Here is a 57671-nt window from a genome sequence, read left to right as displayed (position 1 = left end):
TGCGTAATCGCTGGCTTGTTGTCTTGAGATTCCACTTTGCACGACACAGGATCTCGCAAATACTGATTAGCTACACGCTCAATTTGTTCAGTAAAGGTGGCAGAAAACAACAGTGTCTGTACCTTTGATGACATGGGAGAAAAAATAACGCGCAAGTCATCTTCAAAGCCCATATCCAACATTCTGTCAGCTTCATCAAGCACACGAAAACGCACATTTTTTAGTGTAATTCGACGTTTTTCTACGTGATCCATAATTCGCCCTGGTGTACCCACGATAATGTGCGGACTGTGTTTAAGGGACTGAATTTGCGGCCCCATGGGTTTACCGCCACACAGGGTTGTCACCTTCACGTTACCAATTTGCTTCGCCGCCTGCCTAAACTGCTCTGCGACCTGATCTGCTAACTCTCGCGTTGGGCATAAGACTAATGCTTGAGTAGTAAAGTCATTAACATCAATGTTTTCCAGCACAGGAATAACAAAACACAGGGTTTTGCCACTGCCCGTTTGCGCTTGGCCAATAATATCCCTGCCTTGTAAGGCACTAGGTAAAGACTGCGCTTGAATAGGCGACAGTTGGTGAATGCCTTGAGCGTCTAGCGCTTTTACAACTGCGGGGTTTATATCAAGGTCTTTAATCGTTTCAACTGTCATTATTCTATCCAATGGGGAGATTCAAAGGCCTTCTTTACCGTTTTTACCACTCGCTAGTGGCAGTCTTACTGACCATTAGCGGTAATGAGGAGGTAAAAACGAAAGGCTCATGATAATTTAAAAACACGCGAGCGGTTTTTCAAAAACCGTTTTCATAACAGCTTTTATAACTGCTACTATCACTGTTTCTTAAACAGGTAGTACTATTACTGTTACCAAGGTCGCGTGTTCAAGTATAAAAAGAAATTGTCGCTATAGGGCAAATATTGCGCTCAGTGCTATGCCGACTGGAAAGCTGATTTGAGCTTCCACTGCAGTGTTTGCCCCGCGTAAAACGGTACCATATCAGTGCCATCAGCTAGGGTTACTTGCTCGGGTACATCCCAATTTTCTTTCACTAAGGTCATCGTTGTTGTGTTGCGAGGCAAACCATAAAAGTCTGCACCATAATGGCTGGCAAACCCTTCAAGCTTGTCTAGCGCTCCTAGCTGCTCGAACACTTCAGCATATAGCTCTATGGCAGACCACGCGCTGTAACACCCTGCACAACCACACGCATTCTCTTTTTTGTGTTTGGCATGAGGCGCTGAATCGGTGCCTAGGAAAAACTTCTTGTTCCCGCTGGCGACCATATCTCTTAGCGCTTTCTGGTGGGTATTTCGCTTTAATACGGGTAAGCAATAATTATGTGGACGCACACCGCCTACTAATAAATCGTTGCGGTTAAGCAATAAATGCTGAGGCGTAATAGTCGCGGCCACAAATTCATTGGACTGCGCAACAAATTCGGCAGCATCTGCTGTAGTAATGTGTTCAAACACCACTTTTAGCTCAGGGAAAGCAGCGGTAATTTGCGTTAAATGGGTATCGATAAACACCTTTTCACGGTCAAAAATATCAATGTGATTTTCTGTCACTTCTCCGTGAATAAGTAGCAGTAAACCCTGCTCCTGCATGGCTTCAAATACGGGATACAAGGCTTTAATACCTTTTACTGCAGCATCGGAGTTAGTGGTGGCTCCAGCGGGGTAAAGCTTACACGCTGTTACCCCTGCTTTTTTCGCATCGACAATATCTTGCGGTGATGTTTCGTTAGTGAGAAACAGTGTCATTAGAGGTTCAAAGCTACTGCCGGCAGGACGCGCTGCATCAATACGCGCTTTGTAGTCCATCGCCATTGCAGCATTAACCACTGGGGGCACTAAATTAGGCATTACAATAGCGCGCTGAAAACATCTTGCCGTAGCTGGAACAGTTTCAGCCAGCATCTCATTGTCACGGAAGTGAAGATGCCAATCGTCAGGAGTAGTGATGGTTAACGTTTGCATGCCTAATTCTCTCATTTCTTTTCAGGGTTTTGGGATTTCTACAATTTATTGTTTACTTACATTCTCTATACACTGAGGTTTTCATGTCATAAAAATCCTCAGCGCTCATAGCTCATACATAAGAGCTTGGTCATAAGTGCGCTAACGTGCTTTACGTCAGTGGTAAAGATGTATTATCTATGACTTTTTCGTGTACGCCGCAATAATAACGATACGGGTGCCGTTGACCTTGCCTTCAATATGTAACGGGTTATCACAAAGGCTGATCCCCCTTACCGGTGTACCACGCTTGGCAGTGAAGCCTGCACCTTTGACGTTTAAGTCTTTGACAAGATGCACGTTATCTCCGGTTTTAAGCGCAGTGCCATTACTATCTAATGTAGCATCCCGCTCTATAAGGCCTGCTTCGGCCCAGGTCTTAGCGTCGTCATCGAGATACATCATATCTAGCGCATCTTGCGCCCACGCTTCGGTGCTTAATCGAGACAACAATCTATAGGCGACCACCTGCACCGCAAGCGTTGTCGACCACATTGCATCGTTAAGACAGCGCCAGTGCACGGGGTTAAGTTCTGCTTCACCCTCTAACTGAGCACGGCAAGTATCACAAGTTAAAATAGCGCACCCTGCGGTGTCGTCTGGTGATTCAGGTACCATATAAACCTCAGTATCAGAGGTGGATTTACATAGTTCGCAAGCATGATCAGCTCTGGTTATAACGGCGTCTTGAAGCACAATTTACATCTCAAAAATAAACTGTGTGCAATAATAGCATAAATTGCTCATCAACACGCCCACTCGAGGTGAACTTCAACAGGTCCTTTAAGCGTTATTTTCTAAAGTTCTTGTCTAACGTTATTCTCTAAAGTGCTGCGTTTTGATCTACCCATATGAGTTTGTCGGTGTCGTAGCCCGCATTTTCAGCAAACGTCATTAGTTCTGCGATGGTCGCATCTGGCAATGTTTTCGTTCTCGCTAGCAACCATAAATACTCTCTATCTGGGCCGGTTACTAATGCGTATTGATAATTTTCCTTATCAAGCTTCATCACGATATAGCTGGCGTAAAATGGCCCAAAAAATGACACTTTAAGGTGCGCAGTGGTGGGCTCATCGACGAAATAAGCGGTACCCTCTGCTTCCTCCCATTCACCAGCTTCTTCAGAATACCCGCGGTTGATAACCTTCACGCTATCATCATCTCTCATAGAGTAAGTAGCCGTAACACGGGAAAGCCCTTCTTCGAAACTATGATCATAACGGGCAAGCTCATACCATTGCCCGAGGTATTTGTTGAGATTAAAACCGGTGATGGGCGTCACGCCATCGGGCACGCTTGTGCAGCTCGATAGCAGCACGCAAAGAAAGGTAACAAGTGTTAGATTTTGTAGAAAGCGCATACTAATTTCCTGATTTCATACGTATTCATAGCATTAGCGTTAATGCCGTCACTTTATTTATTGATACGTCGCTTTTAAAAGGCCTGCAACAGCGATATCGTAACTGATGCGGCACAGTGTATACGTCACAGCTTTTTTGAAGAACACCTTTTTTTAAGATGAGGGTTAAAAAGCATATTTTGGAGAACGCACTTTTGAAAGGCAACGCTTTGAGTAATGATATGAGTTCCGATATGAGTACCGATTTGAGAAGCCATGCTAGTAAGGGCATGCAAGCACATTTCCCATCTGCCAGCAGACTCGTTTACGGCTGCATGGGCCTAGGCGGTGGCTGGAACAACAACCCAGTAACGTCAGACCACATAAACGAAACACATGCCATTATCAATAAAGCGTTAGAGCTAGACATCAATGTATTTGATCACGCAGACATCTATACGTTTGGAAAAGCAGAGCAAGCCTTCGGTGAGGTGCTAAAAACATCGCCCACGTTACGGGAAAAGATGATTATCCAATCAAAATGCGCTATTCGTTTTGAAGATGACTTAGGTCCAAAGCGCTACGACTTCTCGGCAAAATGGATAAACACATCGGTGGAGGGAATTCTGTCCCGTCTACATATCGAGCAAATTGATGTGCTTCTGCTTCACCGTCCAGACCCACTTATGGAGCTTAATGAGGTGGCTGAATGTGTGGCATCACTTCAACGGCAAGGTAAGATTAAACACATTGGCGTGTCTAATATGAACGGACATCAAATCGCGTACCTACAGTCTGCGCTATCAACGCCTATTGTGGCCAATCAGCTTGAAATGAGCTTAGGCTTTAGAGAGTGGGTAGAGGACGGCATAACTACCAATAGCACTGCCAATCGCCAAGTTGGCTATGCATCGGGTACGGTTGAACACTGCATGCTAAACAATATTCAACTGCAAGCATGGGGAAGTATTGCCCAGGGTCGCTATACAGGTGCCACCACAAACAGTGACACTGACAAGAACACCGCAGAACTCGTAAAACGATTAGCGAGTGAGTACCAAACTACCCCAGAAGCTATTGTATTAGGTTGGCTTATGAGGCACCCAGCTAGCATACAGCCTGTACTTGGCACCACCAATATTGCAAGACTAGCAGCATGCAAAGAAGCGGATAACGTTACGCTATCTCGAGAACACTGGTATGCGCTTGTAGAAGCTGCTCGCGGCCAGGAAGTTCCTTAACACCAAAGCCACAACGCAGTGGCGTTGCCGTCAACGCCGCTGTATTTCATTACATACTTAGCGCATTCTTTGCGCAAAGGGGGTTGCTATGCTAAACGGGTTTCATCACGTTGCTATTATTTGTAGTGACTACCCGCGTTCAAAACATTTTTATACCGAGATATTAGGGTTTAGCGTTATAGCAGAAAATTATCGCGAGGCTAGAGACTCTTACAAATGTGACCTTGCACTTGCCGACGGCAGTCAAATAGAGTTGTTCTCATTCCCGAATGCACCAACTCGGCCTTCTAGGCCTGAAGCGCAAGGATTAAGACACCTCGCGTTTAAAGTAGGCAACCTAGATGCAGCCATTCAAAAGCTTACGGACAAAGGCGTAGAATGTGAACCCATTCGCGTAGATGAATATACTGACAAACGCTTTACCTTCTTTCAAGACCCCGACGGCTTGCCGTTAGAACTCTATGAGGTGGCACTTTAAATAATCATGCTATAACATTTTAACTTCACGTTGAGGAAAGGGTATTTCTATCTCCGCCTGGTTAAGGGCGTCGAACACGGCTTTATTCAGTGCATACCGAATTTCAAAATGGCGGGTTGAAGGAGCTAACACCCGTATGCCAATATTAATACTGCTGTCGCCGAAATTGTCTATACCGATAGAGTGCGTCTTGTCTGAAGGAACACCGTCCACCGACTTTACTGCATCTGTCACTACTGAAAGCACACGGTCTACGTCACTTGAATATGCTACGCCAACAGACAGTTCAATAAGCATGTTGTCAGCAGAATTATGCAGCACTTCCCCCACAATCAGTTTATTAGGAATTTGAATAGTGACATTATCTTCATCGATAAGCAGGGTGTAAGGCAGCATTACTTGGTCTACCACCCCCGAGACGCCCTGCACTCTAATAGTATCGCCAACAACGAAAGGACGCGTAATAATAATGGTAAAGCCAGCCGCATAGTTCGCTAGCATTCCTTGAATGGCTAGCCCAGCACCAAGGCCCACAGCACCTATGGCCGCAATTAACGGCGTCACGCTTATTCCAATATTGCCCAGCGCAATAATGATCACGATACCGAGGATAACTAGCTTACTGGCGCCTCCTGTGAAGCGACTTAGCGTAATATCAATATCTCGATTAATCATCACGCGCTCAACAACACCACCTATTTTTGCAGCTAACCACCAGCCCACCAAAAAGATAACCAGAGCGCCAAACATCTGAAAACTGTAGGTGACGGCAAATTCTACCAGGGTGTCGTAGAGTGCTTGGGCTTGTTTGAGTTCGTCCATAGGAGAGAAAAATGCATCAATGGTTGAGATGTGCCGAGGATAAACAACATTGAAACGACATACAATAAAATGAGGACTCTAGAGCGTGTGGGTAACCTGAAGTTTCTACGCAATTAGAAACGGACCAAATGAAAACACCCCCAGTTATTGGAATGTCCAATGACTGGGGGTGTTTCATAATATCCAAGTTGTCGTGTTGATGAAAATTTAATTTACGGCGTTAATTGCTGTATTCAGATGCTTCAATTTCGGCCAGGCGCTTTTGCGTTGGATTTTTAACAAAGTTATACACCATGCCGATAAATAAAATAGCGGCAAATGCCGTTGCAACCATAAACCCATACTTGGCGTCGCCACCGTTAGCATCACTTACCAAGCCCATTATGAATGGTCCAGCTGCGGCGCCTGCTGCGGTGAAGAAAAGAATAACCCCCGCAACACTGCCGTGCTGGTGTTTGGGAAAACAGCTTATTCCTTTGGAATTAAAGGTGGGGTAGATAACCGACATGAAAATACCCGTCAACGGGAATAGATAGAGCGCCACTTGCTTGCCACCCATTAGTCCAACACCAAAGCAAAGCACAATGCCCCCACTGAATAACATCAATACGAGTGCCCAATTAAAATGCGACATCATCCAGATACCCACAAAGCGACCCGCGGCTCGTAAAATGAAAAATGCCGTTACCGAGTAAATTGCTAAGGTTTGGCTGACGCCTTCACTGTAGCAGTCATAGGTTGCTCGAAGTGTAGAGGCATCACATACCAAATAGCTAGGCATCCACACGTATATTGCGCTTTCCGCAGCCACGTATAAAAATGCGCCCACAGAAAAGCCAAAAGCGTAGGGATTTCTTACAAGCGCTAAACTTTGCAGTACTGAAACCTGCTTTACTTTCTCACTTTTTTCACGGGTATAATTTGGGTATTTTACAAATAGTGCGCCCACAATTAAAACCGTGCATACACCACCTGCAATAACATAAAGCCACTGCCACGCCACTCCTTGATGGATTAAGTAAGCGACGATTAACGGCCCTACAATTGCGCCGACGCCAAAGAATGCCTCAGCACCGTTCATCGTTGAAGTATGCTGTTTTGTAGACGAGGAAATATCCCCAATAAGTGCAAGCGCTCCGGTTTTAAATACGCCCACCGCGACGCCAGATAAACTCATCAGGCTTACAATAAGCAGAAAATCATCAGCGACCAAAAAGCTATAGCACGCCACACCAAAAATGGCTAAACCCATAATAATAGTTGGCTTTCTACCTATTTTGTCGGCTAAAAAGCCCAAGAATAGGCCTGATAACGCTATGCCCAACATAGGAAGGGAGTGCATCAGGCTCGCTTGCGCATTAGTGACAGAAAAAGCCACCTTCACTTCCTTTATAATTTCCCCTACCGAATCTGATGTCATGGCGAACATCATAAACATCAGGTAGGTTAACCATCTTATAATTCTGCTATTTTGATCCTGATTGGACATAGTGCGTCTCGCATCAATACTGCTATTTAAGCCTAAAACCAAGCTAATTTATGTTATTCGCTCGTCACCGTCTAAACGTACTAGATTATTTGATGAACAAAGGCGTAAGTTTATTTGATAAAATAACTTAATCGTTTAAGATAAAAGTTAACAGAATTTAAAATCCCTGTAAACTCGTTAATTCTTATCTTTCGTTTAACGCAACAGGAAAAACGGATTTGCGTATCAATTTGGAACCACTTATGAACTATGCTGCTGACGTTAGTGTTTGCCTAGACCGCATTTTGGAATCTACCGATCTATCGGGCCTCACGAAGAAGGACGCGACGTTATTTACACGACGTCTTGAAGCGCATTTTCCTTCGCTCTTTGAAAAATACACCTGTGTGTATGGCCACCAATACGATTGCTACTATCATTTACAAAAATTAGTAGAAACGTTAAGAGATGGTATTAAGAAAAGAAAACCTGCCCTTAAAAAACTTGATGAGACCAGGCTTAAATCACCGCTGTGGTATCGCGACGAAAAACAAGTAGGTTTAGCATGCTATGTTGACTTAATGGGCCCTACCCTTAACGACCTACACGACCGCATTCCCTATTACAAAGCACTAGGTATTACTTATCTTCACCTGATGCCACTCTACGACGCACCTGCTGGCGACAGCGATGGTGGTTATGCTGTGTCTGATTATCGCAAAGTAAACCCAACGCTTGGCACCACAGCAGATTTAGAAAACCTTGCTGACGCCCTGCTCAAAGAGGGAATTAACCTGGTACTCGATTTTGTGTTCAATCACACCTCTGACGAGCATCGCTGGGCAAAAGCCGCGCTTGAGGGTAAAAAGCAATATCAGAACTATTACTACGTTTATGATGATAGAACCATACCCGACCAATATGAAACCACGCTAAGGGAAATATTTCCTCAGGTTCGTCGAGGAAATTTTACCTTCAACGAACAGATGCAAAAATGGGTATGGACTACATTTAACAGCTTCCAATGGGATTTAAATTACAGTAATCCAGAAGTCTTTAATGCCATTACATCTGAAATGCTGTTTTTAGCTAATATAGGCTCTGCAGCCCTTCGCCTAGATGCCCTTGCATTTATTTGGAAAGAAATGGGGACTAACTGCGAAAACCAAGATAAGGCCCACGTTTTAATTCAAGCGTTTAATTGCTGTTTAGAAATAGCGGCGCCTGCGGTGGTATTTAAATCTGAAGCGATTGTGCACCCCGATGAAGTCAACAAATACATTGGCGAAGACGAATGTAAGTTGTCATATAATCCACTTCTTATGGCACTACTTTGGAATAGCCTAGCAACCAGAAAAACCAGACTACTGACTCGCTCAATGCAAAAGAGCTTTGCTATTTCTGATAATTGCACTTGGGTAAATTATGTTCGCTGCCATGATGATATTGGATGGACCTTTGACGATGATGTGGCACAAGAGCTTGGTATTAACGGCAATGATCACCGCTTTTTTTTAAACCAATTCTTTACCGGACGCTTTGAAGGCAGCTTTGCTAACGGCGTGCCGTTTGCAGAAAACCCATCGAATGGCGATTGTCGCGTTTGTGGGTCACTCGCGTCTTTGTGCGGACTGGAAAGTGCGTTACATAACAACGATACAAAGGGCATTGAAGAAGCCGTCAACCGTATGTTGTTACTTTACGGCATTACGTTCAGTATTGGTGGTATAGCGCTATTGTACTCAAGTGATGAGATTGCAAAGCTTAATGACTACAGCTATCGCGATGACGTGACTAAGCAACACGACGACCGCTGGGTAAATAGAATAGCCGTTACCCCTAAAGACACTGCACTGGCCATGGAAAAAGTACAGCGTACGCTAAGTCCTCAGGAAGATGCGAGCTTAAAGGTATTTAAGGGCCTTCAACACATGTTGGCAATTCGTAAAACCCATGCTGTATTTGGTAAAGCGCGCACATACATTTTAGAAGCTAGCAACCATCACTGTTTTGCATTTTTAAGAGAAAATGAAAACGGCGAAAAGTTATTAGCAGTAAGTAATTTCAGCGAACACGTACAGCAAGTTGATGGTGAGATACTAAGGACGCTTAACGGCAAATCGTATAAAGACTTATTATCTGACACTACCTTTAAAGGCGATGAGACGGTAATCACACTTCGCCCTTTCCAACAGCTCTGGATTACCCGCTAAAGGTATTCTCACCTTATTCGCCGCATTAACTATAATTGGGCGTACAATAAAAGCGCTGCAGACACCGCTGCTGTGCTTTTATTATTATACATAGCAAATACTTACCTTTTCTTAATGACTTTTTAAGGCAAATATCGCCAATACCACTATACTTTAACGTTGTGAGGGCCTTAGTTTAATGACACTGCGCTAGGAAGCGCTACCGCTAATGTCGCTTCTCACTGTTAAACTTCTGAAAATTGATTCATTACTCAATTTTTGTGCTTCGAGTAACCGGGCACGCAACGGAAATATCACGTTAAGCGTGAAATATGGACATCATTATGGGGAAAGAAAAATTATGCATGGCGAAAGCGGATTGGAATATATGTGCCCACATTGCGGGGCAACAAACACGGTTCAAATTGGTATACTTAAAGACATGTATACCGAACAATTTGACTCCTGCTCCGGCTGTAAAAAGTACCTGAGTTTAACACCCGCTGACGGCGTTGGCGGAAAGATAAACTTGGTCATTGACGCATTAGAGCCCGATTTTCGAGCCAGATAAATCCAAAAGACAAATTCAAAAACTGTATTCACAGTATAAATATGAAAAAGCCGCGTAGTTAACACTCTTATGGAGCAATAACTACGAGGCTTTAAAAGCTGGCTAAGAAAAGAAGCTGCGTTTCAAGTCGTTATCGGTGAGGAACTGACCGCCCAGCGCTGACGTTTTGGTATACGAGTTTGTATCCTTGATACCTCTCGCCTTCACGCAATAATGCGTAGCGTTAATAGACACCGCCACATCATCTGTTCTTGCTAGCGTTTGTATAGCAACTAATACTTGCTGCGTTAATCGTTCTTGTACCTGCGGGCGCTGGGCAAAAAAGCTAACAAGACGATTTATTTTAGACAAACCAATGACGGTATCTTTTGGTATATACGATACAGTCGCAGTGCCGTCGATAGTCACAAAATGATGCTCGCAGGTACTCGTTAGGCTAATATCAGATACTTGCACAGGCTGATCAATCTGCATCTTGTTCTCAATGGCAGTGATTTTAGGAAATTTTCTATAATCTAAGCCACCAAAAATTTCATTCACATACATTTTTGCAATGCGCGTTGGCGTGTCGCACAAGCTGTCGTCCGTCAAATCTAGACCTAGCGTTTCCATTACGTCGCGCATGGCACTGGCAATACGCGTGCGCTTTTGCTCATCGCTTAGGCCGTTAGGCACCATAGGCGTTTCTAAGCCTTTCGCTTCTAATACGCTTCGTACACGCTGCGCTGATTCAGATATAGAGGGATCGAGTGCGTCGCGCACAATTACCGCTTCTTTTGCTAACATTGGATTATCCGTATATAACTTCTTTTTTTAACTTCTACGCACATCAATGCGTTACAGATCGACTAGGCTAGTAAATGACTTTTTTTTAATATAGTTGCCAAGTTATGTACCAATGACACACTATTTACGTATTCCCTTACATATTAACTATTTAGGAAAAAACATTGGCCTCACCCATACTTATTACAGGCGCTAGTCAGCGATTAGGACTGGCTATGGCAGACAGCTTGCTCGAAGAGGGTAATGCCGTTGTCGTAACCTACAGAACACTGCGACCCACGATAGAAAAACTAAAAGACAAGGGCGCAGCCGCTATTTATGCAGATTTTAGCACTGAGCAGGCTATTGATCGAGCAATTGATGATATTAAGGCAGCAAGCGAAAGCTATCGCGCAATCATTCACAACGCCTCCGATTGGGCACAAGAAAAAGACCATGACGATAAGCACAGCTTGTTTAACCGCATGATGAATGTCCATGCCCTCGCACCCTACCGTATTAATCTCGCCTTAGCCCATTCGCTTTCAAATCAAGATGGCTTTAGCGACATTATTCACATGACAGATTATGTGCAGGATACGGGCAGTGAAAAACATATGGCCTATGCAGCCAGCAAAGCAGCTTTGCACAACTTAACGCTCTCTTTTGCAAAAAAACTAGCTCCCCACGTAAAGGTAAATAGCATTGCCCCTGCCCTTCTCATGTTTAATGAAGATGATGACGAGGCCTATAAACAGAAAGCATTAAAGAAATCCTTACTTGAAACGGTACCTGGTGCACAAGAAGCAGTAAAAGCTATGCACTATATACTAAACAGCGACTACATCACCGGACAAACCCTGCATTTAAATGGCGGTAGGCATTTAAAATGATGTCAAGGCTCAGAATAACGAGAAAAATAGTGTGTTAGATGCTTTTTGTAACATGTAGCCAATGCCGTAAATTTATTAGACTCAGTGTTGGTGGGACTGCACGGTACAGTTATACTTAGCCTTTCACTGTTTACTTGGATGAACTATGCAGGGCACACGCACTATGGCGCCAGAATGGCATGATGCAGACGCTATCATGCTGGCATGGCCTCATGCCCAGACCGACTGGGCACTATGGCTTGAAGAAGCCAGAGACACCTATCTCAACGTCATAACTGCAATAAACCGATATAATGCAGGGGTAATATTACTGTGTGCACCTGCCGATATCGACGACCTCACGGCGCGCCTTGCACCTGATGCAAAGGTACTAATTGTACCTGCCACATATAACGACACCTGGGTGCGGGATTATGGGTTTATAACCTGCTTAGATAGCGAGAAGAATGGCTCTCCAGTGGAATTTCGCTTTAACGGCTGGGGCAACAAATTTTACGCTGAAGACGACAATCTTGCCAATCAGCGATACCTAGCCGCTCTGTGTAAATCGGTGTTAAGAAGTAGCCCTATTGTTGCCGAAGGCGGCGCACTTGAAATTGACGATCAAGGGCATTTGCTCACCACTGCACAATGCTTGTTAAACCCAAAACGCAATGGCGATATGTCATTGTCTTCCTATGCTGATGCGTTCAGCGAAATATTGGGATGTAGCAAGGTTACCGTATTGCAACATGGACATCTTGAAGGCGATGACACCGACGGTCATGTAGATACGTTGGTACGATTTACGCCTAATACAGGCCTAGTCATTCAAGCGTGTGATAATCGCCCTGATGACAGTCACTTTGAAGGGTTGAAGGCACTTTGCGACGAATGCGCCTGTGCACTTCCAGAGCATCAGCAGTACCGCTTACCGCTACCGCTCATCAACAACGAGGACGGCGATAGATTACCCGCCTCTTATGCTAACTATCTCATTTGCAACGGCGCTATTTTGCTCCCTATTTACGGGCAAGACGAAGACAAAGAAGCGATTAATGTTATTCAAAAAGCGTTTCCAAATTACATTGTTGAACCAATTGATTGTCGTGTACTCGTAAAGCAATACGGCAGTTTGCACTGTATTTCTATGCAAGTGCCAAAAAATACGCTGAAAGACGACATCATTGAGACATTAAGGAAAGGAGTATCACTACATGCCCCCAAATAAGTTAAAAGTGGGCCTTGTGCAGCAGGCTGTAAGCGATAACGACAAAGCGACAAATTGGAACAAAAGTGCTGAGCAAGTGGCTAAACTTGCCGAGCAAGGTTGTGAATGCATTTTGCTACAAGAACTGCACAGCACCTTATATTTTTGCCAGCAAGAAGACACCGACGCCTTTGATTTAGCAGAGCCAATTCCAGGACCGGCAACTCAATTTTTTGGCGAACTCGCTGAAAAACACAACATTGTTTTGGTAACTTCGCTTTTCGAAAAGCGTGGCTCAGGGCTTTATCACAATACTGCGGTAGTTTTTGATAGAAGTAAGGAGATTGCAGGGAAATATCGCAAGATGCATATTCCTGACGACCCCGGCTTTTACGAGAAATTTTACTTTACGCCCGGCGACACAGGCTTTGAACCCATACAAACCAGTGTTGGAAAGCTGGGTGTACTAGTGTGTTGGGATCAATGGTATCCAGAAGCGGCGCGCCTAATGGCAATGGCCGGTGCAGACTTGTTGTTTTACCCCACCGCAATTGGCTGGGATGTGAACGACACTGCCGAGGAGCGCACCCGTCAACATGGCGCGTGGGAAACCATTCAGCGCTCGCACGCTGTTGCTAACTCAGTTCCGGTTATCGTAGCTAACCGTACTGGCTTTGAAGCGTCACCTGTTGAAGGCGACCCAGGTATTCAGTTCTGGGGTCAGAGCTTTGTAGCAGGCCCCCAGGGTGAAATACTGGCAAAGGCTGAAGCAGAGGGTGAAACTACTCTTGCCGTTGAACTCGATATGTCTCGCACCGAAAATATCAAACGGATTTGGCCCTATTTTCGCGACCGTCGCATAGATGCCTATGATGACCTAACGAGACGCTGGCGCGACTAACCCCAATAAATGGACGTCAGAGAAATAAATGGACGTCAGAATGCATTTTTTCAAAGCAGCAGCAGCTTCTAAATTGTAATCTGACCCCATTTTTGTCGGGCCTGTGGTGTAAAAATGCTGTGTTTTAAATGCGATGCTTTAAACGCTATGTTTTAAAGATAATACCGTCGTACATCATAAACGTATTCCTTTCGTTTTTTGCCAGCAGTGCCAGCATCACCTCATCTTCAATGTCGAGGCCGCCGGTGAATTGACCAAACGCTGGCATAACAAATAGCTGACTCGTTGATATAAAACACTTTCCCGAGTAGCTCCTGCGTGAGATGGCAGTTCGCATTTTAGGGTGAAAATGGCCAATAATTTGCGCTCTAGTGCCAGTTTTTGTGCTGCTTTCTAAACTATTTTCTAAACCAGCTTCGGGCTCATGGCGAAACACCACATCATAAACTCCCTCTTTGTTAAGAAGTATCTCCTCAAGGGCTTCACCGGGGATGCCCTCTGGCAGGTCAGGATCGTGATTGCCCTCTACCCAGCTCCACTGTGTCACTTGCGATACTAAATTGCATAGAAAGGCGCGGTCTTCAGCTGTCATTCGAGCCATGCTGTGCTTGTCGTGAAAACTATCGCCTAAACTAATGACTCTTGCCGGCTGATAATCTTCAATAATACGCGCTAGGCGCTTAAGAGTTGCTTGAGAGTCTACACTTGGCAGCGGATTACCATAACTTCGTAAGTAGCTTCCCTTTTCTAAATGCAAATCTGACACCACCAGCCAGTCTAGCGCCGGCAAATACGCCACGCCTCTGGCATCTAGCACCCACAGAAGCCCCGCAAATTTGGTTATACTGAGTTTTCTTTTTGCTAACTGAGTCGTTAGCCAACTGTCGCTGATTGCCAATGAATACCTATTATTGTGTTTGCGAAAGCAGTGCGCGTACGTCTTCTAGCATGTTTTCAGCCTCAGCGTACAAATCTGCTTGCTCGATGATTGCCTGAGCCCCTGCGCCTTTTATTTGTTCACTGCGAACATTCAGCACAATAGGGATAGCCATGGGAGACACTTTTTCTAAATTGACCAAGGTCGCGCTATCAACATAGCGAATAAGCAGGTTTGCCAGCCTGGATAAATCTAGCAACTCTCTCTCTGCGTCCTCTCTCGCCACTTTTAATAAAATATGGTCAGTGTCGTGCTCACGCAAGGTGTCGTAAATTAAATCTGTCGAAAACGTTACCTGTTTCATGGTTTTTTGACTGGCGTGATAGCGCTGCTCTGTGAGCCCGCTCACTACAGCAACCTGGCGAAAAGAGCGTTTCAGCATAGGAGCCTGCAGCATCCAGTCTTCTAACTCGTCGCCCAATATATCGGGCTGGAATAAGCGCTGAAGCTGCTGCTGTGTAATTGGGTTCACCGACGCTATTGATAGCCCATAGTCAGTAACGCTAAAGCTAAGGGGTTTAATACTCATCTTTTCCATACGACGGGTTAACAACATGCCAAGGGTTTGGTTGGCCTTTCGCCCGTCGAAGGTATAATACAGTGTGTAATACGCTTGTCGAAATGGAAATTGCTCTACCAATACGTTGCCGGGCCTAGGCAGTTGAGAGAAAGCCTCTTGCAGGGTTAACCATTCTTGCACTTGTGTAGGCAGTGCTTTCCACTTCGAGCTATCAGCTAAAATCTCCCTCACGCCATCGGCTAAATACGTAGACAACGGCATTTGCCCGCCACCGTAACTTGGTATTTTAGGCTCTTTTGCCTTGGCAGGCTTCGCGTGAAGCTGCATATCTCTTATTGCTTCGTATTTAAGTACTTCCCCGGCAAAGTAGAATGTATCACCTGGGGTAAGCTGCTGAGCAAAATATTCTTCCACTTCACCAATAATCTTGCCCTGATTACCACGGCGTATTCGTTTAACTTTAAGACGGCCAGACTCCACAATTGTGCCAATGTTTTGCCTGTGCCGCTGGACCACGCGCCGGTTCGCTGGAGAAAACGTACCGTCGTCGTTTTCCAACAATCGCTGATAGCGCTCGTAGGCATTAAGGGCACTACCGCCATCTAATGTGAACTGCCATAGTTTATCAAAATCACTTCTGTCTAACCCTTGATAAGGGGTGGCGTTTAGAATTTGCTGGTACAAGGTGTCCGGTTTATCAGCCTGACTGCACAAACAATTCAAAATAAACTGGGGAATAATATCCAGCGCCCCCGAGTGCGGGGCATCGCCATCTAGCTCACCTTTGTTAATGGCAGCTATCGCAGCCTGACATTCTAGCGCTTCAAAGCGATTCGCAGGGACTAGCAGCGCTTCACTTGGTTCATCCAGTCGGTGATTCGCTCGCCCAATACGCTGCAATAATCGGCTTACCCCTTTCGGCGCCCCCACTTGTATAACCTTATCCACATTGCCCCAATCTATTCCCAGCTCTAGGGCAGATGTACACACCACAGCGCGAAGCAAACCGCTTGCCATCATAGCTTCGGTTTTGCGCCGTTGCTCTTTGCTTAAACTACCGTGGTAAAGGGCAATAGGCAGTGCCAGTTTGTTGGCTTCCCACAGCATTTGAAACAGCAATTCCGACTGCGCTCGGGTATTAACAAACACCAGCGTGGTTTTCGCTTTTTCTATTGCCTGGTAAATATCATCAATGGCATAGCGCGCCATAAACCCACCAAAGGGCATACGTGCTTTTGAATGCAGCATATCTACCTTGGGCTTCTCCCCTGCCTTTACTTTAACAATGTTGGCGGTACTGTTGCTGCCTGCTAGCCAGGCGCCGAGTGTTTCAGGGAAGGCCACGGTGGCTGATAAACCAATACGCTGCATGGCTGGCGATAAAATAGATAGCCGCGCTAACGCTAAAGACAGGAAGTCCCCACGTTTATTCGCCATTAAGCTGTGGGTTTCATCTACTATCACCCGCTTCAGCTTACCAAATAGTTTATCTGCATCAGCATAGCTCAGCATTAACATCAGCGACTCAGGCGTCGTTAATAATATATGCGGGGGCTTTTTACGCTGGCGCTGACGTTTGTGGGAAGGTGTATCTCCGGTTCGCGTTTCTGCGCTAATACCCAACCCCATTTCTTCAATAGGCTGCAGCAAGTTGCGATGGATGTCTTGGGTGAGCGCTTTTAGGGGAGAGATGTATAAGGTGTGCAACCCCGTAAAGTTTGACGTGCTCAGTAACGCATCTAACTCTACTAGACTCGGTAGAAAGCCTGATAATGTTTTTCCCGCTCCTGTGGGTGCAATAAGCAAAGTGCAGTCATGCTTGTCTTTTTCAACAAGCATATCCCGCTGATAATCGCGAAGCTGCCACCCTTTCTTTTTAAACCACTTGGCAAATACAGCAGGTACTGATTTCATTAATTAACTTACTTCCATTTTTTACTCGTTATACGCAGGTTACCCAGTTAGGTTTACCAGCAAGGTTTATTTGCACTGGCTGACGTCCTCAATCCTCATGCACTGACCCGTCCTTGCAAAAAAAAGAAGGCATTTAAATAAAAGCATTTAAATAAAAGCACTTAAATAAAAGTTCTTAAATAAAAATACTTTAACGAGAGAGCTCTCACCTTGCTGTTGTAGGCAGCTCTTTTGACGAACTCTTGTGACGAACTCTTGTAACGAACAGTTATAACGAACTTCTGTCCTCCATTGTTGCAGTGCACTGATTTCAGAACAGCACCGTAACGATATCGTCATGAAGGTGTCAATTAACTGTCAAGTTGGTTGGTTAGGGTGTTTTCACACCAAATGACTATTTGAGCATTTCAATGATTAAGGCTCCTCACTTCAGAAGCGTTTTTATCTCAGATACACACCTTGGCAACAAAGACTGCAAAGCAGAATTTCTTCTTCACTTTCTGAACAATATGACCTGCGACAGGCTTTACCTAGTGGGCGATATTGTAGACATGTGGTCGATGAGCAAACAGTTTCGTTGGCCAGATGCACATAATGAAGTGATACATAAAGTTATCCAGCTTAGTCATGAATCTACAAAAGTCATTTTTCTACCGGGCAATCACGATGCCCCCTTACAAAAGTATTCAGGAATGCAGTTTGGCGATATAGAGATAAAACGCCAATACGTGCATGAAACCGCAGCGAACAAACGCTACTTGGTGTTGCATGGTGACCAATGTGATGGTGATGTGACTTTAGGCCGCTTTCACGCCTGGATTGGCGATAAGGCCTATGATGCGCTGCTATTTGCAAACCGCTGGTTTAACCTGCTGCGAAGCTGGAGAAAACAAAGCTATTGGTCGTTAGCAGGCTACATCAAGCAACGAGTGAAAGGCGCAAATAAGGCCATAGCTCGGTACAAAAACGCCACTACCAAGCGGGCGAAAGAGCTGCAGCTTGATGGCGTCATTTGCGGCCATATTCACCACCCAGAGTCAGATATGGTGAATGGGATTCATTATGTGAACGACGGCGATTGGATAGAAAATTGCTCTGCGCTAGTTGAAGACAACGCTGGAAACTTGCAGCTATTAGACTGGGTTGTGTATACCAAACAAGAAACGGTGTCTGAACTAGACCTTAGACACCTCGATTCGAAAAATAAGGCGGCGTAATGCGTGCGTTACCCGAATGAATGCATCTGAAAGACATTAGCCATTGAAGAAACTTAAGCGGTATCAGTACGAGCGCTATGCCGTACTGTGTAAGTTGGCATATCCGAAAGAATTTGACTATTCATCACTGGGCTTTTCAGCCCATGAGCACCATGCTGTGTGCGATTCACGCGGCACCGTAGTGGCACGCATTCTCTGTCGCCCAAACAAAAAAGAAGTTATCGTGCTGTTTAGGGGCACCCAATCCATTCGAGATTGGTTACTTAATTTTTGCATTTTCCCGAGTAAAGCAAAGGGAAAGTTTAAAGATAAATCAACGCACAACGGCTATGTTCATTTTGGCTATCAGCTTCTGCTCAATCAAAAAAGCCAGACTAGGATCCCCTTACCTGCTGACAGTAAAAAAACCAGCGTAACGCTCAGTATATATGAAGATATCGAGGCCAAATTAGCGCCGCTTATTGAGTCAGGTAAACGCATCACACTTACCGGCCATTCGTCTGGTGGAGCCATGGCGGTTTTAGCAGCGCAGCGCCTTGAATTGGCATTTCCCAAAAGCGTACGCCGCGTTGTCACCTTTGGACAACCCTCAACCAGCTACCGTCGATTCTACAAGCATTACTTACTTCATCACCGCACATTTAGAATCGTATGCGACCTCGATATTGTCACCTTTCTTCCGCCTATTCCAGGGTTGTTTAAGCATCTGGGGCGCTCGCTTTGGCTGCATAACGAGCGTGTATACGACAACGCCAAGCCTATATGGCGGCTATATCGGGTTATTTCTCAGTGGCTGATTTCCCCCATTTCATATCACTACATGCATAAATACATTCGCAACAAAGACTTCTTCGATAAACATTAGGGCCTGTTGGTCGTAGTAAAAAAACCGAGCTGTAGGCTAAGTGGTCGCTTTATCTTTTTTGTCGTATTTACATGTATTGTAAATACTGAGGGAAACGTTGCCTGTGCATCCATCAACATGGTTAAAAACTGATAGTACTGGCTTGTACTGCGAACCGGGTGAGTTTTACATCGACCCCATGACCGAAGTAGACACAGCGTTAGTGACTCACGGCCATGCTGATCACGCGCGGGCCGGACACCATACGGTTTATGCCAGCGTAGAAACCTTAGCCATTATGCAAACTCGCTATGGCGAGGATATGGCCGAAAAGCAACACTCAGTGACATTGGGGAAAAAACTCACCTTTAATGATGTGACGGTAACTTTTTATCCCGCGGGCCATATATTAGGCTCTACGCAAATACTCATAGAATACGGTGGCTACAGCGTGGTGGTATCTGGCGATTACAAAAGGCGTCATGACCCCACTTGCCCGCCCTTTCAGGTGGTACCTTGCGATGTGCTTATTACTGAGGCCACTTTTGGACTGCCTGTTTTCGAACACCCACCCATTGAGAACGAAATAGAGAAATTGCTTCACTCGCTGAGGGTATTTCTCACTCGGTGTCACCTGGTAGGCGCCTATGCCTTAGGCAAGTGCCAACGTTTGATTATTGCGCTAAGAGAGGCAGGCTACCACAAACCTATTTATCTGCATGGAGCTCAGTTGAAGTTATGCGATTTATACCAACAGTTTGATATTGACCTTGGCGAACTTATTCCCGTCTCGCAGGTTGACGATAAAAAAGAGCTCGCGGGAGAAATTGTGATTGCTCCGCCTTCCGCATTGGCAGATAGATGGTCGCGAAGTCTTCCTAATGTGCGCACGGTGATGGCATCGGGCTGGATGCAAATTCGCGCCCGCGCGAAACAGCGAAATGCCGAACTCCCTCTTATTATTTCCGATCATTGTGATTGGCCTGAATTACTTAGAACTATTGAGGAAGTTAACCCGAAAGAGGTGTGGGTGACTCACGGAAGAGAAGATGCGCTGATGTATCAAGCTGAAAAGATGGGGTTTAAAGCCCGCGCATTGTCATTGGTAGGCTATGACGAGGAAGAACAAGGAGGTGATTAATGGAGGCGTTTAGTAACCTGTTAGAGCAGCTGTACTTTACCGCTGGAACGAAAGCGAAAGCGCAGCTTATTGCAGACTATATTGAAAATACGCCCGACCCAGATAGAGGCTGGGCAATTGCTGCCATGGCAGGTACCCTGCGATTTGATTTTTTTAAACGTAATACTGTGAAAAAATTGATTACCGAGCATACCGACCCTGCCCTATTTGCGATGAGTTATGACTATGTAGGCGAGGTGAGCGAGACCGTTGCGCATCTATGGCCGTTCAATAGCCCTGTGTCACCCTTACCGTCTCTTCACAGTATTGTAGATACCTTCGCTACTATTTCTAAACAGAAAGTGCCTGCAACGCTGGCTGAATACTTAACCATGATGACACCGCCCCAGCGCTGGGCACTATTGAAATTAGGTACTAGAGGGCTTCGCATTGGCGTATCAGCACGCTCAATAAAGCAAATATTGGCTAACTACGGCAACAAAGATATTAAAGAGATCGAAACCTTATGGCACGCTGTAAACCCTCCGTATACCGAGCTGCTAAAGTGGTTAGAAGGCAATGCTGACAAGCCTGATATTGAAAATGCCGTCACGTTTCATCCCGTCATGCTTTCTCATCCCATTGAAGACAATGATATCGACACCTTTGATGCCAGCCTTTGGCAAATTGAAAATAAGTACGATGGCATTCGTGTACAGCTTGCGGTGAATACTGAGCTTGCTGGCAAGGACAAAGAAAGTAAAAAGCCCGCAGCCAATCCCACTGATGAACAAGAGCGCGAAAAGGCGTTGTTCTCTCGAACTGGCGACGATATCAGTCACTCATTCCCTGATTTATTGGACGAAATGAGCGGCAATATGGTGCTCGATGGCGAGCTATTGGTTATTCACAATACCGAGGAGGCCAGTGCGAGCGCATCAGATATGGCCAGCAGTTCGTCTGCATCAGAACCTATCGTTGATACGTTTAATGCGCTGCAGCAAAGACTTAACAAGAAAAAGCCAACCAAACCCTTAATGCAGTCAAATCCGGTCGGGCTTATTGTTTACGATGCACTTGTACTAGAGGGAGAAAAGCTGACTTCCTTAACATTGGAGGCTAGGCGTAAAAAATTAGCCTCTTGGTTTGAGCAAAAAAAGCCGCCTCGGCTATTTTTATCTAACACCTTACGTGCATCATCGCCCGAAAATTTACGCGCCCTTCATAACACGGTTTGCGACAACAGATCCGTTGAAGGGCTTATGATTAAGCGACTCGACAGTACATATGTGCCCGGTCGACCTAAAGGCCAGTGGTATAAGTGGAAGCGAGACCCTTTAGTGGTGGATGCGGTGATCATGTACGCGCAGCGAGGACACGGAAAGCGTTCAAGCTTTTATTCAGACTTTACTTTTGGCGCATGGGAAGGCGAGCAATTATTGCCTATTGGCAAAGCTTACTCAGGGTTTACCGACGAAGAATTGAAAAAATTAGATAATTGGGTGCGACGCAATGCGGTTGGCCGGTTTGGTCCGGTAAGAGAAGTGAAAAAAGAGCTGGTTTTTGAAGTCGCTTTTGATGCAGTGCACCCTTCTAATCGTCATAAATCGGGCGTGGCCCTTCGCTTCCCGCGAATTCATCGGATACGCTGGGACAAGCCTGCGAATGAAGCAGATACCTTAGACGCACTTAAACAACTGATAGAGCGTTAATTAAAAGAGCCTGTTACGCTACTGCGTAACAGGCTCTTTGTTGCATTGCTTGGCGCTTTAAATATTCTGCGCTTAACTCATGTGGCGCTTAGCCTATTTAACGCTTAGCTTGCCTATCGACTTAGCCGCTATTTTCGCTGTTACATTAGCTATTTTGCTATTTCGCGATATCTTGCTGAGTAGGCAATGCACTAAACGCGCCGTATTGAGTTACGGTAAATGCACCACAGCGAATAGCAAACTCAGTGGCCTCGCTTACATTTTCAAAACTTGCCGCCCAGCTATCAAATTCGTCAGCATTTTTAACTTTGGTTGATAGGTAATAAAGGAACCCACCGATAAAGGAGTCGCCTGCCGCCGTTGTATCTTTAACCTCCATTTTGGGCGACGCTAACGTGCCGCTAAATGATGTCGTAATGTAGTGAATAGGCTCACCGCCGTCAGTCACCAATACCACTTTTACGCCGCTCTCAAGCCATTGTTGTACTTTTGCATCAGCATTTTCTGCACCGTATAGCTCGTCGAGCTCTTCACGGCTTGCCTTTAAAATAGAAACCCGTTTCGCTGCCGCATCTATTCTTGAAGGTGCATTAGCCGTGTCGTCCCAAAATGCAGGGCGGTAGTTGATATCTAAACACGCCATCATGCTCTCTTGGCGCGCCTTGTCTAAAATAAACTCTGTACCCGGTATTAACTCTGGACCGGCAAGAGAGCCTGAGCAAAAGTGCAGTACCGCATCTTTATTACAGTCGATAGTAGCCAGGTCTTGCTCGGTAATATGTTTATGCGCTGCATTATCCACATAAAAGTCGAACGAACGCTCACCGTCTTCATCTAGGTTCACAAACGCTAATGCTGTATTGCCTTGTGAGGTAGTCCATACAAAATCGGTATTAACTTTATAATGCTCAAGCATTTCTTTTAAAAAAGCGCCAAAGGTATCATCACCCACTTTTGATACCATAGCACTGCTGCCACCAAGCTGAGCAACTGCCACAGCAACATTGGCTGGCGCACCACCTGCATAGGGTTGAAAGGGCTTCATTGCCGGTATGTCACCGTCTTTTGGCGCCGCACCTTGGCTTAACATATCGATAAGTACTTCACCTAAACATAATATTTTCATACCAGCCTCACTCTATTCGTTATACATATAACCATAGTGCACACTATACATATCGCACTTTACGTTAATACGTCGTTAATTAGCTATTCAATTGGGCATAGTATTGTCTTTCCTTTCAATTAAATCAACCCAATTGATTTAATTGAAAAGAAAATTATCCTTTGGCTGAATTCAGGGGTTTATTTAGCTCTGGTGTACACCAGAGCTAAATACGCCTTAGTGACCCAGTTCAATTTATGCGTTACATTCTTGCTTAAAAAGGTGCTAAGCGGAGTCGACCTTTTGATTACAAGCATTGTTAATACTCTCGATGTAAGTACCTTTATTTTACTCAACGGTAGCACTGAACAATAACGCGCAACGTTTTTAATAATTCTTATTGAAGAATAACTTTTACACTAGAGAGCAAGTTAACTATGGCAATACATTTAGCAGATAATCGTTCGGACAATGAACGGACTATCATCTCGCTGATTACCAAGCATAAAGAGCTACCCAAGGCACAAATTGCTGAATTAACTGGTCTTTCTGCACAATCTGCCACGGTAATTATTAAAAAGTTAGAAACCGACGGTTTGGTATTACGCAATGCGCCAATTAAAGGAAAAGTAGGGCAACCAAAGGTGCCTTTCAGCCTTAATGCCGACGGCGCGTTTGGCCTAGGTTTAAAAGTAGGTCGACGCAGTTTTGAGATGACCCTTATAGATCTTTGTGGAAATGTACGCGCTACCGTCAAAGAAAAGGTGGCTTATCCAACGGTTGATACCCTTATGTCGTTTACAGAACGCGCTATTAACATGTTGACGAAAAACATTGCTGCTGACCATTTACCCCGAATTCGCGGATTAGGTGTGGCCATGCCCTTTGAAATTTGGACATGGGCAGAAGAAGCTGGGGCACCCAAAGAAATGCTAGAGCAATGGAAGCAATTCAACCCGAAATTAGCACTAGAATCTCTTGTTTCTTTGCCGGTATTCGTTCGCAATGACGCGGCAGCAGCATGCAGTGCAGAAATGTCATTCGGTAATGCTGCCCATTTCTCTCACTTTTTATATTTATTTGTGGGCACGTTCCTTGGCGGGGGTGTGGTCATTAACGACGCACTTTTCACGGGTAAATCAGGAAACGCTGGCGCGGTAGGTTCTTTACCATTTTTTAACGGCAATGAAGAACATCAACTTTTAACACAGTCTTCACTATATGTGTTAGAAAATACGCTTGATAATAGCGGCGCTGAAGGTAGGCAGATTTACAGCTCAACCGAGTACTGGAACATAAACGAGAGCGTAATTGATAACTGGGTTAACTCTGCAGCCCAAGGTCTTGCTTATGCAGCACAATGCGCAATGAGCTTACTTGACATTGATGGCGTTATCATTGACGGTGCGCTACCTAAGAGCGTTAAAACACGACTTGTTGAGCAAACAAAAAACGAAATTGCCAAAAGAGACATGCGAGGTATTACATCGCCGCGCATTATAGAGGGACAAGTGGGAGCAAAAGCTCAATCCATTGGAAGCGCAAACCTTCCTTTAGTCGCAAATTATTATTGAAGAGTGTGTTATGACAGACCCCTTTGAATACATAGACATTTTAGACGGCGGTATGGGGCGAGAATTAGAGCGTGTGGGCGCCCCCTTCAAGCAGCCAGAGTGGTCTGCGCTATCGCTTATGCAGTCTCCTGAGAAAGTAGCGCAAGTGCATCGCCACTTTTTAGATGCCGGCGCTCAGATAATCACAACCAATGCCTATGCTATTGTACCTTTTCATATTGGTGACGACGCATTTCAAGGGCAAAGTCTTTCTTTAGCTCAACGAGCCGCTCGTATTGCGAGACAAGAAATAGACGCATTTGTCACAGAGCAAGAGGCACAAGAAAAAAACACTCCGCTACTTGCCGGCTGCATTCCACCTGCATTCGGCTCATATCGACCCGACTTATTCGATAAAAGCCAGGTTGAAAACATTCTACGTCCCTTGATAAAAGGCCAGCAAGATGACGTGGATTTTTGGCTCATCGAAACCGTATCTTCAATAGAAGAAGCCAATGCAGTTGTTTCTATGCTAAGAGATTATTCTACCTTACCTATTTGGCTTTCTTTTTCTCTTGCCAACAGACACAGCGATTCAGAAACGCCTAAGCTTCGCTCTGAAGAGCCATTGGCCGACATTGCTGCAACACTTGATGGTGTTGATGCAGTTTTATTTAACTGCTCTCAACCAGAAGAAATGGAAGACGCCATTGCTATGACCCGCAAAATGAACAGTGGCATACGCATCGGTGCCTACGCCAATAGCTTCTCTGAGCGCAACCGACAACATGAGGCTAATGCACTGCTCTCATCACTGCGCAACGATGTAACCCCAGAACAATACTTACATTATGCAAAAACGTGGGTTAACGCGGGAGCGTCGATTGTTGGAGGTTGCTGCGGAATTGGCCCTGAACATATAGAAGCATTATGGGACTATTTTAAAAATCCCTGCCCCCCTTCCCAGAAAAAAGAAAGCAGAATCACCTAGTATCCTCTAGACAATAAGAAGTCAGGATCAAAAAACGCCCTCATGGGGCGTTTTTTCACACAGAGCGTGCTAGCTCTTTAGGTTTTTATCCAGAAAGTTAATTAACCCCTGATAGAGCTCTCGCCTATCTCCCTCATCGAAGACACCGTGCCCCGCCTGGGAGTATTGAAGATACTCTGGCGGGTTACCTGCCCTAATAAGCGCTTTAGAAAGTGCCTCTGAGTTAATTTCTGGCACTCGTCTATCTTTAGAACCGTGAATAAGCATTACATTCGCTTTGATTTTATCTGCATGGTACAGGGGCGAGTAGGCTTTAAGTTGCGCTTTGTCGTTACCCAGCACTTTCTGCAAATAAGCTTTACCACCCCAGTTATTAGGGATATCACTTTGCGTGAACATGTATTGTAAATCATAGATGCCTACATACCCTATTGTACACTCGTAAAGGTCTGGCTCTTTTACCGCAGACATCAGCGCCGCGTATCCACCGTAACTCGCTCCGTATGCACAAACGTTATTTCCATCTACGTACTCTTTATCGATAGCCCATTTTACGGAGTCGTTGATATCATCAATCATTTTACCGCCCCACTCGCGATAACCTAACTTCTTGTACCTTTCTCCATAACCATCACTGCCGCGAAAGTTCACTTGTAAAACCGCGTAACCACGGCTGGCTAAAAACTGCGTTTCGCTATTGTAATCCCAGAAATCTCTGGTACCGCTTTGATGTGGACCGCCGTGGATCATAACCACTAGAGGAGGCTTGTCCTCACTTGATTGCTTTGGAAGGGTCAGGTAGCCATTAATTGTTTCGCCATCTGATACTTCAACGCTAATCGGTTTCATCGGCGCGAGTAATCTAGGGTCTATCCAGGAGCTATTTGCCCATATAAATTGCGCATCTAGCGTTTCACTATCAAATAGATAGTATTCACCGGGGTTTACATCGCTGCGTACATGCACAAGTAATGTTTTCCAATCTCTTGTGTGACTAGCAATGGCAACAGTTTGATCGCCAAAAGCCTCGGCTAATAGCTTATGTATTTTTCGTGTTCTACTTTCTTCTTTCGCATACACATATTCAGACTTATTCGGGTAAGTGACGCCCACTGCAGGCATACCATTTTCGTCATATAAAACTTGCTCGATATCGGTTGCGTGAGAGTCGAAAATTTCAGTGTACTCTCCACTTTCAAGATCTAGCTTAAAGTAGGTGTAAATAACCTCTTCACCAGTAAAGCCTGATAAATAAACGAACTTCTCATCTTCACTTAAGCCTCGTGGAATTAGGTTCTGAGCTACGCTAAACGCATCGCCTAAATTTTTCCATTCACTGTCGTTGCTTTCTCGATATGCTGCGTGATACTTACCGCTCTCATCCTGCCAACGCATAAATAGAACTTGGCCATCTTTTGTTGCCAACGCGCTGCTGCGGTTGTACGGCAGCACGTCTACTTTTCGCTTTCTACCTGTAGAGATATTTAACTTACTAATGATGGGCTGTTTAACCCGATTATCATAGTAAGTATCGCCTTGCTTATCCCATGGATATTCAGTGATTAAAATATGTCTTTCATCATTTTCTAAAAGGCTTAGCACCTCTTGACTGGCCAGCACATCATCTCGACTTGATAAACGGCTGCCTAGTTTTGCGTCCCCTGCTCTATAGCCATAGAGCAATTCTGTTTTACTGCCGTCAACATTCATAGCGAAAAGTTCACCAGTGGGTACTGGCCTATCATAAGAAAATTGCTTTTCAGCATATTCAAATAAAAGACGCTCGCTATTTACCCATGTGACACTGTGGATAATGTCGTTATTTTGAGGCCGAATCCCGCCGACAATCGCCATAGTATCTGTAGACAAAATACCAAGGACTACTTTGTTATCTGCCCGCACCCGCGCCGCTAAATGTTTGCCATCTGGGGAGAGCTGAAGGTCGAGGTAGTCACCGTGTTTGATAAAATAATCGAGGGGAAGCTGATCGTTTGCAGAAATAAATAAAGAATAAAAGGCCAAAATGGCCCCTAAAATCCGTCTCATAAATGTCCTTTTGACTTATTAGTAGGGCTTTTTTTTATTGAATCTACATGACTGCCATATCATTTTCAATAACAGACATAATCCACCGAGTAATATTTAATGTTTTATTTTTTGGTGAGTTATGCCCGCAAAGAACCACTAAATGTGGTTAACCATCTTTAATGTTACTAACAAACTCGCACTACCGAGTTACCACGTTTTTTGCTCCTTTTAATAGCGCTTCTTTGTCGATTTTATTAGGGACTTCCACGCCGCGCCTCGCAGCGGGACGAGCTTCAATACTGTTCTTCCAACGAATGAGATTATCTAGCCCGTCAATGCTGGCTCCCGACCACTCGTAGGTTCTTACCCAGCACCAGTTTGCCATATCAGCAATACTGTAATCGTCAACCAAGTACTCGTGGTTGGCGAGGTGACCATCTAACACCGTGAACAGCCGACGCACTTCGTTTTGATATCTATCGATAGCAATGGGCATTTTTTCTTCCAGGTAACGATAGAAAACATTGGCTTGTCCCATCATCGGCCCTACGCCGCCCATCTGAAACATCAACCATTGCAACACTTTGCTGCGCCCTTTCGCATCACTTGGTAAAAACATACCGGTTTTTTCAGCTAGATAAATCATTATGGCGCCTGATTCGAAAACCACGTGATCGTCTTCACTTTTATCCACAATTACCGGTATGCGACCGTTAGGGTTTTTAGCGAGAAACGATGCGGTTTTCTGTTCGCCCTTCAAGAGATTAACGGGCACAACAGAGTATGCTAATCCCATTTCTTCCAGTGCTACGGAGGCCTTCCAGCCATTCGGTGTTGCTGCTGTATATAGGTCAATCATTAGGCTTTGGCACTCGCTCTGCTATTCACACTGTCATACCAACGAAGAAGGTTGGTTTGTTCATCTTTAATTCTAATATCAACAACCCGGGCAAAATCGATGGCGCATAGAGCGGTAATATCCGCAATTGAGAATGTGTCCCCAGCAATAAAGGTGTTAAGTTCTAATCTGCGTTCCAAAATATTAAGATACTTAGACGCATTAATGCCCGCTTCTTTGCCATATTCTGGAACAGGGACCATACGATCTTTGAAATAGCCTGTGGTGTGCTGAAAACACATGCCAACTTGAAGCATAAAGGCCAGCTCTACTTGCCGCTGCCACATTGCGATAGTGCCTTTTTCAAGTGCACTACTTCCCATTAATGATGGCTCTGGATGAAGTGCCTCAAAATAGGTGCAAATTGCATCTGTTTCTGCAATGCATGTTCCATCGTCAAGCTCAAGAATGGGTATTTTACCAAGGGGGTTTTTCGCACGCATTTCAGCGCTCAAGTTTTCACCCTTTTGGATATCAACCTGAACATAGTTCATATCAATACCTTTCTCAGCGAGAAACATGCGAACGCGGCGTGGATTGGGTGCGGTTTTGGTTTCGTAAATTTTCATACTTGTAGGGGCCTTGTTTGTTTTAAGTAGATTAGAACTTAGTAAAACAGGGATCAAATCACTCTAAATTAAGGTGAGTCTATTCAGTCATTGAATGGTTATACCTGTTTGCCCAATCATTAATTGTTGCTGCTCACCACTACTCTAAGACGCTTAATTTCATTTTCTGTAAAATCCGAGGTCTCATATTCACGTATCAATTTACTGTATTCTTGCTTTGAAAGGTTAGCGCTTTGTAGCTGTTTAACATGAGCGCGGTAATCTTCTACTTTCTGTTCCCACACGCCCTGCTTTTCCCACAATGTATTAAAACGCTCAGCCACTTCATCACCAAATTCAGCGCTTATTGCACTAAAGCGAGAATTGTCATCACGGTATTGCTGCTTTATTTGTTGAATTCTATGCATATCAACCGTTGGCTGAAAGGCTTCGCTATCGCTTGCAATAGCAAGAGATTCGACGATGGTATTCTTTTTTTCCTCACGAGTGAGGGTGTTGTCTTGGGCTATGGCCAGCCTTGCTAGCGCATCGTTATCGGAGGCTGCATCACTGCCAAACAAATATTCGTACTCTTGATGACTGAAAAACTGCCGTCGTAAATCATATCGGGCGTCTAGCTTTTCCTGAACACTTTTCAGTGACGCCTGAACCGTATTTATTTCCACATCTTCGCTGGCTAATGCCACTTTGTAGTTAACAAAACGGGAAAACAAGTCTACTGCGTAATTATGGGTATCTTTGGTATGCAGCGATTCACTGTGGGTCACGTAGGCAATTTGTACGGCCAACGGCGCTTGTTCAGCGTGTTCTGCAATAAAGAGCTCGAACCTGTCCTTAACCCAAATATTAAGCACAAATGGAATGAGGTTTTTGGTATTTTCACCTTCCTCTGTGGATGAGGCTGCCTGGTTTGCAACAGTGCTTTTTACAGCAGCGTGTAACGATGGGGACGCCCCATTGTTAGCGATATCTTGTGAGCCTGAAGTCGTCGCCACAAAAGCTTCTGTATCGCTCTGTTTTGTAGCAACCGTCAGTAACACAACAATGATAAGGAGGACAAATAGCCCTCCTCCTATAACTGCCGCTTTCACTACAGCCCTTGACGTTTCAGTCTGTTAGCCTGTTGCACGAACACATTCACTGGGTTGGTTTCAAACCAGTGGGTAATACCAAAACTTTGATTAACCTCATCGAGATGGTTCATTCTGTAGTTGTCTCGCAGTACTTTGCCTAAGTGAGAGCTACAGGTAGCCACTAATCCATCATTGGCTTCGTTAAATGCAGTGCCAGTAATGGCTAAGAAAGGGTCAATAACGTCAAGCGCATTGGTAAAAGTTTTACCTCCACTCCATGAATAGTAATACACCCCATTTTCCGCCAGCATTTTGCCATCATTTCTGCAGTACGCCGATGGCATACCCTCTGGGTAGCGTTGATTAAATCTCACGGTTTCATCCGTTGATAACGAATTTAACGCAGCAATAGCGTCGGTGGGTTTGTCTCTAGGATCTGACCCCGAGGCAAACTCAATAATGTTGGCAAATGCGTTAACAACTACCCCAGCAGCATCTTCTTGAAAAGAGTCTTCAGCAATAGCACTACGCAGTTGGTCTGCGACCTTACTGCCCCAATTCACACCGCCTACTGAGCTTACTGAAGCAACTTTACCTGGTGCAACGCTTGCCGCATAGCGTGCAGTTGGACCACCGTGGCTGTGCCCAATCAAATTCACTTTTTCAGCGCCTGATAATGCAAGCACTTCGTCTATATAGTTTAATAACTGCTCACCGCGTACTTCCGTTGAGTTTGCAGGTGATACTTCGGCAATGTAAACAACAGCACCATTGCGTGTTAGCTTTTGCGGTACTTTGTAGAAGTAATCGACAAATAAGATATCTTCAAACCCAAATAGGCCATGTACTAGCACTATAGGGTATTTCGTTTTCGCGTATGTGGATGCTGAAGCATGACTGGCAAATGCCATGCAAATGACAGCTATTAGTAGTGACACTCTTTTAATTATTCTCATGTGTTTCCCCTTTATCGCACGACTTTTAGTCGCATCGACTTTTATCAATCAGTTCGGTGTGAACGGCAAACTATTCGCACAGGTCTGTGGTCAGACCTTTGTTATAATTATGTAAACACAGTGTAAATATCAAGGAGAGGATAAAATTTTTAATATATAGGAAAGGGTTATCTGACGTTATTTAAGAAATGTTTTATTGGTCTTCATTTAGTGATCAATGAGTTATGAAAATTTAAGCGTATGGCTATCCATACTATTTTTAGTATGGATAGTGACCATTAGCATTGGACATACACAATGGAAGTTTGCTGGCAATTTGCGTTGAAAATATCATTCCAAGTGCTACAAATAACAGAGGCACTAGACCTGCTGCTGGTTAGCATAAGCCTGAATATAATTCACCGCGAGACTTGATGTAGTATGCCACGTAGAAGTGAACGGATTGAGCTTCATACCCACTTGATGCTGTACTTTGAAGTCGTCGCCGACCCAATTGATTAGCTCTTTAGGGGTGACAAACTTACGCCAGTCATGAGTGCCGATAGGCAGGTAGCGCATAACGTATTCAGCGCCAACAATAGCAACGACGAAACTTTTCAACGTTCTGTTTAGCGTCGCTAATATTAGCAGTCCACCGGGTTTTACCATGCTAGCGCACTCATTGATTAGCTGCTTTTGGTTCGGCACATGTTCAACCACCTCTGCATTAATCACCACGTCAAACTGTCGACCCTCTTTAACGACCTCGCTAGAGAGTTGATGGCGATATTCCACATCCACATTACTTTGCTTAGCGTGACGTTTAGCCACCTGTACGCTTACTGCGCTGGCATCAATACCCGTGACCGTGGCTCCTTTTGACGCTAACGGTTCACTGATTAGGCCGCCGCCACTGCCAATATCAATGATTGATAGGTTAGAAAAGGGCGTCGAGCTCTTTTGGCATGTAAAGTGTGAGCGTATTTGGGACTCAATAACCTCAAGCCTTGCTTTGTTAAAGTCTAGCGCCGTTTTAAATTTACCTTTTGGATCCCACCAGGTTTCAGCAAGTGCATCAAATCTAGCTATTTCCTCTTGAGAAAAGTTGACGTTGCCGCTTTTGGTGCTCTTATCCAACATGTGTGTGTTACCTTAAGTTTGTATTTCGAAAAGCATGTTTCGAAACCCGTATTTTGAGAAGCGTATCTCAAAAAGCGTATCTCGAAAAAAGGAGTGTACAAAAAGGGGTTATCTACATGATGTGTAAAAAGGGATGCATCCCTTTTTACACAAAACCGTATACACTCTAGATTTACTAGATACGCGATTAGCGAGGTATTTGATTTTGGCAAATGCAAAAAATGTGTATGGCAGACCGCTTCAGCTTTGCTGCGGCAACGCCGGTTTTACGAGAGAAGGCTTTTGCTATGTGCCTTCGGCTGATGTGGGCAATCATAGTGTATGTGCAGTAGTAACAGATGAGTTTTTACAATTCTCTTTGCGCCAAGGTAATGACCTTATAACGCCGTGGCCGAGCATGGAATTTTCGGGCCTACTTGCGGGCGACAGATGGTGTTTATGTGCAAGTCGATGGCTACAAGCTTATGAAGCTGGTGTGGCACCTACCGTGCGTTTAGAGGCTACACATGAAAAAGCGTTGGATGTTATCCCGCTAGCGATACTTGAAGAGTATGCAGCAACGTAATTTCATTGAAAATTGACACATTAAAAACATGTCTTTCTCGAAATGTAGCAATATCAGTTTATATAAAGCGTAAAAAATGAAGGCGCTTATTAGCGCCTTAATTATAGCTTTACGATTACTGAGGCGTGCGCAGCACCATGAGTCGTGTCTCTGACATATCCTCAATGGCGTAACGTATGCCTTCTCTGCCCAAGCCAGAGTCTTTCACCCCGCCATAAGGCATGTTATCTACGCGCCAGCTTGGTACATCACCAATGACAACACCACCAACATCCAGTTCGTTCCACGCCTTATGCGCTTTATAGATATCTCGGGTAAATACGCCAGCCTGCAGTCCATAACGGCTGTTATTAACTTCATCTAGCGCCTCTTCATAACTGTCAAAAGAATAGAGCACCGATAGCGGACCAAAGGCTTCTTCCGCGCTAGCATCACAGTCTTTCGGTACTCCTTCCATTACCGTAGCATCAAGCATGGCACCGTCTCTGGTACCGCCACACAGAATTTTTCCGCCTGCTTTTTCAGCATCAATAATCCAGTCGTGAAGTCGCTCTGCCTCGCCCTCAGAAATCATTGGCCCAATAAAGGTATCTTCACTCGACGGATCTCCACTGACCAGCGCTTTTACTTTTTCAACGAAGCGCGCTTTAAAATCATCATAAATGGCGCTGTGTACAAGTAGCCTTTGCACACTAATACAGCTTTGACCTGACTGATAGTAAGCACCAATGATAATACGCTCTACGGCATCATCAAGGTCGGCATCCTCATCTACAATGCACGCCGCGTTGCCTCCTAGCTCTAACACTACCGGCTTTTTCCCCGCCTTGGCCTTGAGGGCCCAACCCACATCTGGGGACCCTGTGAAGCTGAGCAGTTTCAAACGTTCGTCTGTTGTAAAAAGGTCTGCGCCATCTCTACTGCACGGCAAAATAGAAAACGCACCTTTGGGCAACGCGGTTTCAGCGAGCACTTCACCAATAATAAGTGCGCCGATGGGGGTACGTGACGCCGGCTTCAGCACAAATGTACATCCCGCTGCAATAGCTGGGGCCACCTTATGCGCCGCTAAATTAAGGGGAAAGTTAAAGGGCGAAATAAACGAACATGGGCCAATTGGCACCTTCTTCGTCATGCCTTGATACCCTTTAGCTTTCGCTGAAATCTCTAAATTAACCACTTCGCCATTAATGCGAACCGATTCCTCTGCAGCAATTTTAAACGTGTCGATAAGGCGACTTACTTCGCCTTTAGCATCTTTAATTGGCTTGCCTGCTTCTATGCACAGTGCCTGTGCAAGCTCATCGGCCCGCTCCTGAAACCGCTTTACACAATGCTCCAGCACTGCTTGGCGCTCATAAGGTGCCATTGCAGTCATTGCAGGCTGGGTCGCTTCTGCCGCCGCGATGGCCTTGTCGATAGTATCGGCGTCAGCGATGGCAACCTGCGTGGCTACCTCACCGGTATATTTATTTATAACGTCAAGATTAGTATTAGCGTAACACGCTTCGCTTGCGAGATAGTACGGATAGCTTTCCTTTAACATATCGGCTCCTTCTTTCTTTGCATTGCTTTATTGACTTGCTGCTCTACTACGCTGCATCAGCGCGCAATATCATAGCTTAGCGCTAAGTTCTTTAATGGTATGGTTAAGCGTTTCATCGTTCATGCTGTAATCAATGGGGCAATCGATGATGTGAACGCCCGGGGTCTGTAAACAGCGCTCAACCATAGGAATAAGTATGTCTGTATCATCCACTCGCCAACCCTGCGCACCATAGCTTTGAGCGTATTTAACAAAGTTGGGGTTGCCATAGTCCAACCCAAATTCGTCGAACGCCATGTTGGCCTGCTTCCATTTGATCATGCCGTAGGCGTCATCTCGTAAAATGATCACCACGAGATCAAGCTTAAGCCGTACGGCGGTTTCTATTTCTTGGCTATTCATCATAAAACCGCCGTCACCACAAACACTTAACACGGGAACGTCTGGATTCACTAATTTTGCAGCCATTGCAGATGGTAATCCGGCGCCCATACTGGCTAATGCATTGTCGAGTAAAAGAGTATTGGGGTGATAAGCGGGGTAATTACGAGCAAACCAAATTTTATAGATACCGTTATCAAGGGTCACAATGCCGTTGTCAGGCATCACCTTTCTAATATCTCTCACAAAGCGCTCTGGCAATATTGGAAAACGATTGTCGTCTTCGGCCTCTGCACGATGATGCACATAAGCTTCATGAACGTCTTTGTAAAAATCGAGCTTCCAGTCTTTTTGCGGCGTAATTTCTTCTTTGATTTGCCAAATGCTATTAGCAATGTCGCCAACGACTTCAAGCTGCGGGAAATACACAGGGTCCACTGCAGCGGGGTCGAAGTTAACGTGAATCACTTTTTTATCGTTGTGATGCATAAAGAAGGGCGGCTTCTCTACTACGTCATGGCCTACGTTAATAATAAGGTCTGCCCGCTCGATAGCACGGTGTACAAAGTCACCATCCGATAGTGCCGTGTTGCCGGCAAATCGCGGGTCGCTCTCGTTAAGCACGCCTTTACCCATTTGCGTGGTCACAAATGGAATACAGGTTTTATCCACAAATTCGCGGAGCATTTTAGCGGTAAGCTTTCGATTAGCACCGGCTCCAATTAATAGCAGTGGCGAAGTTGCATTTTCTATCATGGATACAGCAGAAGACACCGCTTTATATTCCGCAATAGGTCGTCTTGCCACACTTGGATCTAAAAGGTGCGCGGTAGTTTGTTCTGCTGCGATGTCCTCTGGTAGCTCAATGTGAACCGCGCCAGGTCGCTCTTGGTGAGCCAGTCGAAATGCTTCCCTCACGGTTGAGGGTATTCTGTCACCGCTTACCACCTGCGTGGTAAACTTGGTGATAGGACGCATCATGTCGACAATATCGATGACTTGAAAGCGCCCCTGCTTGCTGGTTTTTATCGGTTTTTGCCCCGTTATCATCAACATGGGCATAGCGCCAAGTTGCGCGTAGGCAGCGGGAGTGACTAAATTCGTTGCTCCTGGGCCAAGTGTGGCCAGACACACCCCTACTTTACCGGTTAATCGCCCGTAGGTAGCGGCCATAAAGCCAGCACCCTGCTCGTGTCGCGTAAGCACAAGCTTAATGGATGAGGAACGCAATGATTCAAGCAGGTCTAAATTTTCTTCACCTGGAATGCCGAACACGTACTCAACGCCCTCGGACTCAAGTGCCTTCACAAATAAATCAGACGCTTTCATAAACCACACACTCCTTTGTTGAATAAAATTCAAATAGTGCCTATTGCTACGCACTTAAGCCAAAAATCGATTGGTGTGGCTATAACAATAGGTGAATTGTGGTGTTTGTGCCCAATGATCGTGGAATTTGTGCCTAACTATTTTGCTGTTCAGCTTCCCATTGTTCGAGCTTTTCTTTGGTGGCTGCATCTACCGATGCTTTGTTCTCACTTACCCACCAACGTTCCATTACTCGCACATTTTTTTGATTTGCTTTGTAAAACACGTCGACGATGTCGCCAACAAAGGGAATAAAACCTAAACCAAAATCGATGGCAGAATTTTTTACCATCTGCGCAACTAAGGCACTTGGCATACCAAGAGATTTACCAAGCCAAACAATGCGCAAAGAAACGAATAACATGAGTGCATCACCTGCACCAGGGATTAAGCCGACAATAGAATCCAAGCCAATTTTGATAGGGATGAAAGGGAGTTTAATCGCAGTATCTAATAAGTTGGCGAGCTTTTGCGCCTTCAGTAATGCCGGTGGTGCTTTAACGTCCATATTCACTCCTTTTTGGGCATACTGCCCTGATGTAAATTAACAATGAGGCATTAACATGCCCCATTTGAATGACCAGAGCTCAAACCAAGCCCTATATTCTAGGGCGTATAATAAGACATAGACTTCGGGGCGCTATTTCTTTGAGCTTAAACTTCAGAACCTAGCGCCTTGGCTAATCCTGCGCGCACCGAATTGTCAGATTCTACTGTCCAACCATGAAGGTTTTCTTGGACAATATCAAATAACACATCGATGTGTTCTTTATCGCTATTTAGCGCGTCAATATATTCATAACGCTCTCCGCCTGCTTCCATGAAGTACTCGTGGTTCTCTTCGCCTATCTCTTCGATAGTTTCTAGACAGTCAGCGGAAAATCCTGGGCACATCACTTGGATTGACTTAACCCCTTTGCCAGGAAGCCCTTTTAACGTTTCGTCAGTGTACGGCTTTAACCATTCTTCTCGCCCAAAGCGGGATTGGAATGTCGTCATGTATTCATCATGAGATAGGCCGAGCTTTTCAGCAAGTAAGCGTGATGTCTTGTGGCATTCGCAGTGATAAGGGTCGCCATTCATTAAGTAACGCTTAGGAATACCATGATAGGAGAGAATAAGCTTATCGGCACGACCGTGTTTTTCCCAGTGCGCTTTCACCTTATTGGCAAGGGCTTCGATAAAGTTACTTCTATCATTGTAGTGGTTGACAAAACGCAGTTCAGGTAACCAACGCCTTTTCGTAAAATCATTTGCTATCGCATCGAACGTAGAGCCTGTCGTGGATGCACTGTATTGAGGATAAAGAGGCAGCACTACTAGTTTTCTTACCCCATTTTCTAACATCTTATCAATAGTGTCGCTAATGGCCGGTTGGCCGTAACGCATAGCAAAATCGACGATAACATCATCGCCATACTTTTCTTTACAGCGCTGTGCGATAGCTTCTGACTGGGCCTTGGTAATCGATAATAATGGTGAACCTTCATCTGTCCATACCGTAGAATACGCTTCGGCAGAGCGCTTTGGGCGAATATTCAAAATAACCATATTTAGAATAAACCACCAAATTATACGTGGCACTTCAACAACCCGCGGATCTGATAAAAACTCTTTTAGATAAGGGCGTAGCGCCTGTTTAGTTGGTGCTTGAGGTGTGCCTAAGTTGGTGACCAACACGCCAATTTTATCCGCTTGGCCGTGAGTAAAACCTTTATTCGATTTGTATTTCATTAACAGCAGTCCGAAAAGTACAACGTAATGACACTATTATACTGAATTAACGACCTTTATGATCTCTTGTGAGTCCATAAATGCGCAATTGAATTGATAGGATATTAAGATTAAAACAAAAAGGGCGCGAGATAAAATCCCACGCCCTTTTTTGACAAAAACTTATCACTCTCAGAGGATAGAGGCTAAGGCTGGTAGTAGGTTGCAGCACCTGGCCCTACCGGCATACCTAGTAAGAATACCCAGACGTAAAACAAGATAGTCCACCCAACAACAAATACCATTGAATAAGGCAGCATCATTGCGATGAGTGTACCCATTCCTAAATCTTTCTTATATCGCGCTGCCATGGCTAATATAAGCCCAAAATAACTCATCATTGGTGCGATAACATTGGTCACTGAGTCACCAATTCTATACGCCGCCTGAATAACTTCAGGCGCATAGCCAATTAGCATAAGCATGGGAACGAAGATGGGGGCGGTAACAGCCCACTGTGCTGAAGCACTGCCTAGTGAAAGATTGACCACGCCACACATCAAAATAAACAGGATAAAAACAGAGGGTCCATCTAGGCCAGCGGCTTGTAATAGCGCCGCGCCTTTTACAGCCAATACCGTGCCTAAGTTTGTCCATTTGAAAAATGCCACAAACTGAGCGGCGAAAAACACTAACGTAATGTACAACCCCATTGCGCCCATGCTTTTTGACATAGCGTCGATAACGTCTTTATCGCCTTTCATAGAGCCTGTCACCTTGCCATAAACAAAGCCGGGTACCGCAAAGGTGATAAAAATAAACGCGACAATGCCTTTTAGGAAGGGAGAACCCGCAACTTCGCCTGTCTCAGGATGGCGCAAGATACCATTTTCAGGAACCACTGTAAGTGCCAAAATAGCGCACACTAGGGCAAATGAGATACCCGCCCAACGCAGTCCTTTCTTCTCAAGGTCGGTAGGGGCATCCATTGACTGACTGCCTAAGTCGATAGACGCTTCAGAAGGGTCGTATTGCCCAAGTCGCGGCTCAACCACTTTTTCGGTAACCAACGCGCCCATTGTGGCCACCACAAAGGTACTGATAAACATGAAGTACCAGTTGACTTCAGGGCCAACCGCGTAGTCTGGGTCTATCATGTGCGCTGCTGCTTCTGTTATTCCAGAAAGAAGTGGATCCACTGTACCCAGCAACAGGTTGGCACTGTATCCTGCCGATACACCAGCAAAAGCAGCTGCCAAGCCCGCTAAGGGGTGTCGTCCTAGAGAATGAAATATCATTGCCGCAAGGGGAATAAGAACCACATAGCCCAGCTCAGATGCGGTATTTGACACAATACCCGCAAACACCACAGCAAAAGTCACAGCGCGTTTAGACGCATTCATCACAAGTGCCCGCATGGCCGCCGAAAGCAGCCCAGAATGCTCCGCCACCGATACGCCAAGTAGCGCTACCAATACCGTTCCAAGTGGAGCAAACCCAGTGAAGTTAGTCACTAAGCCCGTCACAATACGCTGCAGACCCTCGGCGCTCATTAACGAGATTACTTCAATCATTCCATCGGCCTCTCGGCCTTTGGCACCCTCAGGACGAGGGTCTGCAACCGCTAAGTCAAAATAACCGAGAATACCACTAAGTAACACGATAAATAGCGATAGCAGTGCAAACAGGGTGACGGGGTGTGGAAGTAAATTCCCTAACCATTCTACCGTTGCCAGAAACCGCGAAAATAAACCACCTTGTCCGCCATTATTACCGGCAGACTTTATTTGTTTGTTGTCCGTTGTCAAAACGATCCCTCTGTCGTTATAGTGTGCCTGCTTAATATGCTCGTTGCTGGGAAGGCAAAGATGCGTTGTGTGATATGCATAAAGCAACAAAGATCACGGCGTAGTTAGCGGCACTTTTATTGTTAATTCCATGGCATTTTATCGGATTTAACACGACTTTGGCAGAGCGAGGTATAAATGAGGTGTTTAGCGCTAAAAGACAAGACGTCAAAACTACTAATATTTGATATTTAAACAAGAACTTAGCACTTTACAGCAGGCAAAAAAAAGCCAGCCCGAAGGCTGGCTTTTCAATGCATAAATTTACTTATTTAACTTGTGATTGATTCATATATTTGAAGAAATCACTGTCCGGCGCAATAACCATGACGTCTTGCTTACTAGAGAAACTCTTCTTGTAGGCATCCATACTGCGAAGGAAGCTGTAAAAATCTGAGTTTTTCGAGTACACGTCAGCGTATATTTGCGCTGCTAGGGCGTCACCTTCACCGCGTAGCTGTCTAGCATTACGCTCAGCATCGGCAAGCATTACCGTCACTTTCGCGTCAATGTTTGCGCGAATTACTTCCGCTTGCTCTTGACCTTCCGAACGGTGCTCACGAGCAACGGCAGCACGCTCAGCACGCATACGCTGGAAAATAGAGTTACTGACTTCTGTTGGCAGATTAATTTGCTTCACTCGAACATCAACAATCTGTATACCCAGTTCATCAGATGAAGTAGACGCTTGCTCCATTGCTTGGTTCATTAGCGCTGAACGCTCGCCTGAAACAATTTGCGCAATAGTCCTAGTACCAAACTCTGAACGCAGACCGTTATTCACCTTTTGCTTCAATAGTGCTTCGGCTTGTAGCTTGTTGCCACCCGTAGATAGGTAGTAACGAGCAAAGTCGTCGATGCGCCATTTCACGTATGAGTCAACAATCAGGTCTTTCTTCTCACTGGTTACAAAGCGATCCGGTGAGCCATCTAGCGTTTGAATACGCGCATCTAAACGACGCACAGAATCAATAAACGGTAGTTTAAAGTGTAAGCCTGGCGTGAATACTCGTGTCTCGCCAGTGGCTTCATCACGTTGTATTTTACCGAATTGAATTACAATAGCTCGTTCGCCCTCTTTAACGGCAAACAGAGAACCCGACGCCAGTAGCACTAGGAGAACGACAACAGCAATAATTATGTTTTTCATAGCGATTATCTCCCTTCTCTAAATGATTCGCCGCGCAGGCCTGATGTCGGAGTACTGTTAAGGTTACGACCGCCTTCGTTAGTTACCGGCATTTGTAGTCCTTCCAGCGTACTTCTCGACGTTGGCTTAGCATTCTCACGCTGACGGTCCATGATCTTATCAAGTGGTAGATACATCATGTTGTTACCGCCCTTACTGTCCACAAGGATTTTGCTAGAGTTACTCAGCACTTCTTCCATTGTTTCAAGGTAAATACGCTCACGGGTTACCACAGGCGCACGCTCAAACTGAGGCAGCAACTCTTCAAAGCGTGCTACTTCACCTTGGGCTTCCAAGGTAACGCGTTCTTTATATGCTTGCGCTTCTTCATTCATGCGATTGACCTGACCACGCGCTCGTGGCTCAATCTCTCTTGCGTATGCTTCAGCTTCACGGATGAAACGCTGCTCATCCTCCTGTGCCGCAATCGCATCATCAAATGCGTCTTTAACTTGCTCTGGCGGACGGGCATCCCTGAAGTTCATATCAATAATTGACACCCCCATGTTATAGGGTTCAATAATACCTTGAAGCTCTTCCCACACACGTTGGCGAGTTAGCTCACGACCGTCTGTTAACACGTCATCCATTCTAGAATGGCCAACAACATAGCGAATTGCACTGTCTAACGACTGGCTTAAGCTACGGTCTGGATCTTCTACTGCAAACGTCCAGCGAACAGGGTCAACAACGCGAAACTGCATTTCCATTTGAACGCTAACCACGTTCTCGTCTTCTGTCAGCATTGAACCTGATGAAGATTGGTCTCTGATAGACTGAACGTCTACCGGTATCACAGAGTCGATAAACGTAGGGGCCCAGCGTAAACCTGGCTCCACTTGTTTATGATACTCGCCAAAACGCAAAACAACGCCTTGCTCAGCTTCTCTGATAGTGTAAAAGCCGCTTATAACCCAAATGGCTATGAGTAGCCCAGCTAAAATACCAGCACCGATACCGCCTAGGCTTTTACCTGAACCGCCACCATTGCCACCTGATTTACCAAACTTACCGAATAAGTTTTTAAATACATCATCTAAATCTGGGGGACCTTGCTCTCGGCCTCCGCGATTCTTCCACGGGTCGTTTTTATTGCCACCCGGCTCATTCCAAGCCATGCTGATACTCCATAGATTACAGTTTTATTTTTTAAGTTCGCATGCATTATCAACGCTTTCGCACTGATTAGTGTCGCACAACATACTCTGATATTCCGTTTTCTAGACGCTTTTCGAGTCTATTCCAATCGGCAGCTGGCATTCTCACATCCACTACCCAATCACCCTGATTGTCATACTCTTCGTTGGAAATGCAGTTAAGCTCGTAAAGCACTCCACGAAGACGGCTGTGTGCCGGAGGTATCTTCAAGGTATAATTTACCATGCTTTTGGCTAGGCATTCGGTGAGTGCTTGACCAAGAAGCTCAGTACCCTCACCAGATTGGGCTGACAGCCACACTCGGGTTGGAATACCTTCCTCGTTTCTTTCTATACGCGGTTCGACATCGTCTAGTTTATCAATCTTATTACAGATTAGTAATTGTTGTATCTCGCCTGCGTCAATTTCTTCTAATACATTGTTAACTTCATCCATCGTCTCACGATATTTGGCATCTGCAATATCGACGACATGAAGCAATAGGTCAGCCTCTTGAGTCTCTTGCAGCGTCGCTTTAAATGCGGCAACAAGATCGTGAGGAAGATGACGGATAAAACCAACCGTGTCGGCAAGAATAGCCGGCCCAACATCCTGCAGATCAATTTTCCTTAGTGTAGGGTCAAGGGTTGCAAACAACTGGTCGGCAGCGTAGACGTGTGAATCTGTAATGGTATTAAACAGTGTCGATTTACCCGCGTTTGTGTAGCCAACTAAGGATACCGTTGGTATTTCGGCTCGTTTGCGTGAACGTCTTCCTTGTTCACGTTGTTTTTGAACCTTTTCTAACCGGCGTAGAATGGCTTTAATACGCCCGCGTAACAAGCGACGATCCGTTTCTAACTGCGTTTCACCTGGCCCGCGTAGTCCAATTCCCCCTTTCTGGCGCTCAAGGTGAGTCCAGCCTCGTATTAAACGAGTAGAGATATGGCGCAGTTGTGCTAGCTCCACTTGGAGTTTACCTTCATGGGTTCTAGCGCGTTGGGCAAAGATATCGAGTATTAGACCTGTTCTGTCTAATACTCTGCATTTACACACAGCCTCGAGATTTCGCTCCTGTGAGGGAGAGAGGGAGTGGTTGAAAATAACTACATTGGCATCGTGTGCCTTAACAGCAGCGGCTATTTCCTCTGCTTTACCTGATCCGACGAAGAATTTTGCATGTGGTGCGCTTCGCGAGGTAGTAATTACCTCAACGGCATTTACACCGGCCGAAGACACAAGTAACTCAAGCTCACTTAAGTCTTCTTTGCTGTTCTCATCAGAAAAATGTATATGAACAAGTACAGCCTGTTCACCGGCTTCATAACGGTCAAACAAGCGCGTTACCTTTTAGTTTAATCAGTTTTAGTATTTTCCGAATCTCCTGTTGTGCTTGGCATTGTGATAGCACGTGCTGGAACAACGGTTGAAATTGCATGTTTGTAAACCATTTGGCTCACTGTGTTCTTCAGTAAAATAACAAATTGATCGAAAGACTCAACTTGCCCCTGAAGTTTAATTCCATTTACCAGATAGATAGATACTGGGATACGTTCCTTGCGCAAAGCGTTCAAGAATGGGTCTTGTAAAGATTGCCCTTTAGCCATTTGTAATCCTTAGTTTTTATTATTAGCGGGCGCTATTTCACTCCGCCTCACGTCTATTGTATACCACACTCAATCGTTTAGAGTGTGACTCGTGCTGCAATTTTAGTCAATTTATCGTTAGCAAATGTGTCTAACCACGTCACATCCTGCCAACCACGTAACCAAGTAAGCTGTCTTTTGGCAAGCTGCCTAGTCGCAATGATGCCGCGCTCGCGCATATCATTGTAACTAAGCTGTCCTTCAAAGTACTGCCACATCTGTCTATAACCCACAGATCGGATAGAAGGTAACTCGTCAGAAAGATCACCTCGTTCAAATAATTTTTTCACTTCGTCCTCAAAGCCGTCAGCAAGCATTAGGTCGAATCTGCGTTCTATTCGGTCATGTAGTATAGATCTATCTTCAGGCGCTACAGCAAATTGGGTTATCTCATAAGGACACTTTGTACCCTCTTGCTGTTGCCAGTGAGTCAGGGTTTTTCCTGTACTCCGATAGACCTCTAGCGCTCGCGTGATACGCTGAGGATCGTTTGGATGAATTCTTTCTCCGCTTACCGCATCAACGTCCTTGAGTTCGTTGTGTAAATGCGTCCATCCTGACGCTTGTGCTTCACGGTTAATCTGCTCGCGAATAACTTCGTCTGACTTAGGTAGTGACGAAATTCCATTTATCAAGGCATTAAAGTACATCATTGTACCTCCTACCAACATGGGTAGCTTGCCCCGACCTTGTATTTCACCAATAAGTCGCGTCGTATCGTTAACAAATTGCGACACCGAATAACTTTCAGCGGGGTCGATTATGTCAATAAGATGGTGACGAACCACCGACTGCTCTTGCTCATTTGGTTTCGCCGTACCGATGTCCATACCTTTGTAAACCAAGGCTGAATCAACACTGATAATCTCGCATTCTGTGTGCTTAGCAATGTCTAGTGCCAAAGCAGTTTTGCCTGATGCCGTCGGACCCATTATTGCCAATACAGGAGAAGCAGTTTCTATGCCAATAGACATATTATTCTCCCCACGCTTTTAGTATGTCGTTTATCGCGCGCACTTTAGCAAATTGCTCAATATATTCCCATTGTTTAGACTGACTTTGCTGCTCCAACCAGTACCATACTGCCGCTGACGATTGTTCATCAATATCTTCTTTTGGGATAAAGACCTTATCAGCGATGCTTTGTGGTGTTGTTAGCGAAGCACACAGCAGGTGTTCGAACCACTTTATCCAAGGCAAATGTCTGCAGCCTGCCGGCACTTGTTGCAAGCGATATTTCCCCGCCACTTTGTTGATGTCAAAGTGCATTTGTGACAGCACGTCTAGCGTAGATTGGGAAACCTCGTCGGCATGAATAGCCACCGGCATTAGCAAGGGCTGTTCATGCTGAGCCTTACAGAATAATTCAGCTAACCATACTCCAATGAGGTTATTTGCAGAAAGTAGGAATACGCTATCCTGTTTTGGATACAATCGGTGCATGGCAGTAAGACTGGTGAACGCTAGCCCGTTTTGATCAAGCCCGCTCTCGTTTAACCTGTCTTTATTTGGCGTCATTAAGGCGTTGAACCCAGCCTGATAAGCTGCAGAGGGCCCTTTACTTTGCCGTTGAAATTGGGCCATTCGGTTAGGTGAAGCCGATCCACTTCTCTCGCCAGCACTTGGCGTACATTCACCTACTCTATCTGGATACGAGTGAGAAGGGCCTGTATGCAATTGATGATCAGAAACCGAGTTATCACTGGCGAGGGCATTCTCAGTGCGGGTATTCTCAATGCGTGGATTGGCAGTATTTAACGGGCGAATATAGCCATGCTCCACTTCAGGGTTCATATAATCAAAAGGTTGTTCGCCGCCAATTTGGCCCTCGCCAAGGTGCTGGTGATTGGGGTCGTCTGGGTCGCTGGTGTCGTTATTTAGCGCGTTTAATGCGTCGCAAACGCTTTTACATATAAAATCATGTACTAGGCGACTTTGTTGAAATCGCACTTCGTGTTTTGCGGGATGAACGTTTACGTCGACATCTTTTGGGTTCAAACTCAAATAAACAACAAAACTAGGTTGCTCTACCACGCCCCACACGCTTTCATAGGCTTGGCGAATAGCGTGCGTGATAAGCTTATCTCGCATTCCGCGACTGTTTACAAAGCTAAACTGGCAGTCGTTGCTGCTTCTTAGCATGACTTCATTGCCTAGCCATGCATCAATAGTCAATCCGTCATACTGCGTATTAATATGCACTGCATTTTGAATAAATTTTTGACCAACTACTGCGGCAATACGACGCTTAATACTGCCCGCTTTATCAGCGATATACCGCTTAATGACCTTATCGTTGTGCCTAAGAATGAAAGAGACGTGAGGGTAGCTCAACGCCACACGTTTAATCACATCTTCAATATGTTGAAATTCAGTTTTTTCCGTTCGTAAAAACTTGCGTCGTGCCGGCGTATTATAGAACAGATCAGCGACATCGATTGTGGTTCCCACGGGGTGTGCAGCCGGCCTAACCGCCACCGACATATCTCGGCCCTCACAATAGGCTTCCCATGCTTCGCTTTGCGACTGCGTTTTAGATGTAAGCGTTAGACGCGTTACTGAGCTAATACTCGCGAGAGCTTCACCACGAAAGCCCAGTGAAAGAATTTGTTCTAAATCGTCCAGCGTCGATATTTTACTGGTTGCGTGGCGACTCAATGCAAGCTGTAGTTCGTCTTTCGCAATGCCGCCACCGTTGTCTTTAATGCGAATTCTTTTGTGCCCGCCTTTTTCAATATCGATCTCAATTTTTGTAGCACCAGCATCGACACTGTTTTCGAGCAGTTCTTTAACAACAGACGCAGGCCGCTCTACCACTTCACCGGCGGCAATTTGGTTTGCAAGTTGTGGCGATAAAAGCTGTATTGGCAAGGAAACCTCTGTCGTGAAAATAAATAGGCGTTGCTTTGTCAATCAAGCATAGCGATAGCTAATGATGACCGACTAATTAAAAGTATTGTTTCTTAGGTACTGGGGATAGTTAACACTTGCCCGATGCGCACAACATCGTTACGCAAGTTGTTCGCTGCTTTGATACTGCTCACTTCCACGTTGTAACGCTGAGCCAATAACGATAGCGACTCTCCAGAGCGAACGCGGTGGGTTCTATTTTTTGCTTTTTCAGCAGCCCACAGCGTCCCATCTGGAGGAACCTGTCTGAAGTAGCGCTTAGCCGCATTAAACATGGCTTTTGCTAATCGCTCTCGATATTTAGACCAATTCAGATTTTTTTCTTCTTGAGGGTTTGAAATAAACCCAACTTCTACCAAAATTGACGGGATATCTGGTGATGTTAACACCGCCAAACTCGCAGCCTGCGGCTTGCGCTTGTGTAAAGACGTTACGGCTTTCAATTCTTCTATTACTTTGTTGCCTAAATCGTGGCTTGTTGCCATGGAATGATCCATAGAAAGCCCCAAGATAGTTTCCGCTAAATAGCGCTCACTCGACTTATCACTAATGACTTCAGCAGCACCACCGAGCAATTCCGAGTGCCGCTCGGTTCTTTCCATCCAGCGTCCTAGTTCTGTATCAGCTCTTCGCATCGATAGCACCCATACTGAACCGCCGCGAGGCTGTGGCTGGGTAAAGGCATCAGCGTGAATGGAGATGAGTAAATCCGCTTTTTTCTGTCGTGCAATTTCTGGGCGTTTATTGGGTGAAAGGTAATAATCGCCAGTGCGCGTCATAATGGCGCGCATACCATCTTCTGCATCAACCATAGCTTGAAGCCGTTTGGCAATGCTCAGAGTTATGTGTTTTTCAAACGAGCCAGCGGGGCCGATTGAGCCGGGGTCTTGTCCGCCATGCCCCGCATCAATGGCAACGATGATGTCGCGGTCGCGCGTACTGCTAGATTCATCAATAACCACACGTTGCATGGAAGACGAGGTGGCTGAAGAGGAAGCGGGCTTTTGTGCAACTTCGGGCGCACTATCGGCCAAGTCAAGGACAAGTCTATGGCCGTAGGACTTATTTGGCGCGACTGCAAACAATGAGGGTTCGGCATTGCGGTTTAGCTCTACGACAACACGCGCAGAGGTTGCACGTTTAGGTGTTGAATACCGTAACTTTCGCACTAGGCTGCCACTATTTTTAACCGAAGAAAGTTTGAACGTACTCGCCGTGTTTTTTAAATCGATAACCAACCGCAGCGGCTTTTTGAGTGTGAAATAGGTAAAGTCCGGTGCAGTATCTACATCAAAAACAATACGTGTCTTGGCAGCATCTGGCGACACTCTCACATCATTAATGGTATTTTGTACAGCACTGACAGCGTGCGTCATCAGACACAACATTAAGACCGATATTATACTGCGCACCATAATTTGCCTTTACGTCTTCACTCTAACGTGGATTACATAAGATGTGATTTTATCGTTTTTATATACGTTTACATTGCTGGAGCAGCTTTGCACCAAGTGCAGATTTTGACTCTAGAACAAACTGCCTACCCGATGGCGTTGCATTTATATTAATCACTAAGTCAGGGGATGCCAAGTACTCTCCCCCCTTTTGTGACCATTCAACAAGCGCAATCGAATCACCGCCAAAATAATCGCGTATGCCCATGAACTCTAATTCTTCAGGGTCTGACAACCGATATAAATCAAAATGATATATATTGACGCTGTCTAACTCATAAGGTTCAACCAGTGTATAGGTAGGACTTTTAACACTACCTGAATGACCAAGTGCTTGGATAAAATAACGGCTAAATGTGGTTTTTCCAGCGCCGAGGTCGCCATTAAGAAAAACCACCACATTAGCGGGCAATTGGCTAGACACTGCTTGAGCAAGGTCTTGGGCTAGTAGCGATGTATCATCAACATCGCTGGCAAAATAGGAGGACTGCGGGTAAGACATCTAGGTTATTCCACTAAAACTAAACTATGCAGTAAATATCTTACAAACCGCAACTCATGAAGGCTTTGATGCTAAAGCACTTACTTGTGGTTTATCAAGCTACGAACCGCATTATAAAAATCACTCGCTATCATACCACGTTGTCCATGCTGTTGGGCAATATCGTCACCCGCTTTTGCATGCAGTACAACGCCGTACTTAGCTGCAATATCGGTCTCTACCCCTTGAGCGAGTAACGCACCTAAAATACCGCTGAGTACATCGCCACTGCCAGCAGTTGCCATGCCGGGGTTACCGTGTCGACACACCCACGTCTTTTTCTCGTTGTCGATTAACGTACCTGCACCTTTTAACACACACACCGAATGGTAGCGCTGTGAACACTGGCGAGCATAGTTAAACCGGTCGCTTTCAACGTCATCTATCGACACGCCTAACAAGCGAGCGGCTTCCCCCGCGTGGGGGGTAAGAATACTTTGCGATAGCGTGAACGCCGTAGACTGCTTGCACAGTATATTGAGCGCATCAGCATCAATAACAATTGGCTTATTCGTCTGTTGGCAATGCTTAAGCGTGGTTGAAAAGGCGCCTTCAGCCCACTCATCCTGACCAAGCCCAGGGCCAATAACTACACAACTTGCCCACTGAAGAGCATCGTCTAACTGGCTATCGGTTACCATTAATTCAGGGCGCCCAGCGCTCACCTGCACAACGGAAGATTCGTGAGTATAAACACGCACCATACCCGCACCACTTCGAAGCGCCGCTTCACCCGCTAAACGAATGGCTCCAGCAGTGCCCTTATTACCACCTATACAGAGCAATCGACCATAGGTGCCTTTATGACTGTGCACGTCCCGTGGTCCCATGCCTTTGAAATGGTCTATGTTTAGCATGGTAGCGCTCGCCTTTGCTAACGACTGAAACGCGTTACCAATGCCTAAATCTGCATAAACCAACTTACCACAAGACTGCTTACCCGCTCCGGTTACTAACCCAGGCTTGATGCCGACAAACGTCACCGTAATATCAGCTTGCACACAGCGACCTAAACTTTGGCCGGTATTGGCATCTAAACCAGAGGGAACATCAACACTAACCACAGGGGTATCGCTACTGTTTATGGCATCGATAACATCGGCAAACTCGTTTCTTATGTAGCTATTAATTCCCGTGCCTAACAGCCCGTCAATAATCACATCAGCTCGCTCAAGCAGTGACGTATCGAAACACTCTACAGCACCACCTGAGTCAACCCAGCGCTTTTGCGCAAGTCCGGAATCACCCTCTAACACTCTCTCAGGCTCAATAGCACACACAAACACTTGCTTACCTGCAAGCTTTGCGTTCATTGCAGCTATGTAACCGTCTCCCGCATTATTGCCCTGCCCCACAAGAACAAGGTAGACATCAGAGTTGGGGATTAGCTCTAAGCACTGCTTAAATACCGCGTCTCCAGCGCGCTGCATCAATGTGAACATGTCACAGTTTGAATTAGCAGCAGCTAACTTTTCATTTTCCCGAACTTGGTCGGCTCGAAATAGTTTGTATGATAAACTTGACGTGAGTTGAGTATCTAGCATGAAAAAATGTCCGCAATTAATTCTATTGATCTCGTTGAGTTAACCCACAATATCAAGGCTTGGGGAGCTGCGCTAGGCTTTCAGCAAGTTGGTATCAGTGATATTGATCTACATCAGCACGAAGCGCATCTACAAGCTTGGCTAGACAACGACTACCACGGTGACATGCACTTCATGAAAACTCACGGTATGAAACGGGCTAGGCCAGACGAATTGGTACCCGGTACGCTAAGAGTCATTAGCGTGCGAATGAATTACCTTCCACCCGATGCGTCTTTTGCCAAACACCTTAAAGCCTCAGACATCGGCTACATCAGTCGCTATGCGCTTGGGCGGGACTATCATAAAGTGCTCCGCAAGCGACTTAAGCAGCTGGGAGAGAAAATTACCGCTGCGTTAAGTGATATCGAATATCGTGATACTGAATACCGGCCCTTTGTAGACTCAGCCCCCGTGCTAGAGCATGCCATTGCTGAAAAAGCTGGAATAGGCTGGACCGGAAAACACAGTTTAACGCTTAATAAAGAGGCTGGCTCTTGGTTCTTTTTAGGCGAACTTTTTATTAACTTGCCGTTGCCTACCGACTCTCCTATTGAAGAAGGCTGTGGAAGCTGTACGGCCTGTCTGACTATTTGCCCAACCAATGCCATTGTAGCCCCTTACAAAGTGGATGCGCGACGATGCATTTCCTATCTTACTATTGAGTCCGGCGAAGATATTCCCGAGGAACTTAGACCTCTAATGGGCAACCGTATTTATGGTTGCGATGATTGCCAGCTTGTTTGCCCTTGGAACCGCTATGCCGATGTCACAACCGAAGAAGACTTTCATCCAAGACAAGTACTGCACGGACAATCCCTCTTAACCTTATTTTCTTGGAGTGAGGAAACCTTTTTAGCCAATACATTAGGCTCACCTATTCGCCGCATTGGTTATGAAAAATGGCAGCGTAACATTGCTGTTGCTATCGGTAATGCTGATTTTAGTGAAGATAATATAGCGATACTAAAGGCACAAAAAGGAATGGTGAGCGAGCAAGTTGATAGGCATATCGATTGGGCTATGACTCAACAAACTGCAAAAGAACATCACCAAAAAAGCGAACAGCGCAAGCAACAAAGGCTGATCAGAGTCATCGAAAAGGGACTTGTGCGAGACGCCTAGCTAAAGATTATTCGCTCGGGCATGTTTACAAGGTAAACCCACTTAATCGCGTTCTCAGGCGCTTTTGGTTAACGAGTTTTTAACCGAGGTTGTTTGTTCTTGGGAAACGGTTTTACCTGTCTGCTTTTGTTTATGAGGCCTAAAAGTAGCAGTAAATTTTACCACTTCGGTTTGTAAAGCCTCGTCTGATGACTCCATTACCCCAAAGGTCCACCATGAAGGATTTGGAAGACTTTTTACTGCATCGTTGAGTTCATCTACCGTGCCAATAAATACACCCACAATCTCGCAAGCGACTTGAGTACAGGCGATATTATCAAGGGAGAATAGTTGCTCGTACGGCGATGTATCAAAAAAGTGAAGCAAATCTTTATGAGCCGCCGACACATTAGCGGCCTCTCTTACTTCTTTCGCTTTATTGATAGGCTTTATAATTTTTAGCTCGCTGGTTTGTGTAGAACGAGAACGCGCTAAGACATCGCTTAGGCGTTCGTGTTCTACTTTTGAGTGGTCTAGTTTCTGTTGATAAGAGACCACCTTAAAACCGGCAATAACAGAAAAAGCGACAAGCAGCACTAACAGCCAGGTTTTCATCGTTTATCCTTTTTCACCTGCGAATGATTAGGGCATGTTGACCCAGCCTGCTGATTTATTTAAACAGAGTTAAGGCTATTTATGGTACTGCTTGCTTAACTTGTGCACAGAGTCAACGAAAACCCCTGCATTTTCAGGCGGCACATCTAAGTGAATACCGTGGCCTAAATTAAACACATGGCCTGAGCCTTCTCCATATCCTTTTAAGATGGTACCCACTTCTTCTTCAATTCGCTGGGCCGGTGCATAAAGCATAGACGGGTCCATATTGCCCTGTAGAGCAACTTTATCGCCAATGCGGGCGCGGGCTTCTTTGATATCGATAGTCCAGTCTAAGCCAACTGCATCACAGCCAGTTGCTGCGATAGACTCTAACCACATGCCGCCATTTTTAGTAAACAAGGTAACAGGGACTTTTCGACCTTCGTTTTCTCGCGTTAACCCGCTCACAATGCGTTCCATGTATTGTAGCGAAAATTCTTTGTAGTCACGTGGCGATAAAACGCCGCCCCAGGTATCAAAAATCATGACAGACTGTGCACCAGCAGCAATTTGCGCATTAAGATACGAGGTGACTGAATCAGCTAATTTTTCCAGTAAGGTGTGCAGTATTGCAGGCTCTGCAAACGCCATTTTCTTAATTTTTGTAAACGCCTTACTTGAGCCACCTTCAATCATATAAGTCGCTAGCGTCCACGGACTGCCAGAAAAGCCAATTAACGGAACATCGCCCTTTAACTCTCTGCGAATAGTGCGCACTGCATTCATCACATACTGCAGTTCGCCTTCAGGATCGGGAATACCAATTTTATCTACGTCGGCTTTACAGGTGATAGGCTTTTTAAAACGCGGGCCTTCCCCTGCTTCAAAATACAGCTCTAATCCCATGGCATCTGGAATGGTTAGGATGTCCGAAAATAAAATTGCCGCATCAAGAGGGAATCTTCGCAGGGGCTGCAACGTCACTTCGCAAGCAAGCTCTGCATTTTTGCACAGTGACATAAAGTCACCCGCCACAGCACGTGTCGCTTTGTATTCTGGTAAGTATCGACCTGCTTGTCGCATCATCCATACGGGTGTTACATCAACCGGCTTTTTCTCCAACGCCCGTAAATAACGGTCGTTCTTTAACGCTGGCTTATCGACATTTGGAATATTTTGCGACATATAACTCACCTGATTTGAGATTAAAATTAAGCGGCGAAATTATACCAGTAATTATCCCTTAAGTGTGTGAAAAACCTTAATTCAAACACATGCTTTCGATGTATGTGCCCCGCAGAGCGATGAGTAGTGTGTGTAAAAAGCGACAATCCCAATGCACAAATTTACTTGCGCTTTTAAAATACCTTTGCTATTACTATATACGCTAACAAAAAGAAGCCTCTCAGAGGACCGTGCTAAAAAACCTAGAACCCTGCTCCGGCAGGGTTTTTTATTTGTCGCTTATTAACGACAACGTTTCCGCAATAAGCTGTCCAGCAATTGAGACCTTAGGCGGTATATTGGGTAGCGCATCAACGTCAAACCATTGAGCATCGTCTATTTCATTGTCTTGGCACACAATATCGCCGCCATCGTATTCGGCGATAAATCCAACCATTAATGAATGAGGAAATGGCCACGGCTGACTGTTGAAGTAGCGTAGATTTTTGACTTTTACACCAACTTCTTCGAAGACTTCTCTGTGAACGGCTTCTTCAAGGCTCTCGCCGCTTTCCACAAACCCAGCCAGCGTAGAGTACATATTTGCCTCTTTGTGTCTGACCCCTTTGGCCAGCAACAGCTTTTCTTTATTGTGAATGGCAACAATGATGCAGGGAGATACGCGGGGATACGTGCGATGCTTACAGCGATGGCATTGCATTGCCATCTCCCAGTTTACACGCTCCATTTCAGCGCCACACTGCCCGCAAAACTTGTGGGTTCGTAAAAAATGGATATATTGCCAAGCACGACCTAACACCGAAAACGCTATATTTTGCTGTGTAAATAAAAGCTGGCGTAGTGAAACTCGTTCCCAGCCAGGACTTTCAATGTGTTCTGAGCCAACGTCAACCACGTATATGGGCGCTTCGGTTACAGCAGCATCATTAAGAGGAGGCAATTCATGCACGTCTTCGTGATACGATGCGAGAAACGAAAGCTCCTCAAAGTGCGCCTCGGGCAATATAGGATTGTTCTCTCGCACCACAATTTTTCCACGGCTAAAGATTACCCATAGTGCTCTGCGCTTACTGATTTCAGTACCAGATAAATTAATCATCATAGACAAAGTGCCTTCTTATTTTTTTGCTCTTTCTCGTCATAATCACAAAGCTACGGGCCTTTACTGCTCATTTTGTGAAAAACGCTAACATTCTTCACATAGCATAAACGAAAGTACGCTTGCTATACGACTTAATGATCCACATTATTTTGGATAATTGTGGATAAAGTAGCCTTGGCATTTGTGTCGTAAAAGCACAGTGTTATACTGCAATCAACGTGTTATGAAAAATGGTGTGGCAACTCAGGCTGTACGGTCTGGTTTTTAGTCTCATCAGTTGGAATAGAACAGAACAAAATCACAGGTACGATAGAATTATTTTTGTGCCGAGCGATCCCTGACTATAGGGTTTCGTAAAAGTTGTACGTAATTTTGCTCGGCTGGTTTGCATAGCTGCCTTCACTTAGCTGTTGTTAAATAGCTGTTGTCAAATGACAGTGTCGCGGGGTACTGCGCTAACGGCAGCCACGTTGAGACTGACTAGTACTTTTTTGCGCGTGTTGATTAAAGAAGCACGAAAAAGAAGAGAATAATGTAAGTGCTCTTTAATATTGTTAAGAGAAGACTTTTTAATAGCCTAATTAATGGCCAAGGGAGTATCTACGTTGGTAGTTACTGTGATGGCCGAGCTAACGGTAGCGATACATGAATAATATGACACTCATTCACAAAGCGCGTGCCTACTGCGAGCAGCGCGGAGCCAGGTTTACGCCATTGCGAGAGAAAGTGTACGAAATACTACTTGCCAAACACGGACCTATGGGTGCCTATGAGCTACTTGATTCGCTTAAAGAGACCGAGTCTAGCGCCAAGCCAGCCACCGTTTATCGAGCATTAGATTTTTTACTCGATTTTGGTTTTATTCATCGACTAGAATCTACCAATGCATTTGTAGCCTGTTATCATTTTGGGTGTAATCACCCAGTTCAATTTTTAATCTGTGATAGCTGTGGCGATGTGGCAGAGATTCAATCCGAAGGCCTTAAGGATACGCTTGACAGTCAAGCTGAAGCACACGGCTTTCGCGTCTCTAAGCAAACGATTGAAGCACATGGACTTTGCGCAGAATGTCAGAAAACGGAAGATTCCTCACTTAAGGAGCAAGTACATGAATGCTGAATTTGTAAATCCGTTTATCGGCGGTTTACTTAACGTAATGGAAACAATGGCGCAGACCAAACTTACACCGGGCAAACCAAAGAAAAAACAAACCGATGTAGCTAAAGGTGATGTGTCAGGACTTATCGGTATGGTAGGTCCAAACGTAAGGGGCTCTATGTCGATTACGTTTGATGAAGCGCTAGCACTTACCATCATGGAGCGCATGGTGGGAGAGCGACCAGAGAAGCTTGATGCCGAAGTGGCCGATATGGTCGGTGAAGTCACCAACATGATTTGTGGAAATGCCAAACGAGATCTTGCCGAGCGAGGCTACGAATTTGGTATGGCAACGCCCATCGTAGTATCTGGTCATCAGCACACAATAAGTCATCAAGTGGATGGCGCAAAAATAATTCTGCCGTTTATGTGTGATGAGGGGCTAGCTCATTTGGAAATCTGCTTTGATAAATAACGTCTGGCAGTCTGAAAAAATTACACTGCCTTCCTACCCAAGAGGCTTCCACCTCATCACTGAAAAAATTGTAGAAGCCATTCCCTCACTGCATATTGTTGAGGTTGGTCTACTGCATTTGTGGTTACAGCACACAAGCGCCAGCCTCACGGTAAACGAAAATGCCGACCCTACGGTTCGTCAAGATATGGAAGATTATCTTAACCACAGCGTAAGAGAAGATACTCCTTATTTTAGGCATACCTATGAGGGAAGCGATGATATGCCGGCCCACATTAAATCTAGCTTATTAGGATGCGAAATAACTGTGCCCGTACAGCAAGGAAAACTTGCACTTGGCACGTGGCAAGGTATCATGCTCGGCGAGCACCGCGACGGCGGTGGAAGACGCACTATTATTGCCACACTACAAGGGACAGCAGCTTAGCCCGCATAATAAATGGCATGCTTTGTGCTTTGTTCTAGGAAACTAGTTCAAAACTAAGCTCGCAAGCACAACTATAATTATCAATTTGATAATCACTCAACGTTAAACAGGATGTGACTATGAAACACAACTTAAAATTAGCAGCGCTATCTCTTGCTGTAATGGCTTCAACAAATGCGTTTGCACAAGAATCTTCAGAACCAGATTACAAGCACTGGATTGGTCTTTCTGGCATGTACTACAGTGCCGACGAATCTCGCCCTTTGTCACTCACTGAAGGCGGAACGTACGATAAGGGCCAAGGCATTTCACTAGAATACGGCTTTCGCTTCACACAAAGCTGGGCGGCGCGCGTAGAGCTCACTGATTTAGAATTAGATAATGCAGCCGGCATCCCTGCAAATGACGCAGACGGTGAGATGGTTGGCGTTGACGCTATGTACTTCATGCCTGATGACGCCTACTTCCTATTTGCTGGTGTTAAACGCCAATCAGTAGGTGTATCGACTACTCAAGGTAACATCGGTATTGGTAAGCACTGGAACGTACATGAGTCTGTAAGACTTATCACAGAAATTGCTGCTTACCACGATTTTGGCGAAGACTATAACGATTACAGCGTTAAGGTAGGTATTGCAGTACCATTTGGTAAAAGCACGCCTGCAGCGCCAATGGACAGCGACAACGACGGCGTTGTAAACGGTAAGGACCAATGCCCTATGACACCTGCCGGCGTTCGCGTTGATGCAACAGGTTGTTCTGTTGACAATGATAACGATGGCGTAATGAACAGCGTTGATCAGTGTCCAAACACACCAGCAGGTACGCAAGTAGATGCAATGGGTTGTGCAATTAAAGATACAGACAACGATGGCGTTGTAGATAGCAAAGACATGTGCCCAGACACCGAAGCTGGTGTAAAAGTTGATGCGAAAGGCTGTACTATTTTTGACGAAGAGACTGTAGAAATTACACTACGCGTTCTTTTCGACAGTGAAAGTGCTGTTGTTAAAATGCCTAAAGATCCAGAAATTTCTGAATTTGCTGGTTTCATGAAGCAGTATCCTTCTACTACAGCGGTAATCGAAGGTCACACTTCTGCGCCAGGTACTGAGTCTTACAACATGGACTTATCTGAGCGTCGTGCTGCTAACTTTAAAGATGTAATGGTTGATATGTATGGTATCGATTCTACTCGTCTTGAAACAGTAGGTTATGGTGAGACACAATTACTAGATTCAGCAAGTAACGCTGAAGCGCATCGTGTAAACCGTCGCATATCAGTGACAGTTAAAGACACTGTTAAAGTAGCTGAAGAGAAGTAATTCTCCTCAACCAGCTAACGCAAAAAGGCGCCTAGTGGCG

52 protein-coding genes (1 of these 52 running past the window's edge) are annotated in these 57671 nt (G+C 45.3%); 19 read left to right on the top strand and 33 right to left on the bottom strand.

What is annotated here, in order from left to right:
• The 4 genes from dbpA to V7R39_RS17020 all read right to left on the bottom strand — a co-directional run.
• On the bottom strand, window positions 1-656 hold the 5' portion of the coding sequence (dbpA, locus tag V7R39_RS17035) for an ATP-dependent RNA helicase DbpA (protein WP_334032133.1). Its footprint begins 724 nt before the window's first position; only the first 656 of its 1380 coding nucleotides appear in the window; it begins with the start codon at window positions 654-656; the stop codon falls past the left edge of the window.
• A 278-nt stretch (window positions 657-934) separates the two neighbouring features.
• Window positions 935-1984 carry a dihydroorotase gene (pyrC, locus tag V7R39_RS17030; protein WP_334032132.1) on the bottom strand — a complete coding sequence of 350 codons (1050 nt, stop codon included), beginning with the start codon at window positions 1982-1984 and terminating at the stop codon, window positions 935-937.
• A gap of 177 nt (window positions 1985-2161) precedes the next feature.
• A complete protein-coding gene (locus tag V7R39_RS17025) occupies window positions 2162-2722 on the bottom strand; it encodes a PhnA domain-containing protein (protein WP_334032150.1) in 561 nt (186 codons plus the stop codon).
• A gap of 124 nt (window positions 2723-2846) precedes the next feature.
• Entirely contained in the window at window positions 2847-3383 is a 537-nt protein-coding gene (locus V7R39_RS17020; protein WP_334032130.1) for a lipocalin family protein, read from the bottom strand.
• A gap of 269 nt (window positions 3384-3652) precedes the next feature.
• Here V7R39_RS17020 and V7R39_RS17015 point away from each other — a divergent pair, with 269 nt between their 5' ends.
• Window positions 3653-4603, top strand: a complete 951-nt coding sequence (locus tag V7R39_RS17015; RefSeq protein ID WP_334032147.1) for an aldo/keto reductase — start codon at window positions 3653-3655, stop codon at window positions 4601-4603.
• Window positions 4604-4691: 88 nt separating this feature from the next.
• On the top strand, window positions 4692-5081 hold the full coding sequence (gloA2, locus tag V7R39_RS17010) for an SMU1112c/YaeR family gloxylase I-like metalloprotein (RefSeq protein ID WP_334032128.1): 390 nt from the start codon (window positions 4692-4694) through the stop codon (window positions 5079-5081).
• Window positions 5082-5090: 9 nt separating this feature from the next.
• Here gloA2 and V7R39_RS17005 read toward each other — a convergent pair whose 3' ends face one another.
• Together V7R39_RS17005 and V7R39_RS17000 are read right to left on the bottom strand one after the other, a co-directional pair.
• Entirely contained in the window at window positions 5091-5903 is an 813-nt protein-coding gene (locus V7R39_RS17005; RefSeq protein ID WP_334032127.1) for a mechanosensitive ion channel family protein, read from the bottom strand.
• Between the two features lie 220 nt (window positions 5904-6123).
• A complete protein-coding gene (locus V7R39_RS17000; protein WP_334032146.1) occupies window positions 6124-7341 on the bottom strand; it encodes an MFS transporter in 1218 nt (405 codons plus the stop codon).
• 293 nt (window positions 7342-7634) lie between these two features.
• Between V7R39_RS17000 and V7R39_RS16995 the strand changes: the two genes are divergently transcribed.
• Window positions 7635-9584 carry an alpha-amylase family glycosyl hydrolase gene (locus tag V7R39_RS16995; RefSeq protein WP_334032126.1) on the top strand — a complete coding sequence of 650 codons (1950 nt, stop codon included), beginning with the start codon at window positions 7635-7637 and terminating at the stop codon, window positions 9582-9584.
• Window positions 9585-9924: 340 nt separating this feature from the next.
• Window positions 9925-10134 carry a hypothetical protein gene (locus V7R39_RS16990; RefSeq protein ID WP_334032125.1) on the top strand — a complete coding sequence of 70 codons (210 nt, stop codon included), beginning with the start codon at window positions 9925-9927 and terminating at the stop codon, window positions 10132-10134.
• A 102-nt stretch (window positions 10135-10236) separates the two neighbouring features.
• Here the strand turns inward: V7R39_RS16990 and folE are convergent, their stop codons facing one another.
• The gene (folE, locus tag V7R39_RS16985) at window positions 10237-10920 is read right to left on the bottom strand and encodes a GTP cyclohydrolase I FolE (RefSeq protein WP_334032124.1); all 684 of its coding nucleotides are present in this window, start codon (window positions 10918-10920) and stop codon (window positions 10237-10239) included.
• Window positions 10921-11084: 164 nt separating this feature from the next.
• Here folE and folM point away from each other — a divergent pair, with 164 nt between their 5' ends.
• From folM to V7R39_RS16970, 3 genes are all read left to right on the top strand, one after another.
• A complete protein-coding gene (folM, locus tag V7R39_RS16980; RefSeq protein WP_334032122.1) occupies window positions 11085-11792 on the top strand; it encodes a dihydromonapterin reductase in 708 nt (235 codons plus the stop codon).
• 145 nt (window positions 11793-11937) lie between these two features.
• Window positions 11938-13002 carry an agmatine deiminase family protein gene (locus V7R39_RS16975; RefSeq protein WP_334032121.1) on the top strand — a complete coding sequence of 355 codons (1065 nt, stop codon included), beginning with the start codon at window positions 11938-11940 and terminating at the stop codon, window positions 13000-13002.
• Window positions 12989-13882 (top strand): carbon-nitrogen hydrolase, encoded by an 894-nt coding sequence (locus tag V7R39_RS16970; RefSeq protein WP_334032119.1) that lies wholly within the window; start codon window positions 12989-12991, stop codon window positions 13880-13882. The genes V7R39_RS16975 and V7R39_RS16970 overlap by 14 nt, the downstream gene beginning before the upstream one ends.
• A 145-nt stretch (window positions 13883-14027) precedes the next feature.
• Here V7R39_RS16970 and pdeM read toward each other — a convergent pair whose 3' ends face one another.
• Together pdeM and V7R39_RS16960 are read right to left on the bottom strand one after the other, a co-directional pair.
• Window positions 14028-14780: a ligase-associated DNA damage response endonuclease PdeM gene (gene pdeM / locus V7R39_RS16965; protein ID WP_334032118.1), complete on the bottom strand. Its 753-nt coding sequence runs from the start codon at window positions 14778-14780 to the stop codon at window positions 14028-14030.
• A 10-nt stretch (window positions 14781-14790) separates the two neighbouring features.
• The gene (locus V7R39_RS16960) at window positions 14791-17253 is read right to left on the bottom strand and encodes a ligase-associated DNA damage response DEXH box helicase (RefSeq protein WP_334032117.1); all 2463 of its coding nucleotides are present in this window, start codon (window positions 17251-17253) and stop codon (window positions 14791-14793) included.
• Between the two features lie 413 nt (window positions 17254-17666).
• On the opposite strand from V7R39_RS16960, the gene V7R39_RS16955 reads away from it, so the two are divergent.
• From V7R39_RS16955 to V7R39_RS16940, 4 genes are all read left to right on the top strand, one after another.
• A complete protein-coding gene (locus tag V7R39_RS16955; protein ID WP_334032145.1) occupies window positions 17667-18470 on the top strand; it encodes a UDP-2,3-diacylglucosamine diphosphatase in 804 nt (267 codons plus the stop codon).
• A 43-nt stretch (window positions 18471-18513) separates the two neighbouring features.
• Complete coding sequence (locus V7R39_RS16950; protein ID WP_334032115.1) at window positions 18514-19335, top strand: lipase family protein; 822 nt, start codon at window positions 18514-18516, stop codon at window positions 19333-19335.
• Window positions 19336-19438: 103 nt separating this feature from the next.
• Window positions 19439-20455, top strand: a complete 1017-nt coding sequence (locus V7R39_RS16945) for a ligase-associated DNA damage response exonuclease (RefSeq protein ID WP_334032114.1) — start codon at window positions 19439-19441, stop codon at window positions 20453-20455.
• The gene (locus V7R39_RS16940; protein WP_334032113.1) at window positions 20455-22146 is read left to right on the top strand and encodes a cisplatin damage response ATP-dependent DNA ligase; all 1692 of its coding nucleotides are present in this window, start codon (window positions 20455-20457) and stop codon (window positions 22144-22146) included. The genes V7R39_RS16945 and V7R39_RS16940 overlap by 1 nt, the downstream gene beginning before the upstream one ends.
• A gap of 157 nt (window positions 22147-22303) precedes the next feature.
• On the opposite strand, the gene V7R39_RS16935 is transcribed toward V7R39_RS16940, so the two are convergent.
• Complete coding sequence (locus V7R39_RS16935) at window positions 22304-23272, bottom strand: carbohydrate kinase family protein (protein ID WP_334032111.1); 969 nt, start codon at window positions 23270-23272, stop codon at window positions 22304-22306.
• 416 nt (window positions 23273-23688) lie between these two features.
• Between V7R39_RS16935 and V7R39_RS16930 the strand changes: the two genes are divergently transcribed.
• Complete coding sequence (locus V7R39_RS16930; protein WP_334032110.1) at window positions 23689-24825, top strand: ROK family transcriptional regulator; 1137 nt, start codon at window positions 23689-23691, stop codon at window positions 24823-24825.
• Between the two features lie 10 nt (window positions 24826-24835).
• Window positions 24836-25795 (top strand): homocysteine S-methyltransferase family protein, encoded by a 960-nt coding sequence (locus V7R39_RS16925; protein ID WP_334032109.1) that lies wholly within the window; start codon window positions 24836-24838, stop codon window positions 25793-25795.
• A 69-nt stretch (window positions 25796-25864) separates the two neighbouring features.
• Here the strand turns inward: V7R39_RS16925 and V7R39_RS16920 are convergent, their stop codons facing one another.
• The 6 genes from V7R39_RS16920 to ubiG all read right to left on the bottom strand — a co-directional run bounded on the left by V7R39_RS16920 (window position 25865) and on the right by ubiG (window position 32438).
• Complete coding sequence (locus tag V7R39_RS16920; RefSeq protein ID WP_334032108.1) at window positions 25865-27841, bottom strand: alpha/beta hydrolase family protein; 1977 nt, start codon at window positions 27839-27841, stop codon at window positions 25865-25867.
• A 181-nt stretch (window positions 27842-28022) separates the two neighbouring features.
• On the bottom strand, window positions 28023-28682 hold the full coding sequence (locus tag V7R39_RS16915; RefSeq protein ID WP_334032107.1) for a glutathione S-transferase family protein: 660 nt from the start codon (window positions 28680-28682) through the stop codon (window positions 28023-28025).
• Window positions 28682-29290: a glutathione S-transferase family protein gene (locus V7R39_RS16910; RefSeq protein WP_334032106.1), complete on the bottom strand. Its 609-nt coding sequence runs from the start codon at window positions 29288-29290 to the stop codon at window positions 28682-28684. The genes V7R39_RS16915 and V7R39_RS16910 overlap by 1 nt, the downstream gene beginning before the upstream one ends.
• Window positions 29291-29409: 119 nt before the next feature.
• Window positions 29410-30381, bottom strand: coding sequence for a lipase chaperone (locus V7R39_RS16905; RefSeq protein ID WP_334032105.1), 972 nt, complete (start codon window positions 30379-30381; stop codon window positions 29410-29412).
• Window positions 30381-31274 carry a lipase family alpha/beta hydrolase gene (locus V7R39_RS16900; protein WP_438823560.1) on the bottom strand — a complete coding sequence of 298 codons (894 nt, stop codon included), beginning with the start codon at window positions 31272-31274 and terminating at the stop codon, window positions 30381-30383. The genes V7R39_RS16905 and V7R39_RS16900 overlap by 1 nt, the downstream gene beginning before the upstream one ends.
• 405 nt (window positions 31275-31679) lie before the next feature.
• Window positions 31680-32438 carry a bifunctional 2-polyprenyl-6-hydroxyphenol methylase/3-demethylubiquinol 3-O-methyltransferase UbiG gene (ubiG, locus tag V7R39_RS16895; RefSeq protein WP_334032103.1) on the bottom strand — a complete coding sequence of 253 codons (759 nt, stop codon included), beginning with the start codon at window positions 32436-32438 and terminating at the stop codon, window positions 31680-31682.
• Window positions 32439-32643: 205 nt separating this feature from the next.
• On the opposite strand from ubiG, the gene V7R39_RS16890 reads away from it, so the two are divergent.
• Window positions 32644-33003, top strand: coding sequence for a DUF2237 family protein (locus V7R39_RS16890; RefSeq protein WP_032097788.1), 360 nt, complete (start codon window positions 32644-32646; stop codon window positions 33001-33003).
• Between the two features lie 115 nt (window positions 33004-33118).
• On the opposite strand, the gene V7R39_RS16885 is transcribed toward V7R39_RS16890, so the two are convergent.
• The 14 genes from V7R39_RS16885 to V7R39_RS16820 form a co-directional block, all read right to left on the bottom strand.
• A complete protein-coding gene (locus V7R39_RS16885) occupies window positions 33119-34549 on the bottom strand; it encodes an aldehyde dehydrogenase family protein (protein WP_334032102.1) in 1431 nt (476 codons plus the stop codon).
• Window positions 34550-34618: 69 nt separating this feature from the next.
• Window positions 34619-36259: an acetolactate synthase large subunit gene (locus V7R39_RS16880; RefSeq protein ID WP_334032101.1), complete on the bottom strand. Its 1641-nt coding sequence runs from the start codon at window positions 36257-36259 to the stop codon at window positions 34619-34621.
• A 133-nt stretch (window positions 36260-36392) separates the two neighbouring features.
• Window positions 36393-36806, bottom strand: coding sequence for a DUF4112 domain-containing protein (locus V7R39_RS16875; RefSeq protein WP_334032100.1), 414 nt, complete (start codon window positions 36804-36806; stop codon window positions 36393-36395).
• 146 nt (window positions 36807-36952) lie between these two features.
• On the bottom strand, window positions 36953-38032 hold the full coding sequence (hemH, locus tag V7R39_RS16870) for a ferrochelatase (protein WP_334032099.1): 1080 nt from the start codon (window positions 38030-38032) through the stop codon (window positions 36953-36955).
• A gap of 185 nt (window positions 38033-38217) precedes the next feature.
• Window positions 38218-39819: an AbgT family transporter gene (locus tag V7R39_RS16865; RefSeq protein WP_334032098.1), complete on the bottom strand. Its 1602-nt coding sequence runs from the start codon at window positions 39817-39819 to the stop codon at window positions 38218-38220.
• A gap of 307 nt (window positions 39820-40126) precedes the next feature.
• Window positions 40127-41008: a protease modulator HflC gene (hflC, locus tag V7R39_RS16860; RefSeq protein WP_334032096.1), complete on the bottom strand. Its 882-nt coding sequence runs from the start codon at window positions 41006-41008 to the stop codon at window positions 40127-40129.
• A 5-nt stretch (window positions 41009-41013) separates the two neighbouring features.
• Window positions 41014-42165, bottom strand: coding sequence for an FtsH protease activity modulator HflK (gene hflK / locus V7R39_RS16855; RefSeq protein ID WP_032097711.1), 1152 nt, complete (start codon window positions 42163-42165; stop codon window positions 41014-41016).
• A gap of 67 nt (window positions 42166-42232) precedes the next feature.
• Window positions 42233-43522 carry a ribosome rescue GTPase HflX gene (gene hflX, locus V7R39_RS16850; RefSeq protein ID WP_269518334.1) on the bottom strand — a complete coding sequence of 430 codons (1290 nt, stop codon included), beginning with the start codon at window positions 43520-43522 and terminating at the stop codon, window positions 42233-42235.
• Between the two features lie 17 nt (window positions 43523-43539).
• On the bottom strand, window positions 43540-43791 hold the full coding sequence (gene hfq, locus V7R39_RS16845) for an RNA chaperone Hfq (RefSeq protein WP_269518333.1): 252 nt from the start codon (window positions 43789-43791) through the stop codon (window positions 43540-43542).
• 77 nt (window positions 43792-43868) lie between these two features.
• The gene (gene miaA, locus V7R39_RS16840) at window positions 43869-44804 is read right to left on the bottom strand and encodes a tRNA (adenosine(37)-N6)-dimethylallyltransferase MiaA (RefSeq protein ID WP_334032094.1); all 936 of its coding nucleotides are present in this window, start codon (window positions 44802-44804) and stop codon (window positions 43869-43871) included.
• Window position 44805: 1 nt separating this feature from the next.
• Window positions 44806-46701 carry a DNA mismatch repair endonuclease MutL gene (gene mutL / locus V7R39_RS16835; RefSeq protein WP_334032092.1) on the bottom strand — a complete coding sequence of 632 codons (1896 nt, stop codon included), beginning with the start codon at window positions 46699-46701 and terminating at the stop codon, window positions 44806-44808.
• 92 nt (window positions 46702-46793) lie between these two features.
• A complete protein-coding gene (locus V7R39_RS16830) occupies window positions 46794-48155 on the bottom strand; it encodes an N-acetylmuramoyl-L-alanine amidase (RefSeq protein ID WP_334032090.1) in 1362 nt (453 codons plus the stop codon).
• Window positions 48156-48213: 58 nt separating this feature from the next.
• On the bottom strand, window positions 48214-48696 hold the full coding sequence (gene tsaE, locus V7R39_RS16825; protein ID WP_334032089.1) for a tRNA (adenosine(37)-N6)-threonylcarbamoyltransferase complex ATPase subunit type 1 TsaE: 483 nt from the start codon (window positions 48694-48696) through the stop codon (window positions 48214-48216).
• An 80-nt stretch (window positions 48697-48776) separates the two neighbouring features.
• On the bottom strand, window positions 48777-50279 hold the full coding sequence (locus V7R39_RS16820; RefSeq protein ID WP_334032088.1) for an NAD(P)H-hydrate dehydratase: 1503 nt from the start codon (window positions 50277-50279) through the stop codon (window positions 48777-48779).
• A gap of 6 nt (window positions 50280-50285) precedes the next feature.
• Between V7R39_RS16820 and queG the strand changes: the two genes are divergently transcribed.
• Window positions 50286-51443 (top strand): tRNA epoxyqueuosine(34) reductase QueG, encoded by a 1158-nt coding sequence (queG, locus tag V7R39_RS16815; RefSeq protein WP_334032087.1) that lies wholly within the window; start codon window positions 50286-50288, stop codon window positions 51441-51443.
• A gap of 54 nt (window positions 51444-51497) precedes the next feature.
• On the opposite strand, the gene V7R39_RS16810 is transcribed toward queG, so the two are convergent.
• From V7R39_RS16810 to nudC, 3 genes are all read right to left on the bottom strand, one after another.
• Window positions 51498-52037: a hypothetical protein gene (locus tag V7R39_RS16810; protein ID WP_334032084.1), complete on the bottom strand. Its 540-nt coding sequence runs from the start codon at window positions 52035-52037 to the stop codon at window positions 51498-51500.
• 75 nt (window positions 52038-52112) lie between these two features.
• Window positions 52113-53204, bottom strand: a complete 1092-nt coding sequence (gene hemE, locus V7R39_RS16805; protein WP_052010364.1) for a uroporphyrinogen decarboxylase — start codon at window positions 53202-53204, stop codon at window positions 52113-52115.
• Window positions 53205-53472: 268 nt separating this feature from the next.
• Window positions 53473-54306, bottom strand: a complete 834-nt coding sequence (gene nudC / locus V7R39_RS16800) for an NAD(+) diphosphatase (RefSeq protein WP_334032081.1) — start codon at window positions 54304-54306, stop codon at window positions 53473-53475.
• Between the two features lie 645 nt (window positions 54307-54951).
• Here nudC and V7R39_RS16795 point away from each other — a divergent pair.
• The 4 genes from V7R39_RS16795 to V7R39_RS16780 all read left to right on the top strand — a co-directional run bounded on the left by V7R39_RS16795 (window position 54952) and on the right by V7R39_RS16780 (window position 57631).
• Window positions 54952-55425: a transcriptional repressor gene (locus V7R39_RS16795; protein WP_032097701.1), complete on the top strand. Its 474-nt coding sequence runs from the start codon at window positions 54952-54954 to the stop codon at window positions 55423-55425.
• Entirely contained in the window at window positions 55415-55879 is a 465-nt protein-coding gene (locus V7R39_RS16790) for a chemotaxis protein CheX (protein ID WP_334032080.1), read from the top strand. The genes V7R39_RS16795 and V7R39_RS16790 overlap by 11 nt, the downstream gene beginning before the upstream one ends.
• Window positions 55869-56306, top strand: coding sequence for a secondary thiamine-phosphate synthase enzyme YjbQ (locus V7R39_RS16785; RefSeq protein ID WP_334032079.1), 438 nt, complete (start codon window positions 55869-55871; stop codon window positions 56304-56306). Before V7R39_RS16790 ends, V7R39_RS16785 begins: the two co-directional genes overlap by 11 nt.
• A 119-nt stretch (window positions 56307-56425) precedes the next feature.
• Complete coding sequence (locus V7R39_RS16780; RefSeq protein WP_334032078.1) at window positions 56426-57631, top strand: OmpA family protein; 1206 nt, start codon at window positions 56426-56428, stop codon at window positions 57629-57631.
• Window positions 57632-57671: the final 40 nt, after the last annotated feature.

It is taken from the genome of Alteromonas sp. P256, assembly GCF_036864455.1.
Classification (GTDB): Bacteria; Pseudomonadota; Gammaproteobacteria; order Enterobacterales; family Alteromonadaceae; genus Alteromonas.
The sequence above is the reverse complement of the archived record's forward strand: the minus strand, read 5'-3'. Positions and strand labels throughout refer to the sequence as shown.

Coding starts and splice junctions, on each gene's coding strand:
- V7R39_RS17000 (WP_334032146.1), bottom strand. CDS start 7,341: ATGTTTATGATGTTCGCCATGACATCAGATTCGGTAGGGGAAATTATA.
- ubiG (WP_334032103.1), bottom strand. CDS start 32,438: ATGTTGGATAAGAGCACCAAAAGCGGCAACGTCAACTTTTCTCAAGAG.
- V7R39_RS16790 (WP_334032080.1), top strand. CDS start 55,415: ATGAATGCTGAATTTGTAAATCCGTTTATCGGCGGTTTACTTAACGTA.
- V7R39_RS16920 (WP_334032108.1), bottom strand. CDS start 27,841: ATGAGACGGATTTTAGGGGCCATTTTGGCCTTTTATTCTTTATTTATT.
- V7R39_RS16880 (WP_334032101.1), bottom strand. CDS start 36,259: ATGAAAGCGTCTGATTTATTTGTGAAGGCACTTGAGTCCGAGGGCGTT.
- tsaE (WP_334032089.1), bottom strand. CDS start 48,696: ATGTCTTACCCGCAGTCCTCCTATTTTGCCAGCGATGTTGATGATACA.
- V7R39_RS16795 (WP_032097701.1), top strand. CDS start 54,952: ATGAATAATATGACACTCATTCACAAAGCGCGTGCCTACTGCGAGCAG.
- V7R39_RS16910 (WP_334032106.1), bottom strand. CDS start 29,290: ATGAAAATTTACGAAACCAAAACCGCACCCAATCCACGCCGCGTTCGC.
- V7R39_RS16810 (WP_334032084.1), bottom strand. CDS start 52,037: ATGAAAACCTGGCTGTTAGTGCTGCTTGTCGCTTTTTCTGTTATTGCC.
- V7R39_RS16830 (WP_334032090.1), bottom strand. CDS start 48,155: ATGGTGCGCAGTATAATATCGGTCTTAATGTTGTGTCTGATGACGCAC.
- hflC (WP_334032096.1), bottom strand. CDS start 41,008: ATGAAAAACATAATTATTGCTGTTGTCGTTCTCCTAGTGCTACTGGCG.
- hflK (WP_032097711.1), bottom strand. CDS start 42,165: ATGGCTTGGAATGAGCCGGGTGGCAATAAAAACGACCCGTGGAAGAAT.
- queG (WP_334032087.1), top strand. CDS start 50,286: ATGTCCGCAATTAATTCTATTGATCTCGTTGAGTTAACCCACAATATC.
- gloA2 (WP_334032128.1), top strand. CDS start 4,692: ATGCTAAACGGGTTTCATCACGTTGCTATTATTTGTAGTGACTACCCG.
- V7R39_RS16820 (WP_334032088.1), bottom strand. CDS start 50,279: ATGCTAGATACTCAACTCACGTCAAGTTTATCATACAAACTATTTCGA.
- hemE (WP_052010364.1), bottom strand. CDS start 53,204: ATGTCGCAAAATATTCCAAATGTCGATAAGCCAGCGTTAAAGAACGAC.
- V7R39_RS17015 (WP_334032147.1), top strand. CDS start 3,653: ATGCAAGCACATTTCCCATCTGCCAGCAGACTCGTTTACGGCTGCATG.
- folE (WP_334032124.1), bottom strand. CDS start 10,920: ATGTTAGCAAAAGAAGCGGTAATTGTGCGCGACGCACTCGATCCCTCT.
- V7R39_RS16900 (WP_438823560.1), bottom strand. CDS start 31,274: ATGGCATTTGCCAGTCATGCTTCAGCATCCACATACGCGAAAACGAAA.
- hfq (WP_269518333.1), bottom strand. CDS start 43,791: ATGGCTAAAGGGCAATCTTTACAAGACCCATTCTTGAACGCTTTGCGC.
- pyrC (WP_334032132.1), bottom strand. CDS start 1,984: ATGCAAACGTTAACCATCACTACTCCTGACGATTGGCATCTTCACTTC.
- V7R39_RS16875 (WP_334032100.1), bottom strand. CDS start 36,806: ATGGACGTTAAAGCACCACCGGCATTACTGAAGGCGCAAAAGCTCGCC.
- V7R39_RS16780 (WP_334032078.1), top strand. CDS start 56,426: ATGAAACACAACTTAAAATTAGCAGCGCTATCTCTTGCTGTAATGGCT.
- miaA (WP_334032094.1), bottom strand. CDS start 44,804: ATGTCTATTGGCATAGAAACTGCTTCTCCTGTATTGGCAATAATGGGT.
- V7R39_RS16960 (WP_334032117.1), bottom strand. CDS start 17,253: ATGAAATCAGTACCTGCTGTATTTGCCAAGTGGTTTAAAAAGAAAGGG.
- V7R39_RS17020 (WP_334032130.1), bottom strand. CDS start 3,383: ATGCGCTTTCTACAAAATCTAACACTTGTTACCTTTCTTTGCGTGCTG.
- nudC (WP_334032081.1), bottom strand. CDS start 54,306: ATGATGATTAATTTATCTGGTACTGAAATCAGTAAGCGCAGAGCACTA.
- hemH (WP_334032099.1), bottom strand. CDS start 38,032: ATGAAATACAAATCGAATAAAGGTTTTACTCACGGCCAAGCGGATAAA.
- V7R39_RS16940 (WP_334032113.1), top strand. CDS start 20,455: ATGGAGGCGTTTAGTAACCTGTTAGAGCAGCTGTACTTTACCGCTGGA.
- V7R39_RS16935 (WP_334032111.1), bottom strand. CDS start 23,272: ATGAAAATATTATGTTTAGGTGAAGTACTTATCGATATGTTAAGCCAA.
- V7R39_RS16915 (WP_334032107.1), bottom strand. CDS start 28,682: ATGATTGACCTATATACAGCAGCAACACCGAATGGCTGGAAGGCCTCC.
- V7R39_RS16975 (WP_334032121.1), top strand. CDS start 11,938: ATGCAGGGCACACGCACTATGGCGCCAGAATGGCATGATGCAGACGCT.
- V7R39_RS16995 (WP_334032126.1), top strand. CDS start 7,635: ATGAACTATGCTGCTGACGTTAGTGTTTGCCTAGACCGCATTTTGGAA.
- V7R39_RS16990 (WP_334032125.1), top strand. CDS start 9,925: ATGCATGGCGAAAGCGGATTGGAATATATGTGCCCACATTGCGGGGCA.
- V7R39_RS16925 (WP_334032109.1), top strand. CDS start 24,836: ATGACAGACCCCTTTGAATACATAGACATTTTAGACGGCGGTATGGGG.
- V7R39_RS16885 (WP_334032102.1), bottom strand. CDS start 34,549: ATGTTAAAGGAAAGCTATCCGTACTATCTCGCAAGCGAAGCGTGTTAC.
- V7R39_RS17005 (WP_334032127.1), bottom strand. CDS start 5,903: ATGGACGAACTCAAACAAGCCCAAGCACTCTACGACACCCTGGTAGAA.
- V7R39_RS16970 (WP_334032119.1), top strand. CDS start 12,989: ATGCCCCCAAATAAGTTAAAAGTGGGCCTTGTGCAGCAGGCTGTAAGC.
- V7R39_RS16930 (WP_334032110.1), top strand. CDS start 23,689: ATGGCAATACATTTAGCAGATAATCGTTCGGACAATGAACGGACTATC.